The following is a 57,671-nucleotide window of genomic DNA, read 5'->3' on the forward strand; positions in this document are numbered from 1 at the left end:
CGCCGAACCCGGGCAGGAGCAGGGGGAGGACCGACCGCCGGAGCAGCAGGGCGAGCAGTCGGCACCACCCCTGGAGGGCGGGGCCGACCAGGCCCCGCCGAACGCTCAGCCGGCGGAGCAACCCACGGCCGCCCCCGAAGCAGCACCGGAGGCAGCACCCGAAGCGACACCGGCAGCGGCACCGCCGGCGCCCGCCCCGGCGGAGGAGTCCCCCCCGCCGCAGGCCCTCCCCGTCACCGAGCCGCCCGAAGCCGCGCAGCCGGACGCCGCCACCCAGCCCTCGGCGGGTACCACGCCGCGCGAGCCCGCCGCCGTGCCGCCGCCGCAGCCGGCGCCCGTCCGGCCCGAGCGCCTGGACGCGATCGTGCAGGCCCCGGACAGTCCGCTCGTCCGGCACGGGCTGCTGGCGGGCGACCGCCCGCAGGAGGAGGTCCGGGACGAGGAGCGGCCGCTGGGCATGGAGCCCGGCGCGGACGCCGAGGTCCAGGTCGCCCCCGGCGAGGAGCAGGGCGGCCGGGCACCGTCGGCCGCCGACGGGCCGGAGCTGCGGCCCGGGGACTTCCTGCCCTCCTCGGACCTCGATCTGTCCACCGTCCCGACCCTCGATCGGATCCCGCCGTCGGCCGACGGCATGGCGGCCGTCGACGACGAAGCCCCGTCGTTCCCGGAGCCCCCCGCGACCAGGGCCGAGGAGGTCCAGGACGAGCGTGGCAGCCGGCCGGAGACCGACGAGGAGCCCGCGCAGGCCGAGGCCGAGGACCGGGGTGATCGCGACCTCCAGCCGGAACGGCCGGTCGCGCAGGAGGTCGGCCCCGATCCCGCGTCGGACGGGGGCCCGGACGAGGGCCCGGCCGCCGAGCCCGCCGCCCCTGAGCAGCGGGAGCAACCCGAGCCGGGGCAGGAACAGCGGCCGGAACAGCGGCAGGACCGGCGGCCGGAAACCGAGGAGCCGCGCGAGCCCGAGCCGGGCGCCCCGCAGCGCACCGCCGCTCCCGCCGCCCCCACCGCGGCCGGTCCGGTCGGCGGCGAGGGCCCGACCGGAACCGCCGACGCCCCGGACCGCGCACCCGAGGCAGCACCCGACACCGCGCCGCCTACGGCCCCCGGTCCGGCGGCCGAGCAGACCGACCCCCCGGCCGACCTCGCCGCCGGTCCGGCCCCGGACGCCTCCCTGGAGTCCGGCGGCGGCGCCTGCGCGGGCCCGCAGCAGCCGACCACCGAGGCGGAGCCCGACACCACCGGCGCGGGAGCCGGCGGCTGCGCGGCCGGGGGCGGCACGGCCGGCGCCGCGGCCCCGGCCAAGCAGGAGGAGGCACCGGCCCCGCCCGACGTCTCCGCCCAGGACCCGCAGAGCGCGCTCGCCACCGCCGCGAGCCTGCCGCCCGATCGGATGGCCACCGCGCTGGACGGCGTGGACGGCTCGGTGGACCGCACGGTCGGTGAGCAGCACGCCCGGCTGCAGGCGGACCCGCCCGCCGTCCAGCGGCCGTCGGGAGCCCCGCGGACCCAGTCCGGCACGCCCGAGGCCGCGCCGCCCGCGGAGGCGGTGACGGAGCGGCTGGAGCGGGTCGGCCCGCCGGACACCGAGCGCGCCCGGCAGGAGGCCGAACGGAAGCGGGTCGAGGGCCCGAACCCCGCCGAGCGGGTCGCCCCGCCCCATGTCACCGACGACGCGGGCGGCCAGGTGTCCCCGCAGGAGGTGCAGCAGGTTCAGGGCGCGGTCGACGGCGTGCCCTCGACCGACCCGGCGCTGAACACCACGGTCGGCCCGGCGCCGCAGGTCGAACTGTCCGGCGAGAGCGACCCTGTGCGGACCGATCTGCAGACGGCGAAGCTGAAGGACGGTTCCGCCAGGATCCTCGGTGTCGGCCGGGAGGACGCCGCCAAGCCGATGGGCGAGGACCGGATCTACCCGGACGTGCCGAAGGAGACCCTCACCGCCTCGGTGCCGGGTGCCGGCCGAACGCGCGGAGGCGCCCGCACCGGCGGAGCCGTCGACGCCGGCCCGGGCATCGGCCTGGTGACCCGGCAGGAGCGCGGCCCGCAGATCGAGGCCGCGGTCGGCCAGGGCCGGAGCCGGCTGGGCTCCGAACAGGCCCGGCAGAAGCAGGGCGAGGCCGAGGCGCGCCGGCGGAACCAGGCCGAGATCGACCAGGAGGTGGCCGACAACGCCCGGGCGCAGGCCGGCGAGCGGGGCGACGCCGCGGAGAAGGTCACCGCCGAGCGCGAGCAGTGGCGCACCGAGCAGGACCGGAAGGTCGCCGGAGCGGACCGGGACGCCGACGCGGAGCACCGGGACCGGACCGGCCGGATCGAGGGCAGGCGCGCCCAGGCCGACAAGGACGTCCGGGACCGTCAGCAGCAGGACAACCGGAAGATCCAGGACAAGCGGAAGGAGGCCGAGGAGAAGGCGCGGCAGGAGAAGGAGCGCAAGAAGGAGGAGTCCGAGGGCTGGTGGGGCTGGGTCAAGTCCAAGGTCAAGGCGGCCTTCGACGCGCTGGTCCAGGCGGTGACCAGGGTCTTCGACTACTTCCGCGGTCTGATCAACGACATCATCGACGGCTTCCGCACGTTCGCCCACTGGGCGATCGACCAGGCGCGGAAGTTCGTGGTCGACCTGATCGACAAGCTCGCGGACGCGCTGATCGCGATCTGCGACGTCCTGTTGGCGGCCTTTCCGGACCTGCGGGACCGGTTCCGCCGGAAGATCGAGGAGTGGCGAGACCGGGCCGTCGCCAAGGTCAACGCGTGGGCGGACAGGCTCAGGAACGCCGTCGACGGCCTGCTCGACACGCTGGCGGCCGGGCTGAACGCGCTGCTGGACACGCTGGAGGCCGGGCTGAAGGCCGCGATCGAGGCGGTCCGCAGGACCGTGCTGGACGCGATCGACTTCGTGCGGAAGGCGATCGCGGTGTTCGGCGAGTTCGCCGTCCTGATCGGCGACGTCGCCGCCGACCCGGGCGGGTGGCTGCGCAAGCTCGGCACCGCCGCGGTCGACGGCATCCGGCTGCACCTGTGGGGGGCGATCAAGCGGGCGGTGAAGCAGTGGTTCGACGAGAAGGTGGAGTCGGTCGTCGGTCTGACCTCCACCCTGGTCAACGTCCTGGTCAAGGGCTGTGTCTCGATGGCCCGGATCGGCCGGATGGCCTGGCAGGCGATCGTGGCCGCGCTGCCCGGGATGATCGTCTCGATCGTCATCGAGAAGCTGGTGTCGCTGATCGTGCCGGCCGCGGGTGCGGTCATGGCGATCATCCAGGGTCTGGTCGCGGCGTGGAACACCGTCAGCAGGATCGTCGCCGCGATCGGGAGGTTCGTCGCCTTCCTCAAGGCGGTCAGGTCCGGATCGGCCGCCTGCCTGTTCGCCGACGCCGTCGCCTCGGGCGTGGTCGCGCTGCTGGACTTCATCTCCAACTTCCTGCTCGGCAAGCTCAAGGGAGCCGGCAAGGCGGTCGGCACCCGGCTCAGGGGGATCGCCCAGCGGATCCTGAAGGGTCTGGCCAGGGCCGGCCGGGGCGCCCGCCGAGCGGCCGGACGCGCCGTCAACCGGGCCCGGGAGACGCTGCGCCGGGCCACCCGCTCGCTGCGCCGCCGCCCCGCCCCCGCCCGCGCGGCCCGGCCGCTGCCCGACCGGGCCCACCCCGCCCCGCATGTCGACCGACGCGCGCAACACCCCGCCCCGGCCACCGGACGCCCGCGCCGCGAGACCGCCCGTCCGCGGTCCGCCGCGCCCCGCCGCCCCGGCTCGGCGGTCGGCCGCGCGCTGGACGCCTCCCGCCGGACGGTCCGGGCCGCCCTCACCCGTGTCCGCGGCGCCGCTCGCGCCCTCGGCCGCAAGCTCCTCGGCAGCCGGCTGGGCCGCGCCCTCACCAACGGCGCCCACCGGATCCGCGACGGCTACCGCAAGCAGCGCGACCGGCTGCGCGACTGGCAGAGCAGGCGCCGGCAGCAGCGCGCCGAGCGCCGCGCTCGCGAGAACTCGCCCCAGGCGAAGCAGCAGCGCCTGGACCTGATCGTCGCCCGCATCCGTCCGCGGATCCAACGCCTGCTGGCCCGGGGCGTCCCGCAGCCGGTGCTCGGGTCGGTCCTGGCCGGGATGCGGGCCTGGTACCGGCTGACCGGGCTGTCCGAGGTGGGCAGTCCGGCCTTCACCGTCGAGGCGCTGCTCAACCCCAAGGAAGCGGTCGGGGGCGGCTTCGAGCTGACGGCGGAGGAGGTCCGCGCGATCATCCGCAAGCAGGCCCAGGGCCTCCTGGAACGGGCCGACGTGATCGCGGTCGCGACGCACATGCGGATCCTCAAGTACCGGGCCGGGGCGGCCGCCGGGGACCAGGAGCTGCGGACGCAGGGGCGGAAGGACATTCCCGGCGTCGTCCGGTACCTGCGCAACCGCGGCACGGACCTCGAACTCTCGGCCGCGCAGGGCGGTCCGCTCACCCTCCCGCCGTACAGGCTCCGCTGGGGAAAGGTGGACCGCTACCTGGTCGGCCCGGAGGGCGGACCGGTCAGCGAACAGCAGTGGGCGGGCGCCTTCAACCAGATCACCAGGGGGGTCGGCAAGTACCCCGAGATCCCGACCGATCTGACCCGCGTCGGTCTGACCGACATGAACTTCGCCATGGCGCTGCGGGCGTACAGCACCAACAAGCGACTGCCCCCGTCGTTCACGCCGGAGCAGCAGGAGCTGGTCCGCAACGCGCACTGGCTGCTGTTCGTCCGGGAGTCCGTCCGGAATCCCGCCAACCTCGGCTTCGCGGCCATGACGACCGATCTGCTGGCCCGCGGGCCGGGGGCCGGCGGCTTCGACCGGGACCAGGCGTTCGCCGGGCACGAGGGCAAACGCCTGGGCAACCGGGGGCTGTTCCCGATGTCGATGGAGGGCGCCGCGGCTGCGGCGGCCGGTCTCGAACAGGAGGAGGCGGGCCAGCGGACGTACCTGAAGAGCTCGGTGGCCGAACGCGCCGAGCTGCGGCTCCGCGAGGTGGAGCTCGGGGAGGCCTGGGCGAAGGCCCGCACCGGTGGCCGGGGGATCCTGGCCGCGACGGAGGCCGAGACCGTCAAGAAGGGCGAGGCCCTCGTCCGCCAGTTCCTGCGTCAGTTCTACGGCCTGAGATAAGAGGAAGACCCCATGACCCGATCGTTCACCCGCCTGGTCCTCAGGCCCGAGTTCGGCGAGCACGACTTCAAGCTGGTCGTCTGGGACCTCTTCTGGGACCTCCTCGACCTCGGACGGCAGGAGGACGGCGCCGTCGTCGACAGCTGGCTCACCCCGGACGGCGGCGCCGAGGTGCACTACGTCGACGACCGGATCACCGGCATGCGGTACGTCACGATCCGGGGCGACGGCGCGGCGGGGGCGGAGGCGGAGCTGCGGCCGCGCTGCCGGGTGTGGACGCTCGACGAGGCCCTGAGCGCGCTGCGCGAGGCGTCCGACCGGAACGAGCAGACCGAGGGGACCGACCGCAACGACCGGCTGGTCGCGCTCTACGCCGCCGCACTGACCGCCGAGGGCCCGGAGGACCGGTCGCTGGTCGAGGCGTTCGCCGCCGCCGCCCGGGACGGCGATCCGGGGATCCGCCAGGCGGTGGTGGTCGCGACCGGGTACCTCCCCTGGCCCGGCCTGGTGGCGCTGGTGAAGGAGCTGAGCCGGACGGACCCGGTGGACCACGTCCGGCACAACGCGAGGGTCCTGCTGGAGGGGCTGGCCCGGACGGAAGGCGATTCCTGATGCCCTACACGGACGCCCCCAGGCCCGTGCGGTCGGGGCTGGTCATCGTCGATCCGCAGCGCGGCACACCGCAGCGGATCGTCGTGCTGCAGTTCAACCCGGACAGTCTGGAGCGCTCGCTGGCCCCGCAGGTGGGGGGCGCCGACGGCAGCGGGGACCGGACGGAGGCCCTGCGGCTCAAGGGACCGGCCGTGGAGACCTGGAAGTTCACCGCGGAGCTGGACGCGACCGACCAGCTGGACGTACCGGCCCCGAACGGCATCCATCCGCAGTTGGCCACGCTGGAGCTGCTGGTTCAGCCGCCCAGTGCGCGGCTGCGGAGCAACCAGGCGCTCGCGGCGGTCGGCACCCTGGAGATCACCCCGATCGAGGCCCCGCTCACCCTGTTCACCTGGGGCGGCAAGCGGATCCTGCCGGTGCGGCTGACCGAACTCACCATCACCGAGGAGGCGTTCGACATCGATCTGAACCCGATCAGGGCCACCGTCGCCATCGGCCTGCGCGTGCTGACCGTCAGCGACCTGCCGACCGGCCACCGCGGGGCCGAGCTCTACCTCGCGCACCTGGCGCAGCAGGAGCGGCTGGTCGCCGGCGCGGCCGACGGCCGGCTGAGCGCGCTCGGCCTGGGCGGAGGACTGCGATGACCCCGACGCCTCCGAGGACCTCGTCGACCCCCGACGACCCGTTCGCCGCGCTGCCCGCGTCCTCGTCCTACCCGCTGACCAGCCGCTATCACGGCGTCCCGGTGGCGCTGTACACGGCACCGGACGGACGGCAGGTGCCGTACCTGACCCGGCGGCTGCTGCCGCCCACGGACGGCCTGACCCCGCTCGCCGAGCACACCGTCGGCGCCGGCGACCGCCTCGACCTGCTCGCCCAGCGCTACCTCGGCAGCGCCGACCAGTGGTGGCGGATCGCCGACGCCAACCCGGTGATCGATCCCCGGGAGCTGACCGCGACACCGGGCCGGCGGATCACCGTCGCGCTGCCCGGCGCCGTACCGGGGGTGGGCCGTGCCTGACGCCCCGGCCGTCACGGGGAACGGGCCGGTCGGGTCGATCCGGCTCGGCCTGCTGATGGGCCCGCAGCTCCCGGTGCCGGTGCCCCAGCCGGTGACCGACGCCCTACTGTCGGCGCAGGTCACGGTCGCGTCCGGCCAGCGCAGCGGCTTCCAGCTCGCCTTCGACCTGTCGAAGAACGGTCTGATCGACACCGCGCTGCTGCCGGGCGGCTTCTTCGACCCGAAGATCAGGGTGGTGCTGATGGTGACCGTCACCGGCACCCCGACCGTACTGATGGACGGTGTGATCATCCGTCAGGAGGTCGGCATCAGCAACCAGCCCGGCCAGTCCACCCTCACCGTCACCGGCGAGGACCTCACGGTGCTGATGGACCTGGAGGAGCAGGCCGGGGTGCCCTTCCCGGCGATGTCCCCGGCGGCCCGGGTCGCCGCGATCATCGGCAAGTACGGGCAGTACGGCATCGCCCCGCTGGTGATCCCCGAGCTGGTGCCGCAGACGCCGATGCCCACCCGGCGGATCGACTTCCAGAAGGGCACCGACCTCGGCTACGTCAACGAGCTGGCGAAGGCCAACGGGTACGTCTTCTACCTCGACCCGGGCCCGGTCCCCGGGATGAGCCGCGCCTACTGGGGGCCGGAGAACCGGCTCGGCGTCCCGCAGCACGCGCTGAACGTGAACCTGGACGTGCTGTCCAACGTCGACCAGCTCACCTTCGCCTTCGACGGGACCGCCCGCGAGGAGCCGGAGGCCCGCATCCAGCTCCCGGCGACCAAGGTGTCCGCCGTCCTGCCGGTGCCGGAGGTGAGCGTGCTGCGCCCGCCGCTCGCGCTCAGGCCCGCGCCGGCGCTGAAGAAGAAGGTCGTCGCCGACACCGCCAAGAAGGACACCGGCCAGGCCGTCGCCGAGATCATCGCCCAGGCGATGCAGTCGGCGGACGCCGTCTCGGGCTCCGGGCAGCTCGACGTCGTCCGGTACGGGCACGTGCTGCGCCCGCGCGAGCTGGTCGGCGTCCGCGGCGCCGGGCTCACCTACGACGGCCTGTACTTCGTCAAGAGCGTCACCCACAACCTCAAGCCCGGCTCGTACACCCAGAACTTCACGCTGACCCGCGAGGGCCTGATCGCCCTCGGACCCACCGTCGTCCCGTGACCACCAGGAGGTGCCGGCATGGCCGAACCGACCCGCTACCTCGGCAAGTTCCGGGGGACGGTGGTGAACAACGCCGACCCGCTGGGGATCGGCCGCATCCAGGCCCAGGTGCCCGACGTCCTGGGCGAGGTCACCTCGGGCTGGGCGATGCCGTGCTTCCCGGTGGCCGGTCCCGGCATGGGCCACTACGCCGTCCCGCCGGTCGGGGCGGGCGTGTGGCTGGAGTTCGAGCAGGGCGACCAGAGCTATCCGGTCTGGACGGGCTGCTGGTACGGCTCCGCCTCGGAGGTCCCGGTGGAGGCGCTGACCGGACCGCCGGGCGCGCCGAACACGGTGCTGGAGACCTCCGGCCACCGGGTGATCGTGCTGTCCGACGATCCGACCACCGGGATCACCCTGCGCACGCCGAGCGGGGCCTCGATCGTGCTCGACGACTCGGGCATCCGGATCAGCAACGGCCAGGGCGCCTCGATCTCGCTCGTCGGCGCCACCGTATCCATCAACCAGGACGCCCTGAGCGTGACCTGACGGGAGAGTCTCGTGTCCGGACACCTGCTGCACGTCAATGCGACGGTCACCTGCCCGCACGGCGCCCAGGCGACCGCCCGCCCCGTCCAGGCCCGGGTGCTGGTCGCCGGGCAGGCCGCCACCGCCACCGCCGACCCGTACACCGTGACCGGCTGCCCGTTCACCGTGGCCGGCAAGCCGCAGCCCTGCGTCACGGTGCACTGGGTGGTGCCCTCCGCCCGGATCCGGGTGAGCGGCTACCCCGCGCTGCCGCGGTCCGCCGTCGGGCTGTGCCGGAGCGCCGAGCAGATCCCGCAGGGGCCGCCGGTCGTGACCGTCGTCCAGCAGCGGGCGGTGGGCACATGAGCGGCACGGGGTACCCGGGGAGCGGCGCCGGTCCGGCCCGGACGGACCTCGCGTTCCCGTTCCGGATCGACCGTCGAGGACGTACCGCCGACGCGGCGTACGACGACCACGTGCGCGACCTGATCGAGCAGTTGCTGTTCACCAGCCCGGGCGAGCGGGTGATGCACCCGGACCTCGGCTGCGGGCTGCTCGACCTGGTGTTCGCGCCGAACAGCCCGGAGCTGGCGGCCACCCTGCGGCTGTCCGTGCAGGCGGCGCTGCAGCGCTGGCTCGGCGATGTGATCGAGGTGGCCTCGCTCGACGTGACGAGCGAGGACAACGTGGTGCGGGTCGAGCTGGCGTACGTCGTCAGCCGGACCGGCTCGCAGCGGCAGGACGTGTTCGAGGGCGGGGTGGCGGCATGACCGGGCGATCCGGGGACCCGACGGTCCGGTGCGGGACGGAACCACGGCGCGCCGATGTGCGGGCGGCGCGGCTGCTGGGCCTGGACGGCGCCGAGCCCGGCGACGACGGGCGCACGCTGAGCGTGACCTTCCTCGGCCGGGCGCCGGACGAACTGGGCCCGCAGAACATCCGCGTCGACGGCGGCCGGCGGATCACCGGCCTGCGCGCCCTCGCGGTCGACATCGAGCGCGCGGACGACCCGGAGCTCGACGACCGGATGCACGTCACCCTCGACCGCCGTGGCGACACCTCCCGCTACCGGTTGACCGTGGTGGAACCGGACGCCTACGGCCGGCCGGGCACCCGCCCGTACCCGGGCTTCGATCCGCGCTACGCGAGCGCCGGGTTCTCCTTCGGCGCCGACTGCCCCTCCCCCTTCGACTGCCGCACCGAGGAGGGCTGTCCGCCCGCCGTCCGGCCGGCCCCGGTCATCGACTACACCGCCCGCGACTACGAGAGCCTGCGGCGGCTGGTGCTGGACCGGATGAGCCTCACCGTGCCCGGCTGGTCCGAGCGGCACCTGCCCGACCTCGGCGTCACCCTGGTCGAGCTGCTCGCCCACACCGCCGACCAGCTCTCCTACCAGCAGGACGCGGTGGCCACCGAGGCGTACCTCGACACCGCCCGCCGCCGGGTGTCGGTGCGCCGGCACGCCCGGCTGGTCGACTACGCCGTGCACGAGGGCTGCAACGCCCGGGCCTTGGTCGCGCTGACGGCGGACCGCCCGCTCACCCTGCGGCACGGCACCTTCCGCTTCGCCGCCGTCGACGCCGGCCGGCTCGGCCCGCAGGACCGCCCCGAGCTGTCCACGGTGATCCCGGACGAGCAACTGGACGCGCTCGCCGGGTCCGCCACCGTCGAGGTGTTCGAGCCGCTCGACGGGGCGGACGTGGTGCTGCACCCGGCGCACAACACCATCCGGTTCTGGACCTGGGGCGACCAGGACTGCGTGCTGCCCCGGGGCGCGACCTCCGCGACCCTGCGCGACGGCCGGCCCGCGACCGGCCCGCACCGGATCGACCGGCCCGGCAGCGATCGGCAGGAGGCCGGCGTGCGGGAAACCGAGCCGCCCCGAACCGACCCGCCCCCGACCGACCCGCACGGAGCCGACCCGCACGAAACCGGCCCGCACGAAACCGGCCGGCCGCAGGGCCACGCCCGGCAGCTGGCGCTGCGCCCAGGCGACCTGCTGATCATCGAGGAGGTGCTCGGCCCGCGCACCGGCGCCGCCGCCGACGCCGACCCCGCGCACCGCCAGGCCGTGCGGCTCACCTCCGTCACCCCGCTGGTCGACGAGCTGTACGGGCAGCCCGTGGTCGAGGTCACCTGGGCGCCCGAGGACGCGCTCGCCTTCCCGGTCTGCCTGTCGGCGCACGGCGGGAGCGACTGCGCCCCGATCGCCGACGTGAGCGTCGCCCGCGGCAACGTCGTCCCGGTCGACCACGGCCGCTCCCTCACCTTCTGCGACGGAGCCCCGGAGACCTTCGCGGTACCGCCGGAGCCGGTCCGGGTGGCGCCCTGCGGACCGGGCGGGTCCGGCTGCGCGGACCGCACCGGCGGCAGCCCCGCGGCGGAGGCCCTCCACGAATTGCTCGCGCGGACCCGGAGCGGCCGCCGGCTCGACCCGGAGCAGGTCCACGAGCTGTCCGCGCTGGTCGGCGAGGCCGCGGTGCGGCGGGCCGGGCTGAGCGTGCGCCTCGCACCCGGCGCGGACGCGGAGGGCGAGGACGGCGGCGGCGCCGTGGTCGAGCCGCCCACCGCCGACGCCCAGGCGGCGGCGCTGGAGACGCTGCTCGACCAGACCCGCTACCCCGTCCTTCCGCCGCCCTTCCGTCCGGTGCTGCGCTACGCACCGGTCACCCGGGCGGCCGACCACCCTGACCGGGCGCACGTCTGCGCCGGGCAGGCCGCGCTGCTCGCCGGCATTCCCGAACGGGTCCGCCAATGGCTGGAGGAGCTGTGGCACCGGGCGCACCGCGGCCATGCCCCGTCCCGCGCCGAACTCGCCGAACTGACCGTGCTGTTCGGCGCCCGGGTGGTCGCCGAGCTGCGCCTCGCCGACCGGCCCGCCGCCGCACTGCGCGAGCTGCTGGCCCGCCGCACCCGCCTGCTCGCGGCCAAGCAGCGCCGTCTCGACCTGCTCACCGCGCGGGCCCGCGCCGGCGCGGTGCTGCGGCGCTCCGGCGTCTGGGAGGTGACCCAGAGCTGGGGAGCCCGGTACGCCGCCGGGCTCGACCCCGACTCCCCCGCGCTGGCCGGGCCGGCGAGCGGGCTCGCCGTCCAGGACCCGCGTTCCGCCCTGCCCGCGGTCCGGGCGACCGCCGACGGCCAGGAGTGGACGCCCCGCCGGGACCTGCTCGCCGACGGCCGGCGCGACCGGCACTTCGTGGGCGAGCCGGAGGACGACGGCCGCCTCGCGCTGCGCTTCGGCGACGGCCGGCACGGCCTGCCGCCCCGGCCCGGCGCGCAGCTGCGGGTCGGCTACCGGATCGGCAACGGCACGGCCGGGAACGTGGGCGCTGAGGCCGTCAACCATCTGGTGGTCTGCCACCGACCGCGGGACGGCGGCCCCGCCACCCGGCCGCAGGACGCGGTACGCCTGGTCCGCAACCCGCTGCCCGCGACCGGCGGCACCGACCCCGAACCGCTCGACCAGGTGCGCCAGTCGGCCCCGCTCGCGCTGAGCCGCACCCGGCTGCGGGCCGTCACGGCCGCCGACTACGCGGAGCTGGCCGCCGCCCGGCCGGGGGTGCGGCGGGCCGCCGCCGAACTCCGCTGGACCGGCAGCGTCCAGGAGGTCCACGTCGCCGTGGAGCCGTACGGGCAGGCGACGGCGGACCCCGCCCTGCTGGCGGCGGTCGGACAGGGTCTGGAGGTGTACCGCCGGATCGGCCACGACCTGGTCGTCCGTCCCGCCCTGCTGGTGCCGCTCGACCTCGAACTGCGGATCTGCGCCGCCCCCGGCCACCAACGCGGCCATGTGCTGGCCGAGTTGCGACGGGTGCTGGGCAGCCGCGCCCTGCCGGACGGCCGACTCGGCTTCTTCCACCCCGACGCGCTGGACTTCGGCGAGCCGGTGCGGGTCTCCCGGCTGGTGGCCGTGGCGGCCGCCGTGCCGGGCGTGGTCAGCGCCCAGGTCACCCGGCTGCGGCGGCAGTTCGGGCGGGACGACGGCGAGCCGGCCGACGGGCTGCTGCGGATCGGCGCCCTGGAGATCGCCTGCTGCGACAACGACCCCGACCGGCCGGAGAACGGCCGGCTCTCGCTCGTGATCGGAGGTGGCCGGTGAACGGCCAGTGCACCTGCGGCTGCGCGGGCACCGCGACCGCGACCCCGGCCCCGCTGTTCAACCCGCCCGGGCTGGACGCCATCGGCTACCGGGTCGGCCGCTACGGGCAGTTCCTCGACAGCCTGCTCGCCCGGCTGTCCGGCCCCGCCTACCCCGCGCTGCGCGACCTGACGGTCCGCACCCCGGACGACCCGGCGATCGCGCTGCTGGACGCCTGGGCCGTGCTCGCCGACCTGCTCACCTTCCACTCGGAGCGGATCGCCGACGAGGGCTATCTGCGCACCGCCACCGACGAGGGCTCGCTCACCCTGCTCGGCCGGCTGGTCGGGCACCGGCCCCGGCCCGGCGTGGCCGCCGCCACCCACCTCGCCTACACGCTCGACCAGGACCCGCGGGCCGCCGAGGACCCGGTCGTGATCGTCCCGCGCGGCGCCCGCAGCCAGAGCGTCCCCGGCCCCGGCGAGGACCCGCAGTCCTTCGAGACCGCCGAGGACCTCCCCGCTCGCGCGGCCTGGAACGAGCTGGCCGTCCTGCGCCGCCGCCCCTACCAGCTGACGCCCGGGCAGCTGAACCCCGGCGGCCGGGCCGAGCTGTTCGCCGCCGGCACCGCCAACAACATCAGGCCCGGCGACCGGCTGCTGTTCGTCTTCAGCGCCGACAAGGCCGCCGACCCGGTCCACCGGGTGCTGCGGCTGGTGCCCGAGGTGCGGCTCGACCGCGAGAACGACGTCACGGTGATCGGGCTCCCCCGGGACCTGCGCACCCTCAAGGACCTGCGCGCCGAGCTGGCGGACTGGATCACCGAGTCCGAGACCGCCCCGAACCCCCGGCCCGGCCCGAGCCGGATCCTCCGGGACTTCGACGCGCAGGTGCTGGCCCCGCTGCGCGCCGACCTCGACCGGCCCGCCGGCCCGCTGAGCACCCCGGCCGGCTACGCCGACCGGCTCGCCCCGGTGCTCGTCCGGACCGCCGAGGCCGCCGAACTGGCCCGTCCCCGCAAGCCGGTGGCCGACTGGTTCGGCCGCCTCGGTGACGAACTGTCCGCCCTGTGCGACCGCGCCCACCAGCTGGAGCCGCCGCAGGTCCCCGAGGGGACCGGACCCCACCCGGGCGGCCCGGCGGCCGGCGACCCGGCCGTCCGCGGACTCGGCCCGCTGCTGGCCGCGCTGCGCACCGCCCCGACCCGGCCCCCGCTCAGCGCCCGGGACCTCGCCCGCGACCCGCGGCGGCTGTTCGCCCCGGGCTCGGACCTCGGCGCGCAGCTGCTCGCCGCCCTCGACCCCCGGCTGCGCGACGGCCTCTACCCCGCCTGGCGCCGGGTCGACCTGACGGTGCCGCCCGCCGTGCACGAGATCCAGGCGATGCGGGTGGTGGCCACCCCGTTCGGCGCCACCGCGCCGCTCAAGCCGGTCTACGGCGCCGACGGCCGGATCGACCGCTACGTGGACTGGCCGCTCTCCGGCAGCACGCTGATCGGCGTCCGGGTCACCTTCGACGCCGCCGGCGCCGTCCCCAGGACCGCCGACTTCACCTACGTCGAGGCCGGCAGCCTGCTGCACAGCGGCTTCTCGCTGCCGTGGGACCACACCTTCCCGTTCGGCCCCGGCCAGGTCGAGGTGGTCACCACCGAACCGCCGACGCCCCCGCCCAACCCGCCCAGCCCGCCCAATCCGCCCAATCCGCCCAGCCCTACGAACCCGCACGCCTCCGCCGTGCCCTCCTCCGACCCGGAACCCGGCGTCAGCGCCCGGTTCCTGCCCGGGCTGCCCGAACGCAGGGTCTCGGTCTCCCGCCCGCAGGCCGACGACCGCGTCCATGTGACGATCGACGGCGGGCCCGGCCCCGCGCTCGACTACCGGCTCGACCCGGGCCAGGAGAAGACCGGCGAGTCCGGCGAGCTGAACGTCCGGGTGCACCGCTACCCCGCCACCGAGCAGTCGCCGCCCGCCGTCGAGGTGGTGTTCACCACCAAGCTGCAACCGGTCTCCGGCACGGTCCTCACCCTCGACGCCGTGTACGACCAGATCGCGCCCGGCAGCTGGGTGGTCATCCAGCGCCCGCGCAAGGGACTCGACGGCGGCATCCCGGGCAGCCGCGACCTCGCCGAGGTCATCACCCGGGTGACCGACGTGCGGGTGATCTCCCGCGCCGACTTCGGCATCACCGGCAAGGTGACCGAACTGTCGCTCCAGCAGCAGTGGCTGGACGACCAGGACACCCAGCTCTCGCACATCCGCGACGCCACCGTCTACGCCCGCGGCGAGTCCCTGCGGCTCGCCGACGAGCCCGTCACCGAGGACGTGCACGGCGACCGGATCGAACTCGCCCGGCTCCACGACGGGCTGACACCCGGCCGGTGGATCGTGGTCGAGGGCGAGCGGACCGACATCCCGCACACCACCGGGGTCCGGGCGAGCGAGCTGGCCATGATCGCCGGCGTCGAGCAGGGCGTCGACCCGCGACTGCCCGGGGACACCGTCCGCACCACGATCACGCTCAGCGCCGACCTCGCCCACCGCTACCGGCGCGACACCGTCCGGATCCTCGGCAACGTGGTCCGCGCCACCCAGGGCGCCACCCGCGACGAGGCCGTCGGAAGCGGCGACGCCGGCGTCCCCGGCCAGCGCTTCGCGCTCTGGCAGTCCCCGCTCACCTGGCTGGCCGCCGACACCCCCGGCGGCGCCCGCAGCACCCTGGAGGTCCGGGTCGACGGGGTGCGCTGGCACGAGGTCGACAGCCTCGCCGGGCGCGGCCCGGACGAACGGGTCTACGTCACCGCCACCGCCACCGACGGCCGCACCACCGTCACCTTCGGCGACGGCGTGCACGGTTCGCGCCTGCCCACCGGCCGGGAGAACGTCCGCGCCCGCTACCGGATCGGCATCGGCGCGCCGGGCAACGTCGGCGCCGGCCGGATCACCCAGCTCACCACCCGTCCGCTCGGCGTCTCCGCCGTCGTCAACCCGCTGCCCGCCACCGGTGGCGCCGACCCCGACGGCCCGGGCCTCGCCCGGCGCACCGTCCCGCTCGCCGTCACCTCCCTGGACCGGCTGGTCTCGGTCCCCGACTACGAGGACTTCACCCGCTCCCGGGCCGGCATCGGGCGCGCCGCCGCCACCCGGCTCTCGGACGGCCGGCGCGAACTCGTGCACGTCACGGTGGCCGGAGTGGACGACATCCCGCTCACCGACGGCTCCGACCCGGTCCGCACCCTGCGCTCCGCGCTCACCGCCTACGGCGACCCGAGGCTGCCGGTCGAGGTCGCGCCACGCGAACTCGTCCTGCTGGTCGTCGCCCTGAGCGTCGGGCTCGACCCGGACCACTCCTGGGACGTGGTCGAACCGGCGCTGCGCCGCGCCCTGCTCGACCGCCTCGGCTACGCCGGCCGCCAACTCGGCCAGAGCGCCCACCTGTCCGAGGTGCTCGCCACCGCCCAGGCCGTCCCCGGCGTGGACCGGGCGGACGTCGACGCCTTCACCGGCGTCCCCGGCAGCCTCACCCCGGAGGGCCTGGAGCAGCTGCCCGAGCAACTCGCCCGACCGTGGCCGACCGTCCCCGCCCGGCTCGCCCGCTTCGAGGAGCGGCGCTACCGGGTGCGCGACCCCGCCGGGGAGAGCCTCACCGACGTCGCCGCCCGCCACGGCATCCCGCTCGCGGAGCTGCTGCGGCTCAACCCCGGCATCACCGACACCCGGCCGCTGCCGGCCGGCCGGGTGCTGACGGTCTTCCGCGGCATCCGCCCGGCCCAACTCGCCCTGCTGTCGGCGGATCTGCCCGACACGTTGATCCTCAAGGAGGTCCGCACATGACCGCCCCGAGCGAGCGGGACCCGGACGAGCTGCTGGAGCTGCTGCCGCGGTGGCACCGGCTGCGGGACGCCGAGGCGGGTGAGCCGCTGCGCGCCCTGCTGGCCGTCGTCGCCGAGCAGGTGGACCTCGTGCGCGAGGGCATCGACCAGGGCTACCGGGACTGGTTCGTGGAAACCGCCGCCGACTGGGCCGTCGCCTACCTCGGCGACCTGGTCGGCTACCGGATCCTGCCCGGCTACGAGGAGGTGCTCGCCACCGGCTTGCACGGCGAGGCCTCCCCCGAGCGGGCGGCGGCCCGCGACCGGCTCGCCGCCCGGCTGGCGCCGCGCCAGGACGTCGCGAACACCGTCGCCAACCGCCGGCGCAAGGGCACGCTCGCCCTGCTGGAGGAGCTCTCCGCCTCGGTCGCCGACTGGCCGGCCCGGGCCGTGGAGCTCTCCCGGCTGCTCGGCGCCACCCAGCCGGTGCGGCTGCTGCGCCCCGACGAGGAGAGCGCCGACCGGCTGCGGCTGAGCCGGGGCCGGCTGGTCGACGTCCGGGACGGCGCGGCGCTGGACCTGCTCGACGGGCCGTTCGACGGGCAGGCGCACACCGCCGACGTCCGCCGGGCCGCCTCCGCCCGCCGCCGGGGCGGCCGCACGCCGGCCGGGGTCGCCCTGTATGTCTGGCGGTTGAAGCCGTACTCCGTCACCCGGGCGCCCGCCTACTGCATCGACCGGGCCAGGAACCTCTTCACCTTCTCGGTCCTCGGCAACGACGCCCCGCTGTTCACCCGGCCCGAGCCGGAGCCGTCGGCCTCCCACCTCGCGGCGATCGACAACGTGCCGGCGCCGATCCGGCGCCGGCAGCTGGCCGAGCGCCTGGCCGACTACTACGGGCCCGGCAAGAGCTTCGCGATCCGGCGCGACGGCGCCCAGGAACCGATCCCGCCCGCCGAGATCACGGTGGCCGACCTGACCGACTGGACCTACCGGCCCGCCCGCGGCCAGGTCGCCGTCGACCCGGTGCTCGGCCGGATCGCCTTCGGCGCCCGCTCCGCCCCGCGCCGCGGCGTCCTGGTCGACCACCACTACGCGTTCGCCGACGACACCGGCGGCGGCGAGTACCCGCGCGACCGCCCGGAGACCCGGCACCGGCCGGTCTACCGGGTCGGCCCCGGCCAGTCGTACCAGCGGATCAACGAGGCGTACGAGCGGTGGCGGGCCGATCAGCAGGCCGGTACCGCGGGCGGCGCCGCCGTCATCGAGATCACCCACAGCGGCGCCTACCAGGAGCAGCTGGACTTCGACCTGGCGGCCGACGACCGCCTCGAACTGCGCGCCGCCGAGGGCACCCGCCCGGTGATCCGGCTGCTCGACTGGTACAGCAACCGGCCGGACGCGCTGAACGTCCGCGGTACGTGCCCGGGCGGGCGGCTGGTCCTGGACGGCCTGCTGATCACCGGTCGCGGCGTCAACGTCACCGGACCACTGGCCTCCGTCACCCTGCGGCACTGCACCCTGGTGCCGGGCTGGTCGCTGGAGCCGCACTGCGCGCCGCACGCGCCGCACGAGCCCAGCCTGGTGCTGGACCACACGACGGCCTGCGTCCGGATCGAGCGTTGCGTCCTGGGCGCGATCCAGGTCGTCGGCGACGAGGTGGACGCCGAGCCGCTGGAGATCCACCTGGCGGACAGCATCCTGGACGCCACCGGGCCCGACCGGCCGGCGCTCTCCGGACCCGACTGCGAGCACGCCCACGCGCTGCTGCACGCGCACCGCTCCACCGTGCTCGGCGAGGTGCACACCCACGCGGTGCCGATCGCCGAGGACTGCGTCTTCACCGGTCGGCTGCGGGTGGCCCGCCGCTCGCCCGGCTGCCTGCGGTTCTGCTACGTCCCCCCGGGCTCGCGGTCCCCGCGCCGGTACGCGTGCCAGCCGGACCTGGTGCGCGCGGCGGTGACCGAACTTGTCGAGCGCGGCGAGCTGTCCCCGGCGCAGGGCGCCCGGCTGCGCGAGGTGGAGGCCGAGCGGGTCCGCCCGCTGTTCGCCTCCCTGCGCTACGGCACGCCCGACTACGGGCGGCCGGCCGCCGGGTGCGCGCCGGAGATCACCCGGGGCGCCGAGGACCGCGCCGAACTGGGTGCCTTCCACGACCTGTTCCAGCCCCAGCGCGAGGACAACCTGCGGGCCCGGCTGGCCGAGTACACGCCGGCCGGCACCGACGCCGGGATCTTCTTCGCCTCCTGACCCGTTCCCGACCCCCGACTGTGAGAGGGAAACCGTGCACGCAGACTTCTCGCGCCTGACCTTCCGGCCCGGCAGGCACTACTCCGCAGTGCTGACCCAGCAGGGCCGGGTCCAGCTGGACGCCGATGCCAACGAGCAGGCCGCGATCGAGCGGTACCAGCTGCGCACGCTCGCCGCCGACCTGATCGGCCGCCACGGCGGACCGGCCGCGGCGGCCGGGTTCGCGATCGTCCATCTGCCGGGCAGCCACGACCTGGACGACCTCGCCATCGGCGGCGGCCGCTACTACGTGGACGGCGTCCTGTGCGAGGCCGACCGGCCCGAGCCCGACCCCGCGGTGCCCGACGAGGGTGACCCGGGCGGCGGTGAGGCGGATGTCCGGCAGGCGCCCGCCGGCTGGACGTACTGGGACCAGCCGGACGCCTACCGGGACCAGGAGCGGCCCGGCGACCGGCTGCCCGGCGCATTCCCGTTCCTGGTCTACCTGAAGGTCTGGGAGCGCAGCGTCACGGCCGTCGAGGACCCGGAGATCCGCGAGGTCGCGCTCGGTGCGGCGATGCCCGACACGGCGGCCCGGGCCAAGGTCGTCTGGCAGGTACTCGCCCTGCCGGCCTCGGAGTTGGGAGCAACGGACGACGGGGAGTCCCGGGTGCGGGAGGCCTTCGACACGTGGGCCGAGGCACGGGAGCGGCCCGCCGCCCGGCTGGCCGCGCGCGCCCGGCGGCCGGAGCGGGCGAGCGAGGACCCGTGCCTGGCCCACCCCGAAGCGGGCTACCGGGGCCCGGAGAACCAGCTGTACCGGGTGGAGGTCCACCGCGGCGGCTCGGCCGGGGGCGGGGCCACGTTCAAGTGGTCCCGGGAGAACGGCTCGGTCGTCCTGCCGATCGTCTCGATCGAGGGCGTCTGGGTCGATCTCACCACGCTGGGCGACGACGACCGGCTCGGCCTTTCGGTCGGCGACCTGGTCGAGGTCACGGACAGCGCGTACGCCAGCCGGGAGGAGCCGGCGGACCTGCTGCAGGTGGAGGAGACCGACCTGCCGGGGCGCCGGGTGCGGCTGTCCGCCGAACCGGTGCCGGAGGTCGGGCGGCTGGCCGGGCGTCACCCATTCCTGCGCCGCTGGGACCACCGGGCGCCGCGCGGCCGGGACGCCCTGCCGCCGGTCGGCGGTGCGCTGCGGATCCAGGAGGGGACCTGGCTCGACCTGGAGGACGGCGTCCAGGTGTACTTCCGGCCGTGCGGCGAGTACACCCGGGGCGACTACTGGCTGGTCCCGGCCCGGACCGCCACCGGTTCGGTGGAGTGGCCGCAGAACGCGGCCGGCGAGGCACTGCTCCGGCCCCCGGCCGGCGTGCGGGTCCACCACGCCCCGCTCGCCTGGGTGACCGGCCCGGCCACGGTCGTCGACCTCCGGCAGACCTTCGCGCCGCTCGCCTGAGCCCGCGCCCGTGCCTTCTCCGCCACCTCGCCCCGCCGCCCACTCCGACGCCCTCACCGGCGGGTGAGGGCGTCGTCGGGCCCGCGCTGCGCTCCGCACCGTCGCGGGGCGCGGTGGGCTCCCTGCGGGGCGGACCGGGCTACCCGGCGACCGGGCTGCCGGGGGCGGGCAGGGCCACCTGCGGAAGGCGGGGGTCCGGCGTGGGCGGGATGACGTCGGCGGTCTCGACCATCCACCGCAGCACGGCGTCGCGCAGGCGCTGCTCGACCGCGGCGTGCTCGGCGAGGCCCGCCAGGTTGGCGCGCTCCTGCGGGTCGCTCGCGCGGTGGTACAGCTCCGCCGGCTCGTAGAGCCGCCAGACGTACGTCCACTCGCGGTCCCGGACGGCGACCGCCTTGCCCACCAGCGCGGGGTCCTCGTGCTGGAGGGCGCCCTTGAGGTCGTACGGGAAGCCCGGGCGCTCCATCTGGGGCTCCTCCTCGACGGTGAAGCCGCCCTCGGTGAAGGCGTACTCGCGGTGCGGGGCGGCCGGGTCGCGCAGCAGCGGCACCAGGCTGCGTCCGAAGTGGCGGTGCGGTGCCTCGACGCCGGCCAGCTCCAGCACGGTGGGCAGGACGTCGACCAGCTCCACCATGGCCTCGCTGACCTGCCCCCCGGCGAAGCCTCCGCCGCTGATGATCAGCGGGTCGCGCGTGATGCAGTCGTGCATCGCCGACGGCCACTTCTCGATCAGCCCGAAGTCGCCGAGGTACTCGCCGTGGTCGGCGAAGAACAGGGTCACGGTGTCGTCCGCGGCACCGGCGTCCGCGACCGCGCCCATCACCCGCCCGAGCTGGTCGTCCAGACGGGCGATCATCCCGTAGTAGGTGGCCACCACCTCGCGCCACTGCCCCGGGGTGACCTCGCCGGTGCCGTAGCGTTCGCGGACGGCCGCCATGTACCGCGGTTCGCCGGACGGGTCGCCGGGCGCGACGGGGTCGGGGAGGGCGTCGCGGTCGACCCGGGAGAACCAGGGCTCCTCGACCTGGAACGGGCAGTGCGGCGCCACCAGCGGGACGAACAGCACCCAGGGCTGCTCGGGCGGGTCCGCCAGCCACCGTTCGGCGGAGCGGATCGCGGCCTCGTCGGGGTCGATCCGCCCGTCGTCCGGGACCACGCCCCGGTAGAACAGGCGGGACCAGACGCCGTCGGGGTACTCCCCTCCGTAGCCGACGGTGGGCATGACCGAGAAGCCGTACTCGTGGACGCTCGCCTCGGTGACGCCCGGGGCGAAGGTGTCGCCGCGGGCGCCCGCCCAGGTGACGTGGTAGCCGGCGTCCTTGAGGATGCGCAGCAGGTTCGGCTCGTGTTCCTTGAGCAGGTGGGTGAGGGTCCGGTGGCCGGCCGTGTGCGGGTACCAGCCGGTGAGCACGGAGGCCCGGCTGGGCGAGCAGACCGGGTGCTGGACGTACGCCTGGTGGAAGGTGGTGCCCCGGGCGGCGAGGGCGTCCAGGTGCGGGGTGCTGACGTACGGGTTGCCGAACGCGCCGATCGCGTCGGCCCGCAGTTGGTCGGGCATGAGGATCACGAAGTTGGGGCGGCGGGTCATGTGCGTTTCCTAGTTCTGCGTTTCGTTCGGAAGCGGCCGGCTGTCGGCACGGCGGTCCAGCTCGGCCTGGACGGCGGCGACGTCGCGGCCGTAGGTGCGGTACAGCGGCGTGGCGAGGAGCCCGTTCGCGAGGACGACGACCACGACCGTCCACAGGAAGGTGCCCTGCAGCCCGATGGCGTCCCCCAGGAAGCCGACCACGACGGTGATCACGGCCCAGCCGATCCCCTCCAGGCCGAGGAAGACCGCGAAGGCCGCGCCGCGCAGTTCCGGCGGCGTGATGGCCATGACGACCGGCCGGTTGACCGACGGCTGGAGGCCCTGCAGCAGGCCCAGCAGCGAGAAGAGGACGGCGTAGATCCCGAGGTGGGTCCAGTCGATCTGGGTGGCGACGTAGGCGACGGCGCCGTATCCGAGCAGTGCGGTCTGCAGGACGGCGATGCGGCCCGAGCCGGGGAAGCGGAGCTGCACGCGGTCCGCGGCCAGCCCGCCGACGAGGTTGCCGGCCAGGTACGACAGCGAGGTGGGGAGGACCACCAGCGACGCCTCCGCGTTGCTGAACCCGCGGTCGTCGACCAGGAACACCACGCCGAAGGCGATCATCACGAACTGGGCGCTGAGCAGGCGTTGCAGGCACATCAGCGGGAAGCTGCGGATGCCGGCCAGCCGGCGCAGGCTCGCCCGGTCGAAGGCCCGGCCGCGCGGCGCGGCGGATCCGGCCTTCAGCGCGGCGAGCTGGCGCTCGGAGCCGCCGACGCCCGGGTCCTGGAAGAACAACAGGATGGCGAGCCCCGCGAGCAGTTGCAGGGCGCCGACGGCGAAGAATCCGTACCGCCATCCGCCGTCGACCCGGGACAGCTGCCCGAGCAGCGGGCCGAGGATCCCGGTGACCAGGGCGACGGTGCCGAAGAGGACACCGGCCGCCCGGCCGCGGGTCCGGTCGTCGAAGAGGTCGGCGAGGATGCCGTTGACCAGGGGGGCGCTGCCGACGACGCCGGCGGCGGCGATCCCGAAGAGCACCACGAGCTGAAGGTAGTTCTGGGCGAATCCGGTGGCTATCGTCCACACGCCCCAGAGGCCGGAGCTGACGGCGAGGACGTACTTGCGCGGGAAGCGCTGGGCGAGGCTCACCCAGAGCGGCCCGAAGACCACCCCGATGATCCTGCTGAGGGCGACGAGCAGGCTGAGCGCCGACAGCGGCAGGTTCAGGGCGGATCGCATCGCGGGGAACAGCACCGAGACGGCGCCCTGTTCGCCGCTGTCGGTGGCCATCGCGGCGCTGAGCAGGCCCAGTTGGCGCCAGCGGCCCTTTCCGGCCCGGCCGGCGGCGGCGACGGGCGGGGAGGCCACCGCGGCGGGCGGCGGGGAATTGGCGGTCATGTGGAACTCCCTTGGCGTGGCGCGCGTCAGTTGGGCCGGACGGACCGCTCGTCACGGGTCTGCAGCAGTGCCGCCCAGCGGGCCGCGAGTTCGGCGGTGCGGGGGCGGTCGGGGGCGTGCCAGGAGACCGGCACGTTCAGGGAGGCGAGGCGGGCTTCGAGGTCCTCGGCGAGGTGCGCGCGGCCGGTGTCGCGCAGGTGCCGGGCGTACCGCGCGGGGTCGTTGTAGTAGGTGGGCCCGGTCTGGAGGGTCGCCTGCATCGGGTCGGGCAGGCAGCCTGGGCGGCCGGCGTACTCGTGCCACCACTCGGCGAGGTGGGAGCGCATGACGGCGGCGAGTTCGGGCTCCTCGGCGAGCAGGTCGCGGGTGAGGTGGGGGTCCTCGGTGACGTGGAAGAGCTGTTCCCACTCGGCCCGGAAGGCCCCTGGGTGGTAGGTGCGGATGTAGAGGTGGTCGCGGGTGCGCACCGCGCGCTGGTAGGTGTGGGCGCCGTGGCCGAGGACCAGGTACGGGCGGGACTCGATGCTGCCGCCGCGCACCGCGGGGGCGAAGGAGGTGCCCTGCCAGCCGGCCGGGGTGGGCAGGCCGAGGAGGTCGCAGAGGGTGGGCGCGAGGTCGATGTTGTAGAGGAGCGCGTCGTTGCGCCGCGCCTCGGCGGGCAGCCGGTCGGTGACGCCGGGCCAGTACACGACCAGCGGCAGGCGGTGGGTCGGTTCGTTGGCCAGGCCGTGCTCCGCGTACGAGCCCTGCTCGCCGAAGGACTCGCCGTGGTCGGCGCTGACGATCACCGCGGTCTCCTCGGCGATGCCCAACTCCTCCAGGGTCGCCATGAGTTGGCCGAAGTGGTGGTCCCAGTAGTGGACCGCCCCGTCGTAGCCGTTGATCAGGTGCTCGAAGTCGGCGCGGGAGCGGACGGCGTCGGGCATGTTGTGCGGGACCGGGGAGGTGCCGTCGCCGGTCAGCGAGTAGTGCAGGTCGAGGGCGCTGCGCGGGCCGTAGACCTCGGCGTGGGCGGCGATGGTCTCCTCGTCGGGCCACTCCCGGACGGGCCCGGAGGCGGCCATCTTCTCGGTCCACTCGGCGGGTTGGGTGTAGTTGGTGTGCGGGTCCCAGTAGGTGAGGTGCAGGTACCAGTTCTCGTCGGCGGCGTGCCGGCGGATCCAGTCGGTGGCGGCGCGGTTGACGTCCTGGGCCTCCTCGTCGCCGAGGCGGGCGGTGGCGCGGACGGACTCGCGGAAGTTGGCGTGGAAGAAGTAGGCGCGGTGGCGTTCGGCGAACACCGAGACGGCGGCGGTGTAGTGGCCGCCGAAGCCGAGGACCTGGCCGAGCAGGGGGCGGTCGGGTTCGGGGCCGTGCCCGGAGTCGAGCCGGAACTGCGCGGCGGGCCCGAAGTGGCCGATCACGCCGTTGGTGATGCCGAACTGACCGCTCGTCAGTGCCGTCCGGGAGGGCAGACAGGGCGAGTCGGAGCAGTAGTAGCGCTCGAAGGTGACCGATTTCTCGGCGAGGGCCTGGAGGTGGGGGGTGGTGGGGCGGTGGTAGCCGTAGGGGGTGGTGTGGTCGGCGCGGAGGGTGTCCACGTCGACGTAGATGATGCGCATGAGGGTCTCCGGGGGGAGGAGTGGGGCAGGAGCGCACGCCGGTGCGGCCCGGCGGCGGGGGACGCGGGGCGACCGGTTGATCAGGGGGTGGGGGAAGTGCCGCGTGGGGGCGCGGCGGGCCGCGGATCAGCGGCCGAGCCGCGCCTCCAGGCGGGCCTTGGTGAGCTGGAGCCAGGCGATGTAGGAGGCTCCGTAGGCGTAGCCGTACTCATGGGCCATGGTGTGGATCTCACGGGCCCAGGCGGCGTCGAGTTCGGGGATCTCCGGGTCGTACCCGCCGCTGAGCGGCAGCGAGGCCGTCTCCGCGTGCTGTTCGAGGCGGAGCTCCAGTTCGGTGGTGACGATGTCCAGGGCGATCGCCGGGTCGAGCTGTCCGGCGAAGACGAAGCGCAGGGTGAAGTCGGGGTCCCTGGCGCGCGACGAGGGGACGAAGGGGGACTTCGCCCATTCCAGGAGCGCCGTGCGCCCGTCCTCCGTCAGCCGGTACACCTTGGCGTCCGGCCGGCCCTCGCGCGGATCGACCTCGAAGTCCACCCAGCCCCGCTCCACGAGCTTGGCCAGCCGCCGGTAGATGTGCGGGAGTTGGACGCCGTACCCGATGTAGCGGCCCGGCCCCTCCATCCAGCGACGCAGGTCGTAGCCGGACAGCCGGCGCAACGCCAGCCCCCCAAGAATCACATAGTCGAGCTGCATGGGCGGCACCTATGTTCTAAGGAACTTATGCCCCACAGATTCATCCACCGGTAGGCGGATGTCAAGACTCCGCTTCCGGCCCGTTACGCGTCCGCCGCGCAGCGGAAGCCCGCGTGCCCGCTGGAGCTGTCCGGGCTGTTGGCGGTGCGGGCGGCCACCCGGTAGCGGTTGCAGTAGGAGCGGTGGCACATGTGGGACCCGCCGCGGATGACCTTGTCGGTGCCGCCGGCGGGGCCGGTGGGGTCGACCGCCGGACGGTCGGCCGGGTGGTCGGTGGTCCACCAGTCGGCGCACCACTCCCAGACGTTGCCGGACACGTTGTACAGGCCGAAGCCGTTGGGCTCGAAGGCGTCGACGGGGGCGGTGCCGCGGAAGCCGTCGGCGGCGGTGTTGCGCACCGGGAAGGTGCCGCGCCAGATGTTGCAGCGGTACTCCCCCGCCGGGTCCAGCTCGTCGCCCCACGGGTAGCGCGCCTGCTCCAGGCCGCCGCGCGCCGCGTACTCCCACTCGGCCTCGGTGGGCAGCCGCTTGCCCGCCCAGGCCGCGTACGCCGCCGCGTCGTTCCAGGACACGTGCACCACCGGGTGGTCGCCGCGGTCCTCGACTCCGCTGCCCGGGCCCTCGGGCCGGTTCCACACGGCACCGGGCACCCCGCACCACCAGGGGGTGCGCTCGGGGCGCGGGGCGCCGCGGCGCAGCGCGGCGGGCAGGAAGGCCGCGAAGACGTAGGACCAGCCGATGCGCTCGGCCTCGGTGCGGTACCCGGTGTCGGCGACGAACGCGGCGAAGCGGTCGTTGCTGACGGCGTGGGTGTCGATCCGGAAGGGGCTCAGCCGTACCGGGCGCACGGGGCCCTCCCCGTCGGCGGGGAAGCCCTCCGCGTCCTCGGTGCCCATCAGGAACTCGCCGCCGGGCAGCAGCACCGTCCCGTCGGTGACGGGCACCCGGAGCGGCGAGGGCGCCGGGGCCGTCGGCGGGACCGGCGTCATCGCGCCGCCTCCGGACGGCATGCAGCAGCGGGCGGGCGCGGTGGGATCGGTCATGCGCGGGTCCTCTTCGTATCGGACTGGGCCTCTCGCCCGGAGCTATGTTCTAACGTACATAGCTCCTCGACCCCGGCCAAGAGCGGCGGCCGCCCCTACCACCAGCGTCGGCGGCCCCGCAGGTAGTCGCTGGTGGCGTACAGCCAGCGCCCGTACGCCCGGGTCACCAGCGGGCCGGGCACCAGGCGGTCCCAGCGCGGCGGGTGGTAGCGGTAGGTGTACTCGGTGGCGGCCAGCCGGGCGATCGGGGAGACCCGCCGGGAGCGGAAGTGCTCGTAGCGGCGCAGCGCCGCGGTGAGGTTTCCCGGCCGGTGGGCGAGCAGCCGGGCGAGCACCCAGGCGTCCTCCAGCGCCTGGTTGGCGCCCTGGGCGACGATGGGCGGCATCGTGTGGGCGGCGTCGCCGAGCAGGGTCGAGCGCTCGCCGCCCCAGATCCGGCGGACCCGGTGGGTGTGGTGCGGGAACATCTCGATCTCCGCCTCCCGGAGGCCCTCCAGTACCGCCGGCACCGGCGCGGCCCAGTGGGCGAAGCGCTCGCGCAGCAGCGGCAGGGCGGGCGCGCCGGCTGCGCCGGACACGCCGGACACGCCGGGCCCGCCGGGTCCGCCGGGGCGCCACGGGAAGCTGAACCACCACTGCAGGGTGTCCGGCCCGGCGGGCAGCAGTCCGCAGAAGCCGGCCCGGCCGTTGATCATGAGCCCGTGGTGCGGACCGGTGATCCGGGGGCGGAGGTCGATGAGGCCCTGCCAGGTCGCCCAGCCGGCCGGCTCGGTCGGGTCCTGGCCCCACAGGTGCCGCCGCACCGCGGAGTGGTGGCCGTCGGCCCCGATCAGCAGATCGCCCTCGGCGGTGTCGCCGTCCGCGAGGACGGCCTGGACGCCGGAGCCGCCCTCCTTGGCCCGCACGAACCGGCGCCCGTACTCGACGGTGCCCTCCGGCAGGCCGTCGGCGAGGCGGGCGAGCAGGTCGCGGCGCGGCGCGGTGATGCTGGGGTGGCCCAGCCGGCGGGCCGCGTGCGCGACATCGATGGAGTAGAGGTGCTCCCCCGCGTCGGTCCGGTTCTCCAGCCGGTCGATCCGTGTGCCCAGCCCCTCGGTGGAGACCCCGAGCGCACGGAGGACGCCGACTCCGCCGCTCCAGACCGTGATCGCCGAGCCGGTGGTCCGGGGGCTCGGTGCCTGCTCCAGCACGGTCACCTGGTGCCCGGTCGCGAGCAATCCCCGGGCGAGTGCCAGACCACCGATTCCTGCGCCAATTACCAGTAACCGCATGGAAGATGATCCCCCAGTTGTGAATACATCGACGGGTGGGTTCAGTGCGGCCCGAATGCTTTTATAGTACGAACGAGAGCTCCCGAGTGTCACGCCCCACCCGCTACTGGCCACCAGTCCAGATACCGAGGGTTACTATCGTGCGCACTGATCTGAAAGTGGCCGTCTCCCGTGGGGTGGACCACCTGCTGTCGATCCAGGAACCGGACGGCTGGTGGTCCCGCTGTCCGGACGCGAATGTGATGGTCGACGCGGTCGACCTCTTCATCCGCGAACTGCTGGGGGTGCGCGACGAGCGCGTCCTCGCGGCCACCGCCCGCTGGATCCGCTCCCGCCAACTCCCCGACGCCGGCTGGGGCCTGTACCCGGGAGGCCCCGGCGACCTGTCCACCACCGTGGAGGCCTACCTCGCGCTGCGGCTGGCCGGGGACGCCCCCGAGGAACCGCACATGGCGGCCGCGGCCCGCTTCGTCCGCGCCCAGGGCGGCGCCGAACGCTGCCGCCTCGAAGCCCACCTGTGGCTGGCCCTGTTCGGCCAGGAGGACTGGCGGGCCGTGCCCACCGTGCTCACCGAGGCGGTGCTGCTGCCGCCGCGCGCGCCGCTCTCGCTCTACCGGATGTCCACCTGGGCCCGGCTGACGATGGTGCCGCTCGGCCTGGTGCACCGCTCCCGGCCCCACCACGACCCCGGCTTCCGGACCGACGAACTGCGCACCGGCCACCCCGTCCCGCCCGCGCTGCCGCCGGCCCTGCGGGCCGTGGACCGCGCGGTCGGCTGGTACAACGCGCACGCGCTCGGCCTGCCGCGCGGCCGGGCCGTCGAGCGCGCCGTCCGCTGGATCACCGACCGTCAGGAGGCCGACGGCGCCTGGCTGGCCTGCAACGTGGCCTCGGTGTTCTGCCTGCTCGGCCTGCACGCCGCGGGCCTGGGCGCCGAGCACCCCGCGATCCGCGCCGGACTGCGCGGGCTGGACGGCTTCGCAGTCTGGGAGGAGGGTCCGGACGGCCCGGTCCGCCGGATGAACTGCATGCCCACCCCGGTCTGGGACACCGCCCTGTGCGTGACCGCGCTCACCGACGCCGGCCTGGACACCGACCATCCCGCCCTGCTGCGCGCCGCCCGCTGGCTCGCCGGACAGGAGGTCACCTCGCACGGCGACTGGGCCGTCGCCAGGCCCGGCCGGGCCGCCGGCGGCTGGTCGGTCGGCTTCGTCGAACAGGCCTTCCCCGACTGCGACGACACCGCGGTGGTCGTCGACGCGCTCTCCCGGGTGACGGCCCCCGACCCCGCCGAGGCCGCCCGGCTGCGCGGCGCCGCCGTGCGCGGAACCTCCTGGCTGCTCGCCATGCAGTCCTCCGACGGCGGCTGGGCCGCCTACGACGCGGACAACACCTCGTGGGCCGTCTCCCGCCTCAGCACCCTCGACTTCACGGAACTCACCGACCGGCCCTGCCCGGACATCACCGCGCACGCCCTGGAGAGCCTGGCCCGCCAGGGCCTGGCGGCCGACCCGAGGATCCGGGCCGCCGCACACTGGCTGGCACGCCACCAGGACGCGGACGGCTCCTGGTTCGGCCGCTGGGGCGCCAACCACCTGTACGGCACGGGGGCGGCGGTCACCGCGCTGCTGAGCGCCGGCGTCCCGCCGCACAGCCGACCGGTGCGGCGCGCGGTCGACTGGCTGACGAACCATCAGAACACCGACGGCGGCTGGGGCGAGAGCCTGCGCTCGTACGACGACCCGGCCTGGCGCGGCCGTGGCCCCTCCACCCCCAGCCAGACATCCTGGGCGCTGCTCGCCCTGCACGCGGCCGGTCTGCCGTCCGACGACGAGCGGGTCGACCGGGGGCTGTCCTGGCTGGTCGCGGCGCAGCGGGAGAACGGCGGCTGGGACGAGGAGCCGTTCACCGGCACCGTCCTGCCGCGGCAGTTCTACATGAGCTACCCGATGTACCGCCACCTCTTCCCCGTCATGGCGCTCGGGCGCTACCAGCGCTGACCCGCGCCACTCCGAAGAATACCGGCGCCCCCCCGGACCACCGGCGCCGTCCTCGGCCTGCGCTTCCCCGGACCACCGGCGCAGCCCCCCCCTGGACCGGCACTGCCCCGAACCCTCGGCAACCACCGGCGACCACTGGCGACCACCACGAACGGAGTTCCGTGAAGAAGCCCAGAGTCAAGGCCAACGACCTCACCCAGTACGACGACCTCGCCGACCAGTGGTGGGACCCGCGCGGCCCCTTCGCCGCGCTCGGCTGGATCGCGGCCAAGCGCGGCGAGCTCATCCCGCCCGCCGACCGGCCCGGCGCCCGCCTGGTCGACGTCGCCTGCGGCGGCGGTCTGCTCCACCCGTACCTGGCCGGCAAGGGTTACCGGCACATCGGCGTGGACCAGTCCGAGCGCTCGCTGGAGGTGGCCGCCGCCCACGGCGTCGACGAGACGGTCCTGGCCGACGTCGCCAAACTGCCGTTCGAGGACGACAGCGTGGACGTGGTGGTCGCCGGCCAGTGCCTGGAGCACGTCCCGGACCCGTACGCCGTGGTCGCCGAGTGCTGCCGGATCCTGCGCCCGGGCGGCACCCTGCTGCTCGACACCATCGCCGACACCTTCCTGGCCCGGGTCCTCATCGTCACGCTGACCGAGAACCTCCCGCTGCCCGGGATGGCCCCCAAGGGCTGCCACGACCACCGGCTCTTCGTCAACCGGCTGCGCCTGGCCCAGACCGCCGCGCTCGGCGGGGTCGAACTGCGGCTGTACGGGCTCTGGCCGCAGGCCCGGGCGCTCATCCCCTGGTTCTTCAAGCTCCGGTCGACCGTCCCGATGTTCCCCACCCGCTCCACCAACGTGATGTTCCAGGCGATCGGCACCAAGCGCCTGCCGGCCTCGGGCGACGCGCGGTGACGGTGGAGTCCGCGCCGGCGGCGTCCGCCCGGACCCGCCCGGGCGCGCGGTCCTGGCTGGTGGCCGCCGGCCCACCGCTGGTCCTGGTCATCGTGCTCCAGGGCCTCTACGCGGTGGCCGTCGCCCGCCAGGTCCATCCGCTGGAGCCCTGGCGGGTGGCGCTGACCCTGCTCGTACTGGTCCCGGACTGCGTCGGCCGGCGCTACGTCAACGACTACGAGGACTACGTGCGCGGCCTCGACAGGACGGACCGGGTCCGCCCCGAGAGCGCCCTCGCGCAGGGCCTGGACATGCGCCGGCTGCGGATGGCCGGGCTCGGCTGCTTCGCCGTCGCCTGGATCGGCCTGGCCGTGCTCGCCGCCACCACCTCCTGGTGGCTGCCGCCCCTGATCGCGCTCTGCTACCTCGCCTACTTCGGCTACGCGGGCGGCCCCCGGCCGCTGGGCCACCGGGCGCTGGGCGAACTGCTGGACTTCGTGGTGACCGGCTTCGGCGTCACCCTGATCCTGGCCTGGCTGAACGCGGGCCACGTCGACGCCACCCTGCTGCTCGCGGCACTGGGCCCGGGGTTCCTGTTCGCGGCGCTGATGCTGCACAACAACGCCCGCGACACCGAGAAGGACGCGGCGGTCGGCAAGACGACCCTGCCGCACGTGGTCAGCCCGGCGGTGACCAAGCTGCTGTACGGCGGCTGCCTGGCCGGCTTCTATCTGGTCGTCGCCGCCGTGGCCGGGCGGCTGCACGCGGCGGGCGTGCTGCTGCCGCTGCTCACCCTGCCCTGGGCCGCCGCGCTGGCCGTCTCGGTCGCCCGGTCCCGGATCGGCCCGTCGATGATCTCCTGGGCCTGGCTGTACTACCTGATGATCGCCGACTTCGTCCTCTTCGCGATCGGAGCGTGGATCTGAGATGCCGCCCGCTGGAACCGGCCCCGCGCCGCAGGGCCCGGACCTCCCCCGGCTCGCCGGCGACCTGTCGCGCGTCCGCGACCGCGTCGTCAAGGAGCTGACGCTGGACGACCCGGCGATCGAGGACGCCCTGCAGCACCTGGTCCGCCACCCCGGCAAGTTCCTGCGCCCCGCCCTGGTGCTCGGCGCCGCCGACCTGCTCGGCGCCGACGCCCCGGCCAGTGAGCAGGTGGTCACCGCGGGGGCGGCGGTCGAACTGCTCCACCTCGCCACCCTCTGCCACGACGACCTGTGCGACCGGGCCGGGGTCCGCCGCGGTGTGCCCACCGTCAACGCGCGCTACGGCGACAGTGCCGCCCTGGTGCTCGGCGACTACCTGCTCGCCACCGCCCTCGGCCTCGCCGCCACCCTGGGCCCGGAGGCGGCCGCCGCCGCGGCGCACTGCGCCCGGCGGATCTGCGTCGGACAGCTCGTCGAACTCCGCGAGACCGGCGACCCGGACCGCACCGTCCCCGGCTACCTCGCCGCCGTCTCCGGCAAGACCGCCGAACTCCTCTCCTTCAGCGCGCAGTTGGGCGCCATCGCGGCCGGCGCCGACGAGGGCCGCCGGCGGGCCCTGGCCGCCTTCGGCCACCACCTCGGCGTGGCCTTCCAGATCTGGAACGACCTCGGCGACCTCACCGCACCCGGCGAGGGCGCCGGCCGGGACCTCGGCAACGCCGTCTACACCCTGCCCGTCCTGTTCGGGCTGGAGACGGCGGGCGACCGGCTGCGCCCACTGCTGTCCGCTCCTGACCAGAACCACGACCAGGACCACGACCGGACGGTCGCCGAGGTGCTCGCCGTGCTGCGCGACTGCGGCGCCCTGCAACGGGCCGCCGACACGGCGGGCGCCCGGCTGCGCACGGCCTTCGACTGTCTGGAGGCCGCCGACCTGCCCCGGCCGGCCGGCGTACCGGCGCTGCGCCGGATGCTGGCCGGCCTCCTGCCCGAGGTGGCGCAACTGCTCGACGCCCCACCCGGGACGGCCGGCTCCGCGAAAACGGCCCGCCCCGCGAAGGCGGCGGGATGAGCACCGCGGCGGTTCCCAGGCTCACGCCCGCCGAGGTGCTGCGGTTCGCCGCCGACCCGTTCACCGGCATGCTGCGCGCCCAGCGCGTCCACGGCGACGTGGTGGAGGTCGGGTACGGCCGCCAGCGCTCGACCTTCCTCTTCGGGCCGGAGGCCAACTCCTTCGTCTTCGCCAACCCCCAGCTGTTCTCCTGGCGCGACTCCTTCGAGGTGATGCTCCCGGTGCTCGGCGAGAGCGCCCTGCTGGTGAGCGACGGCGAGGGCCACCGCAGGCGCCGCCACCTGGTGCTGCCCGCCTTCCACCGCCGCCGCATCGAGGACTACGTCCGCCTGATGGCCCGCAACACCGCCGCGACGGTGGACCGTTGGGACACCGGTCGGCGCGTCGACCTCTACCGCGAGCTGCGTGCGCTGATCCGCCGCAACACCGTCGAGTCGCTCTACGGCTCCCGGCTGGCCGCCCAGAACGACGCCATCGGCGCCCGGCTGCAGATCGCCCTCGACGCCACCGACCTGCCCCTCGGGCTGCAGCTCTTCCTCACCCGCGTCCCCAACCCGGTCACCGCCCGGGCCGAACGGGCCCGCCGCTGGGTCGCCGAGCGGGTCCAGGCCGAGATCGAGCACCGGCGCCGCCACCCCGAACCGGACGGCGACGGCCTCGGCGCGCTGCTCGCGGCCACGGACGGCGCGGGCTGCCCGCTCGACGACGGCGAGATCCAGGACCAGGTGATCAGCCTGATCGTGGCCGGCTACGAGACGACCAGCGCCGCCATGGCCTGGGTGGTGCACGCCGCCCTGAGCACCCCCGGGACGTGGGAACGGGCCCGGGAGTCCGTCACCGCGCTGCTCGGCGACGAACCGGTGACGGTGGAGGCGTTGGAGAAGCTCGACTACCTGGACGGCGTGGTGCAGGAGGCGCTGCGCCTCCACCCACCGGTGGTCGTCCTGCCCCGGGTCACGGCCCGGGAGGTCGAGTTCGCCGGCCGGCGGCTGCCGGCCGGCACCCGGCTGGCGATCAGCCCGTACGTGACGCACCGGATGTCCCGGGTCTGGCCCGAGCCCGCCCGCTTCGTCCCCGAGCGGTGGCACAGCGACCACCCGCTGCACCGGGAGGTGACCCCGGCCGGCTTCCTGCCGTTCGGGGGCGGCCGCCACCGCTGCATCGGCGCGCCGTTCGCGACCGCCGAACTCAAGACCATCCTCGTGGAGCTGCTCCGACGGACCGAGCTGACGCCAACCGGCCCGGTGACCCCGGTCAGCATCATGGCCATGCGCCCCCGCCGGGGAGTCCCCGTCGTGGTGCGCCGACGAAAGGCAGGCTCGCACGGATGAGGATCACCATCGTGGGCGGCGGCATCGCCGGGCTGACCACCGCGCTGAGCCTGCACGCCGCCGGCTTCGAGCCGCTGGTGTGCGAGGCGGCGCGGAGCATCGAGGCGGTCGGCGTGGGGATCAACCTGCTGCCGCACGCCGCCCGGGAACTCGCCGAACTCGGCCTGGCCGGCGAGCTGGACGCCGTCGCGCTGCGCCCGCGCCGGCTGAACTACTACGACCGGGCCGGCGCGCCGGTGTGGGAGGAGGCGCTCGGCGTCGACGCCGGCTACCGCTGGCCGCAGTACTCCGTCCACCGCGGCCGGCTGCACCTGCTGCTGCTCGCCGCCGCACGCGAGCGCCTGGGCCCGGACGCCGTCCGCACCGGCCTGCGGTTCCGGCGTTTCGAGCAGAGCGCGGACGGGGTCCGGGCCCACTTCCTGGACCGGGCGAGCGGCGCCCCGGTCGTCGAGGAGTCCGACCTGCTGGTCGGCTCCGACGGAATCGACTCCGCCGTCCGCGCCCAGCTCCACCCGCACGAGGGCCCCTCCCACTGGAACGGCGTGCACATGTGGCGCGGCGTCGCGCCGTACCCGCACATCCTCGGCGGCCGGTCGATCGCCGTGGCCGGAGGCAGCCCCGGCGCCAAGTTCGTCGCCTACCCCATCGAGGACCCCGCCACCGAGGGCGGCGACGCCCTGATGAACTGGGTGCTGGAGGTGCGGCACGGCCCGTCCGCCGCACCGCTGGACCGCTCCAACCGCCGCATCGCGCCGGCCGAGGCGCTCGCCGCTCTGGCGGACTGGAACCTGCCCTGGATCGACCTGCCCACCCTGGTCGGGAACTCCTCGGCGATCTTCGAGTACCCGATGCTCGACCGCGACCCGCTGCCCCGCTGGAGCTTCGGCCGGGTCACCCTGCTGGGCGACGCCGCGCACCCGATGTTCCCGATGGGGATGAACGGCGGCTCGCAGTCCGTCGTCGACGCCCGGGTGCTGGCCTGGTGCCTGGCCCGGGAGCACGACCCGGTGGCCGCCCTGCGCCACTACGACGAGCTGCGCCGCCCGACCGTCAACGCCGTCGTGCTGGGCAACCGGGAGCTGGGACCGGAGGAGATCATCGCCCTGGCCGCGGAGCACGGCGGCCCGCTGCCCGCCGACCGGGCCGAGGCCATCGCGCGGGGCTACAAGGAAATCGCCCTGGCCACCGTCGCGCAGGTGAACGCGCACACCTCCTGGACGGTCGCCCGCGACGCCGCCGACCGGGCCCGCTGAGGCCCCGTGACGACCGCCCCCGCCCGCCGACGGCCCAGGGTCGGCCACATCGCGTTCCTCAACTGCCTGCCCCTGCTCTGGGGGCTGGCCAGGACCGGCAGCCTGCTCGACCTCGACCTGACCACCGGCCACCCCGGCCGGCTCGGAGCCGCCCTGGTGGCCGGCGAGCTGGACATCGGGCCGATCAGCCTGGCGGACTACCTGGGCAACACCGACCGGCTGGTCGCCCTGCCGGACATCGCCGTCGGCAGTGACGGGCCGGTGATGTCCTGCCTGATCGTCAGCAGGGTGCCGCTGTCCAGGCTCGACGGCCGGACGGTCTCGCTCTGCTCGACCAGCCGGACCTCGGTGCGGCTCGCCCGGCTGCTGCTGCGCGAGCGGTTCGGCGTCCGGCCCCGCTACCGGGTCCGGCCGCCGGACCTGCCGGTGATGCTCGCCGACGCGGACGCCGCCGTGCTGATCGGCGACCCGGCGCTGCGGGCCGCCCTGCGCCACCCCGCGCCCGCCGGCCTGGAGGTGCACGACCTGGGCCGGCTCTGGCGGGAGTGGACCGGGCTGCCCTTCGTCTTCGCGCTCTTCGCCGCCCGCCGCGACCTCGTACGGCGGGATCCGGCGACCGTGCACGAGGTCCACGCCAAGCTGCTGGCCGCCCGGGACCTCGGGCTGCGCGAGGTGGACCGGCTGTGCGGACGGGCGGCCCGCTGGGAGCCGTTCGACGCCGCGGCCCTGCGCCACTACTTCACCCGCGCGCTCGACTACGGCCTGGGCCCGCGGCAGCTGCTCGGCATCGCGGAGTTCACCCGCCTCGCCGGCGGCCCCGCCGCGGGCTTCCCCGCCGACGCCCGGCTCGACCTGCTGAACGCCTCCGCCATCACCGCCGAGCCCTGAGCGGGGGTGCTCAGCGAGCCCCGGCCGGCACCCGGCGCAGGGCGGCCTCCCCCGGCACGCCGGACACGGTGCCGTCGGCGTGGCGGTACAGCCGGCACGACAGGCTCGGCACGGCCCCGGGCGGGGCGAACGGGTCGCTGCCGTCGACCAGAACGGTCGGCGACCCGTACATGCCCCGCCCGACGGCCTCGGCCTCGTCGCGCACCTCGACCAGCTCCACCTCCGCCTGCCGCCCGTCCAGAGCGGCCTCGACCAGCTCCACGGCAGGCCGGGCGTTGGGGTAGCCCACCACCGTCAACACCGTGATCCGCATCCGTCCGCCCTCCGGTTCATTCCTCCGGCGCCTCTCGACCGCTCCGTGGTCCTCAGCCGCAGCGCCGCCTCGGCGGGCCTGACCATGGCCCCGTAACCGCTACCCGGCGGCGCTCACCGCCGGGGCCGTGCCGCGCAGGAACACCCCGAAGCGGGTGCGGAGCCGCCGCACCTCCCACCAGGCCACGGCGGTCACGCCGGCCGGTCCGCCGAGGACGCGCACAGCTGGACGGGCGGCGGACCGGGCGGCGGACCGCCGAACAGCAGGCCGGTCAGGGCGAGTTCCCGGACCAGCACACCGGTCAGCACCGGAGGGAGCGCCGCGTGCGCCCGGTCCAGGGTGAAGGCGGTGCGGACCACCGCCGGCGAGGCGAAGGCCACGACCATCAGCACCCCACCGCGACAAGTTCCCCCCGCCGCCTCGATGCCAGGGCCGCCGGACCCGCCCGCGACCCCGCGCGCCAGGTCGTCTCCCGGTCCCGCGCCGGTCGGCCTCCGCCGACCGCCACCAGACCCGAACGGCCGTGCGGGTTCACTCCCCGTGCGCAGCGCGAGGTGCTGCCGGGGCCCGGGTGTGCACAGGGTGGTGGCAGCCCCACCCCATTCGAAAGGTTGGAATCATGGGCATATCACTGCCCCGTTCCCCGCTCCTCACCGCCGCCACGGTGGCGCTCGCCACCTGTGCCGTCGCCGCCACCGCCGCCCCCGCCCTCGCCGCCCAGGCCGGGGGCGGGCCGAGTGGGGGCGGCCGGCCGGGCGGCGGGGAGAAGCCGACGGTGGTCCTGGTGCACGGCGCGTTCGCCGACGCCTCGGGCTGGGACGCCGTCGTCGAACGCCTGCTCGCCGACGGCTTCCCCGTCCTGGCCCCGCCCAACGAGCTGCGCGGCGTGGCCAACGACGCAGCCTCCGTGGCCGAGTTGCTGAAGAGCATCACCGGCCCGATCGTGCTGGCCGGCCACTCCTACGGCGGCGCGGTCATCACCCAGGCCGCGGCCGGGAACCCGAACGTGCAGGCCCTGGTCTACGTGTCGGCGTTCATGCCCGACGTCGGCGAGTCCCCGGCCGAGCTGTCCGCCAAGTTCACCGGCAGCGAGCTCGGCACCGCGCTCAACCGCGTGCCCTTCAAGGACCGCGGCGGCAGCGGCACCGACCTGTACATCAAGAACGACAGGTTCCACGACGTCTTCGCCGCCGACCTGCCCGAGTCCCGGGCCCGCCGGATGGCCGCCGAGCAACGCCCGGTCTCCGAAGCCGGGTTCGGCGAGAAGCTCACCGCCGCCGCCTGGCACGACATCCCGTCCTGGTTCGTCGTCTCCGAGCAGGACAAGGCCATCGCCCCCGACCTCGAACGCTTCGAGGCCGAGCGTGGCAGGTCGCGCACCGTCGAGATCGACTCCTCGCACGTGTCGATGATGTCCCACGCCGATGTCGTCACCCGCCAGATCCGCGAGGCCGCGAGCACCGGCCGCGGCGGAAGCGACGGGCGCGGCGGACGCGGCGGCACGGCCCCGGCCGAACTCGCGGCCACCGGCTCCCCCACCCGGGCCCTCGCCGCCATCGGCGCCGCCTCCGCCACCGCGCTGCTCTCCGGTACGGTGCTCACCCGCGTCGCCCGCCGCCGCAGCACCCGCTGAACGCGCCCGCCGAACGCGCCCTCCGAACGCCCGCTGTCCGCCCGTACCCGAGGACCCGGTACGGGCGGTCAGCAGCGCCCCGGGCCGCCCCCGGCCAAGCGAACCAACTCGACGCCCCAGTCGATCAGTTCAGCCTCTCCGCCACGGGGCACCAGGGTGAAGACCTGATCGTGGAGCCAGCGCCGCACCGGTTCCACCGGCACGTCGATCACAGCGGTCCCGTCGTCCGCCCGGAGCGTGATCCGCAGCTCACGGCGGCCGTGGCAGCGGCACGGCGGCGCAACCCGCACATCGCCGATCCCGGCCGGCCGGTGCAGGCCCTTGCGCAGCAGGTCGCGGCAGAACTCCCAGGCCGAAGCCGCCCGGGCGAGGCCGGGGAACTCCACGACCACCGCGAACGGCGCGCCCCGACGGTACCCGAAGCGCACCGGGAGGTCGACGAACCGCCCTCCACCGAGCTCGAGCCGGGCGTCCAGCGTGAGCGTGGTGGAGTCTTCGGTCACGCGCCCGTGCCGGGGTCGGCGACCAGGTGCTCGGCGAGGAACCAGACCTGGGTCTCACCGGTGCGGACGATCTGGGAGACCAGCAGGTCCTGGGTGCCGTCGTCGCCGAGCTGCGCCGTGCGCGTGGCGGCGTCGCGCACGTCGCCCAGGATCGCCTCGTGCGCGTCGAGGAGCCGCGAGAGCATCGAGCGCACGTCCTCGACGCCGTCCGGCGGGCGCGGCACGCCGGTGATCTCGGCGGCGTGCCGGGGGTCGCCGACGGCGACGCCGCCGAGCATCTGCACCCGCTCGGCGAGGGCGTCGATCAGCTCCAGCTGCTCCTGGGCGTGCTTGTCGAAGAGCAGATGCAGCTGGTAGGCCGTCGGCCCGCGCATGCCCCAGTGGTACTTCTTGTAGAGCGAGTAGAGGAACTGGGTGTCCGCGAGCACACGGTTCAGCCGCTGGCAGGAGTACTGCCGGGCGTCGTGGGAGAGCGCGATCGGCAGCTGGGCGACGATGCCGAACTCCTGGAGCTCGGGGCCGTGCTGATGGAGGCGCGGCTGGCTGGTCATGGTCACTCCTGGTGCGGTGCGTACGGATGGCCGGGTTCTTCGGGTCACCAGGCTAGGAACCCGCCGCCCCGGGTCCTGTCCCCACGGCGCACGGCCCGCAGCCGCCCAGCGCACCCGGAAACCGTCGGACCGGCGAGCCCGCCGGGGCGGCAGGCACGCGCAGGTGGCCCGGATCACAGGAACTCCGGGGCCCGTGCGGGCAGGTCAGGGCATGAGCACTGCTTCCACACCCCGTCGGACCGTCCTGCGCACCCTGGCCGTCGCCGTCACGCTGGTCGGCGGCCTGACGCCCGCCTGGAGCGGAGCGGCCGTCGCCGCCGAGCCGCCGACGTACACCCTCACGATCCGCCACCTGGACCGCGCCGGCCACACGCCCGCGAGGTACGTCACCTCCGTCCTCGGCATCTCCGGCGCCGGCGCCGACCGCACGGAGCAGCCCTACGACGCCTCCGGCGTCACCACCCTGCGGCTGCCCAAGGGCCGGTACCTGCTGGAGAGCACGCTGTTCACCGAGCGGGCGGCCGACGGCACCGACTGGATCGTCCAGCCCCGGCTCGACCTCGACCGGGACACCACCGTCACCGTCGACGCGCGGACCACCGCCCCCGTCGACGTCCGGCCCGCCGACGGCTCCGCGCACTTCCTGCAGGCCGGGATGTTCCTGGAGGCCACGCACGAGGGCGCCACCAGGATGGCCAGCATGGTCAAGCTGACGCCGAACCCGCTGCGGGTGGCCCACCTCGGCCCCGACAGCGAACCCGGGTCGGTGCGGCAGTGGTACGACACGTACTGGGCGAGCGACACGGACACCTACGCGCTCGGCCGGACCTTCTCCGGCACCCGCGCGCTGACCGGACTCACCCACCACTACACCGCGCCGGAGCTGGCCACCCTGCGGATCCGCGGCGCGGCCCGGCCGGGCACCGGGGGGAGGGCGACCTTCGATCTGGGGCCGACCCCCGGACCGGCCGCCGGACCGACCATCGGCGTCGTGCAGGAGATGGCGTTCCCCGGCACCGCCACCGTCCACGTCACACCCCAACGCGGCACCTGGGACCTCGGCGTCGCGGCCCCCGGCGCCACGGGCGCCCCGGCGAACCGCTACTTCGCCAACGGCCTCGCGCTGCGGGCCGGGACCACGACCACCCACACCTTCGAGGGCCCGGTCTTCGGCCCCGCGCTCGCCGACCGGGCCGGTCTCGAACGCGACGGCGACACGATCACCGCGAACCTCCCGCTGCTCGCCGACGGCGACGGCCACGTGCCCTCGGCGCCGTCCTTCGACACGGCCTACACCGCGCTCTACCGCGACGGCGCGCTGATCGGCACCCGCTCCGGGGCGGACGCCGCGGCCGGGCGCGCCGCGTTCACCGTGCCCGCGGCCCCGGCCTCGTACCGCCTGGCCGCCACCGTCACCCGCAAGGCCGCGACCGGCGCGACCACCCGGGTGAACGCCTCGTGGACCTTCCCCTCGGCCGCGACGACCGGGCCGACCCCGCTGCCGGTGAGCGTCGTGCGGTTCTCGCCCGAACTGGACCCGGACGGCACCGCCGCGGCCGGCAGCCCGATCCGGGTGCCCGTCACCGTGCAGGGCGCCGCCGCGAACGGCCGGGTCCGCTCGCTGACGGTCTCGATGTCCGCCGACGGCGGCGCCTCCTGGACCCGGCTCCCGGTCGACGCCGGCGCCGTCACGGTCCCGAACCCGGCGGCGGCGGACACCGCCGTCTCGCTGCGCGCGGAGCTGACCGACGCCGACGGCAACACCCTCGACCAGACCGTCGTCGACGCCTACCGCACCCGCTGACACTCGCTCGCTCACCCGCCCGGCGTTCGGGCGGGCGGGCGAGCAAGCGGTCACCCTGGTGATTCCGCCGATCGCGCTGCCCGGCATCGTCACCGGCCCCTCGGCCGAGGAGGGCCTCGGCGGACCTCGGGGCGCACACCTTGCGGACCTTCCGGTACATCACCTTCCCGGCCCTGTGGCCGGCGCTCCCGGCGGGCGGGCTGCCGGCCTTCGCGCTCTCCTTCGACGAGATCGTGGTGACCGCCTTCACCGCCGGACCCGGCGTCCAGACCCTGCCGCTGTGGATCCACGCCAACCTGGCCCGGCCCAACCAGACCCCCGTGGTCGACGTCGTGGCCGCGATCCTGGTGCTGCTCTCCGTCGTTCCGGTGTACCTCGCCCCACGGCTGTCCGCCGGATCCCGCGGCCCGGCCTGACCGAGCGGCCCGCCCCGGCCCGGTCAGGCCCAGAAGTCCAGCGCCAACTCGGCGAATTCCTCCGCGCGTTCGATCTGCGGCATGTGACCGGTGGCCCGGAACAGGTGGGTACGGGCCTTCGGCAGGGCCACCCGGGCCGCGGCCAGCTGCCGGGCAGGCAGCACGCGGTCGCGCTCGCCCCAGACGACGAACACCGGCAGACCCAGCGCGCCGACCCCGGCGAGCAAGTCGCGCCGCCAGGCCTCGCGGGCGCCGCGCGGCGAGCCGAGGTCCGCCAGGACCTCCAGCATCGCGTCCGCCGCGCCGGGCCGGTTCGCCAGGCGCAGCGCGTGCTCGATCCGGGCGGTCGTGGCGAACGACGGGTCGTGGAAGATCGCCCGCTCGGCCCGGGCGACGGCGGGGCGGCCGGGGCGGCTCAGCAGCATCCGGCCCAGCGGGCGGACCGCCAGGATCCGCAGGGCGGCGGTGACTTCGCGGCCGAAGCCCGCGCTGCCGGCCAGCAGCAGGCTGTGCACCCGGTCGGGCGCGTCGACGGCGAGCCGCATGGCGACGGCGCCGCCGAGGGAGTTGCCCGCCACCCGGACCGGCTCGCGCACGCCGAGTTCGTCGAGGAAGGCGCGCACCGCGGCGGCCAGGGCGGGCAGGGTGGCCGGACCGGGCAGCCGTTCGGAGCCGCCGAAGCCCGGCAGGTCGAGGCTGATGACGCGGTGCCCCTCGGCGAGGAGCCGGTGCTGCTCGCTCCAGTCCTCCAGGGATCGGGCGAGGCCGTGGATCAGCAGGACCGGCCGGCCCGTCCCGGTGTCGCGGTAGCGCACGCGCCGCCCGGCCACCGTGACCGTTCGCGGGCCGTCACCGCCCGCCGCCCCGGCCGCGACGGGCGAGGAGAAGCGCAGGGCGGCGTCGGCCGCCGGGCCCTCGGCCAGGATCCGGCGGTCGCGCGGGTAGTTCTGGTGCACCCGCCACGGGGCGGTCGTGCCCTGGCTGGGGAAGTCCTCCAGCGCGCGCCGGACGTACCCGGAGCTCAGGCCGATCAGGGGCTCGCGCTCCAGGGTCGCGGGCGCGACCGGGGTGACCACCTGCTGCCCGGTCGCGTCCAGGTGGGTCAGCAGGCGGCAGACGTAGCGGGCGACCAGGTCGGCCTTGAGGGTCCAGGAGGCGTTGGTGTAGCCGATGGTGAAGGCGAAGTTGGGGATGTCGGAGAGCATCATCGCCCGGTACGCGACGTGCCGTCCGAGCTCGATCTCCCGGCCGTCGACGGCCAGCCGCATCCCGCCGAGGGCGAGCAGGCTGAGCCCGGTGGCGGTGACGACGATGTCGGCCGGCAGCTCGGCGCCGGACTCCAGGCGCAGGCCGTCCGGGGTGAGGCGCTCGATCCGGTCGGTGACGACCTCGGCGCGGCCCGAGCGGATCGCCCGGAAGAGGTCGGCGTCCGGTACGGCGCAGAGCCGCTCGTCCCAGGGGGCGTAGCGCGGGGTGAAGTGCGTCGCCACGTCGTAGCCGGCGGGCAGGCTGCGCCGGACGCCTCCGATCAACAGGCGGCGCGCCAACCGGGGTGCCCGGCGGGCGAGTTGGTAGGTGGCCAGGCCCACCCGGATGTTCTTCCAGCGCACGATCCGGTTGGCGGTGCGCGGCGGCAGCGCCCGGCGCAGCGTGTCGGCGAGGACGTCCCGGGCGGGGAGGCTGACCAGGTAGGTGGGGGAACGCTGCAGCATCGTCACCTTGGCGGCCCGCGCGGCGAGCGACGGCACCAGGGTGACCGCGGTGGCGCCGCTGCCGATGACGACGACGCGCTTGCCGGTGTGGTCGAGGTCCTCGGGCCACAGCTGCGGGTGGACGAGGCGGCCCGCGAAGTCCTCGGTGCCGGGGAAGTCGGGTGTGTGGCCGCGGTCGTAGCGGTAGTAGCCGCTGCAGGCGTAGAGGAACCGGCAGGTGAGCGTCACCGTCCCGCCTCCGCCGCCACCGGGGTCGCCCGGGCCGCCGGGGTCGCCGGGGTCGCCGAGTTCGGCGGTCACGGTCCAGCGCGCCTCGGCACTGGACCACTCGGCGCGCACCACCCGGTGCCGGTAGCGGACCAGGCGGTCCACGCCGTACTCGCCCGCCGTGCGCCGGATGTACTCGCGGACGGAGGTGCCGTCCGCGATCGCCTTCGCGCCGGTCCAGGGCGCGAAGGCGTAACCGAGGGTGAACATGTCGGTGTCGGAGCGGACGCCGGGGTAGCGGAAGAGGTCCCAGGTGCCGCCGATCGCGTCCCGGGCCTCCAGGATCGCGACGGACCGCCCGGGGTGCTCGCGCCGCAGGTGACAGGCGGCGCCGATGCCGGACAGCCCGGCTCCGACGATCAGGACGTCGAGGTGCTCCGGCCCGGTCGGCCCGGTCGGCCCGGTGTGCGCGGTGTGCGCGGTGTGCGCTGCGGTGTCCACGGGGGTCATCGCTGGGGCCTGGCCCAGCCGGCGGTTCGGCGACATGCCGCCCAGCCTCGAAACCGCACGCGGCGCGTGTCAAGCCCCGGCCGACCTCCGGCACCGGCCGCGCCGTCAGGCGAGCGCCTTCTCCAGGGCGGCCAGGTAGTTGCGCATCAGGTGGTCGCGGATGCCCTCGCCGTCCGGGGAGAAGGCGGCGGCGCCCAGGCCCTTGGCCCGGTCGCCCACCGCTCCGACCAGCCCGTTCCTGCCCCGGACGTGGCCCTCGGAGTCGATCCGGTGCAGCGTCTCCACATGGGTGAACGCGGGCTCCGGGGGCAGCTCGGGCACGATGTCGTTGTCGTGCACGAAGCGGTGGGTGCGCCCCTGGAGACCCTTGTCGTACGCGGCGGCGAGCAGCCGGTCGCAGGTACGGGGCTGGCCGAAGGTGAAGACGCCGTCGGCCTGGAGCCGGGGGTCCTCCAGGCTCAGCCGGGCGGCGCTGAGCATGGCGAGGGCCCCGCCGAGGCTGTGGCCGGTGAACCAGACGCTCTGCCCGTCGGTGCGCAGGTCGGCGATGGCCTTGGCGACGTCCGGGTACACGGATTCGAGGGCCTCGGCGAAGCCGTAGTGGACGTAGCCGGTGCGGGCGGGTCCGGGCCAGGGCGGGGTGGTCGCGTCGGTGAGCCAGTCGCGGATCTGGGCGGGCTCGGTGCCGCGGAAGGCGGTGACGATCATGCCGTCGCCGGCCATGGTGTAGGCCTGGGTGTCCTGGAGCGGGAACGGCGGGGTGAAGCGGGTCTGATGGTGACGCACCGTGTCGAAGCCCCACGCGCGGGCCTGCGCCTCGATGGTGGCCTCGTCCTTGTAGGCGAGTTCGGCGGCCTTGGCCAGGTTGTAGGCCAGCGGAAGGCTGAATCCGGCGGCTTGCTGGTCGAAGGCGGTGGGTACGGCCACGGGAACGCTCCTGTCGGGTCGACGGGTGGGACGGCGGAGCCACGCCGGCCCCCACCCGCACCCCGTCCCGGGCATGCGGTCCGCGACGAACACGTGACCGGAAGCGACGCTACCCCGACCACCGTTCGTGGGCGACCGGACAGCGTGAGGCCCCGGCGGACGGATGCGCCGTCCACCGGGGCCCGCCCCCGCCGCCTAACAGATCCTCGGCAGCTGCTCCCCCATCGGCAGGTCGACCACCCGGGTGCCGCCGAACGCCGTCCGGGCGACGACCGTGCCGGGGTGCTCGGCCACGCACTCGCCGATCACCGCCGCGCCCCTGCCCAGCGGGTGGGCCCGCAGGGCCGCGAGCACCGCGTCCGCCTCCGCGCGCGGTACGAAGGCCACCAGCTTGCCCTCGTTGGCGACGTACATCGGGTCCAGGCCCAGCACGGCGCAGGCGTTGGCCACCTCGGGCGGCACGGGGACGGCGCGCTCGTTCACCACCACGCCCACGCCGGCCGCCGCCGCGATCTCGTTGAGCGCCGCGCCCAGCCCGCCCCGGGTGGGGTCGCGCAGCACGTGCAGGTCCGGGGTGACGGCCAGCATCGCCTCGACCAGCCCGCCGAGTGCCGCGCAGTCGCTCTCGATCGCGACCCCGAACTCCAGGCCCTCGCGCACGCTCATGATCGCCACGCCGTGCAGCCCGATGTCCCCGCTGACGATCACCACGTCGCCGGGCACCGCCCGCTGCGGCCGGATGTCCACGCCCGCCGGGACGAGCCCGATGCCGGCGGTGTTCAGGTAGACGCCGTCGCCGCGGCCGGCCTCGACCACCTTGGTGTCCCCGGTGACGACCTCCACCCCGGCCGCCCGGGCGGCGGCGCCGAGCGCGCGGGCCACCCGGTCCACCACCGCCATCTCCACCCCCTCCTCCAGGATGAAGCCGCAGGACAGGTAGGCGGGCCGCGCCCCGCTCATGGCGAGGTCGTTGACGGTGCCGTTGACGGCCAGGTCGCCGATGCTGCCGCCGGGGAAGAACAGCGGCCGCACGACGTAGGAGTCGGTGGAGAACGCCAGCCGGGCGCCGCCGAGTTCGAGCACGGCGGAGTCGGCGAGGCCGGCCAGCGTCCGGCCGCCGTAGGCGGGGGCGAACACGCCCGCCACCAGTTCGGCGGAGAGCGCCCCGCCGCCGCCGTGCCCCATCACCACCCGGGGGTGGTCGCGCAGCGGCAGCGGACAGCTCCACCCGGAGAAGTCGGGCGCGGCGGACGGCTCGGCCAGGGTCCCCGCCGGGTTCTCCGTCAGGGTCTCGGTGTCAGCCAACGGGGCTCGCCTCCCGGGAAGCGCCCGGCGCGCCCAGCCGCCGGTAGAGGTAGTAGGCGGCGCAGGCCCCCTCGCTGGACACCATGGTCGCGCCGAGCGGGTTGCGCGGAGTGCAGACGGTGCCGAAGGCCTCGCACCGGTCCGGCTTGAGCAGCCCCTGCAGCACCTCGCCGCTGCGGCACTGCTCGGGCTCACGGGTGGTGATCCCGGTGACGTCGAAGCGGTACTCGGCGTCGTGGTCGCGGTAGCGCGGTGAGAGCCGCCACCCGCTGTCCGGAATGACGCCGATTCCCCGCCAGGCCCGGTCGGCCACCTCGAAGACGTCCGCCAGCATGGCCCTGGCCGCCGGGTTCCCCTCCGGGCGGACGGCCCGCGGGTAGGCGTTCTCGACGGTGTGCTCACCGCGCTCCAGCTGCCGCACGGTGCGCCGGATCCCCTCCAGGATGTCCAGCGGCTCGAAGCCGGTGACCACGATCGGCACCCGGTGGCGCTCGGCCAGCGCCGGGTACTCCTCGATGCCCATCACGCTGCACACGTGCCCGGCGGCGAGGAAGGCCTGCACCCGGCATTCCGGCGCGTTCATGATGGCCTCGACCGCCGGGGGCACCCGTACGTGCGAGACCAGCATGCTGAAGTTGCGCACGCCCTGCTTCCGCGCCTGGTGGACGGCCATAGCGTTCGGCGGGGCGGTGGTCTCGAAGCCGATGCCGAAGAACACCACCTCACGGTCCGGGTTCTCCCTGGCGATCCGCAGCGCGTCCAGCGGCGAGTAGACCACCCGGACGTCCCCGCCCTCGCCGCGGACCCGGAACAGGTCACGGTCGGTGCCCGGCACCCGCAGCATGTCGCCGAAGGAGCAGAAGATCACCCCGGGCCGGGAGGCGATGGCCAGCGCCCGGTCGATCACCTCCAGCGGGGTCACGCACACCGGGCAGCCCGGCCCGTGGATCAATTCCACCTCTTCGGGCAGCAGTTGGTCGATCCCGTGCCGGATGATGCTGTGCGTCTGCCCGCCGCACACCTCCATCAGCGCCCACGGCCGGGTCACCGCCGCCCGGATGTCGGCGAGCAGTCCGCCCGCCAGCTCCGGGTTCTGGAACTCCTCCAGGTACCTCAATTCCGCTCCTCCGTTCCGGCCGGCCCGGCCGCCGCCTCCCACGGGTCGCCGAACTCCTCCTGCAACAGGCCGAGTTCGGCGAAGAGGTCGAGGGTCCGCCGGGCCGACTCCTCGTCCAGCCGCTGCAGCGCGAACCCCACGTGCACGATGGCGTACTCACCCACCGCCAGATCGGGCAGGTACTCCAGGCAGACGTCCTTGACGACGCCGCCGAAGTCGACGACCGCCATCCGCGTGCCGTCCCGCTCCGCGATCTCCATCACCCTGCCGGGCACCGCCAGGCACATGCGCTCTCTCCCATCGACTCTCGACTCTCGACTCGGCTCTCGACTCGCCACTCTCACTCGCAACCCTCAAGCGACGTGCGGCCCGTCGGCCCGGGCCGCCACCATCAGCTGGCCGAGCGCCAGCCCGCCGTCGTTGGGCGGCACCCGGCGGTGGCGCAGCACGGTGAACCCGTCGGCCCGCAGGCCCCGGCCGCAGTCGGCGGAGAGCAGCGCGTTGGCGAAGACCCCGCCGGTCAGCGCGACCGTCTCCGGTCCACCCTCCGCCCGGGCGGCCCGGCACATGGCACGGACCAGATCGGCCACCGCGGCGTGGAAGCGGGCGGCGACCAGGCCGGCGGAGGCCCCGGCGGCGAGGTCGGCGACCGCCGCCGCCAGCACCGGCCCGGGGTCGCCCACCAGCACGCCGCACTCACGGCGCAGCGCGAAGGCGTACCCGTCGGCCGGTCCGTGCTCCAGGGCCGCCGCCTCCAGCTCGACCGCCGCCTGCGCCTCGTACCCGGCCAGCTGGCAGACCCCGGCCAGCGAGGACACCGCGTCGAACAGCCGCCCCATGCTGGAGGTCGGAACGCAGTTCAGCGAACGTTCCAACTGTCGTTCGAGCACGGCCAGTTCATCGGTCGGACAGTTCCGGACGGCGGGCAGGTCGGCCGCCCACGGCAGGCCGGCGGCCCACAGGTGGGCGAGCGCCATCCGGTACGGGCGGCGCACCGCCGCGTCGCCGCCCGGCAGCGGTACGTACGCCAGCCGGCCGAACCGGCGGAAGCCGTCGTAGTCGGCGAGCAGCACCTCGCCGCCCCACACCGCGCCGTCGTCGCCGTAGCCGGTGCCGTCGAACGCGACACCGATGACCGGGCGGCGGCCGTCGAGTCCGTGCTCGGCCATGGCCGAGGCGACGTGCGCGTGGTGGTGCTGCACCGTCCGCACCTGCGCCGCCGGGTGGGTGCGCCGGGCGTGCCGGGCGGAGCGGTAGCCGGGGTGGCGGTCCACCGCCAGCACCTCCGGGCCGACGGCGGTGACGGCCCCCAGCTGCGCCGCCGCGCGGTCGAAGGCGCCCAGCGTGGCGAGGTCGTCCATGTCCCCGATGTGGCCGGACAGCCAGGCGTAGCCGCCCTCGGCCAGCGCGAAGGTGTTCTTCAGGTCGCCGCCGGCGGCCAGCGCGGGCCGGACCGGTACGGGGAGCGGCAGCGGCAGCGGCGCGTAGCCGCGCGAGCGCCGCAGCGGCAGCTGTTCCCCGTCGACCACCCGCACCACCGAGTCCTCGCAGGGGACGTGGATGGTCCGGTCGTGGGTCAGCCAGGCGTCGACCAGCGGGGCGAGCCGGGTGAGGGCCTCCCGGTCGTCGGTCACGATGGGCTCGCCGGACAGGTTGGCGCTGGTCATCACCAGCAGCCCGGGCCCGGGCGGGGCGAGCAGCAGGTGGTGCAGCGGGGTGTAGGGCAGCATGACGCCGAGGTCGGGGCTGCCGGGCGCGACGGCGTCCAGCGCCCGCCCCGAACGGCGCAGCAGCACGATCGGCCGGGCCGGGCCGGCGAGCAGTTCCTCCTCGACCGGGCCCGGCCGGACCAGGTCGGCGATCTCCGCGAGGTCCCGGGCCATCAGGGCGAAGGGCTTGGCGCCGCGCCGCTTGCGCAGGCGCAGCCGGGTGACGCTCTCCTCGTTCCGCGCGTCGCAGGCCAGGTGGTAGCCGCCGAGGCCCTTGACGGCGAGGACGGCCCCCTCGCGCAGCAGCCGGCGGGCCCCGTCGAGGGCGGCCTCGCGCTCGACGTCCGGCCGGCCGGGGACGGTGAGGGCCAGCCGGGGCCCGCAGGCGTGGCAGCAGACCGGCTGGGCGTGGAAGCGCCGGTCGGCGGGGTCGGTGTACTCCCGGGTGCAGTCGGGGCAGAGCGCGAAGCCGGCCATGGTGGTGTTGGCCCGGTCGTAGGGCAGGCCGGTGACGATGGTGTGGCGCGGGCCGCAGTTGGTGCAGCTGATGAACGGGTGGCGGTGGCGGCGGTCGCCCGGGTCGGCGAGTTCGGCGAGGCAGTCGGCGCAGGTGGCGGTGTCCGGCGGCACCAGGGTCCGGCGCGGGCCGTCGCCGCGGGAGGGGGTGATGGCGAAGCCGCGGGCGCCGGTGGCGGGCAGGGGCGTGTGCTCGACGGCGGCGACCAGGGCGAGCGGCGGCGCGTCGCCCGCGACGCGGCGGCAGAACGCCTCGACCGCCGCGCGCTCCCCCTCGACCTCGGCCAGGACGCCCTCGCCGGTGTTGGTGACGGTGCCGGCGAGTCCCAGCTCGGTGGCGAGCGCGAAGACGAAGGGCCGGAAGCCGACGCCCTGGACGAGCCCGCTTACGGCCACCCGGCGCCGCTCCCGGCCCGCCGGTGCCGGTGCCGGAGCCGGTGTCACGACGTCTCCGCGACCGCGTGCTCGTGGTCGTGGTCGTCCTCGTGCGGATGCGCGTGCGGGTGGGTGTGCCCGTGCCCGTTCCCGTGCGTGTGCCCGTGCAACGGCGCGCCCGCCATCACCGGCCGGTGGACCGGCGCGCCGTCCAGCACCGCGAGGGCCCGCTCCAGCAGTTCCCCCACCCCCTGCCCGGTGCGGGCCGAGGTGCGGACCACCTCCACGCCGGGGTTGACCCGCGCGACGGCGGCCAGGAACGCCGCCTCGTCGAACTCCACCGCCGCCGCCAGATCCGCCTTGGTCACCAGCACCAGGTTGGCCAGCCCGAACGCCGTCGGGTACTTGAGCGGCTTGTCCTCCCCCTCGGTGACCGAGGCGAGCACCACCCGCAGCGACTCGCCCAGGTCGTAGGAGGCCGGGCAGACCAGGTTGCCGACGTTCTCCACGAACAGCAGCCGCGTCCCTGCGGGGAGCCAGCCGGCCAGCTGCCCGGTGAGCATCCCGGTCTCCAGGTGGCACAGCCCGTCGGTGAGCACCTGCTTCACCGGCACGCCCGAACGGGCCAGGCGCACCGCGTCGTTCTCCGTCGCGAGGTCGGCGGTGAGCGCCGCGACGGCGATCCCGCGCTCCCGGGCCAGCCCCAGTTCGGCCTCCAGCAGCGCCGTCTTCCCGCTGCCCGGGCTGGAGAGCAGGTTCACCACGACGGTGCCCCGGGCGAGCAGCCGGGCGCGCAGCTCACGCGCCCCCTCGTCGTTCCGGGCAAGGACCGCCTGCCGGAGTTCCACCGAGCGACACATGGGTTTCAGCCTTCCTGTCCGGCACCGGCCCCGGCGCCCGGCGGGCGTCCGGCCCACTCGACGCCGAGGATCTGGAGTTCGCGGCCCGCCAGCAGCTCGACCCGGCCGCCGGCGGCGCAGTGCGGGCAGCCGAGGTCGGGCGGCATGCCGACGGCCCACTCACCCGCGCAGGGCAGGCACCTGGCCCGCGCGGGAACCGCCTCGGTCTCCAGCACCGCGCCCTCCACCAGCGTTCCGGCGCAGGCCAGTTCGAAGCAGAAGTCGAGGGCCGCGGGCACCACCCCGGCCAGCTCGCCGACCTGGAGACGCACCCGCGCGACCGCGTCCGCGCCGTGCGCGCGCGCCGCGGCGTCCACCTGCTCGACGACGGCCGTCGCGATCGACATCTCGTGCATAGGGCCCCGTTCCCGCCGTGGGAGGCAACAGGCCTCATTACAGGCCGCGGCGGCGGCAGCGGCCCGAAGCCGCGCCGCCGCCGCGCCCGGGACTACACCGGACGCACCAACACCCGGCTCACATCCGGCGGATGCGCAGATAGCGCTTCAGGTCGTCCAGGTTCTGCACGACCAGCGCCACGACGGTGGCCAGGACGGCCAGGCACAGCAGCTTCCTCATGACGGTGAAACCTCTCTCTTGGCCAGTTCCCGGGCACCGACGGTCCGCAGGACCAGCCGGACCGCCTCCTCGACGGCGGCGGCCACCGGTGCGCTCAGTCCGATCCCCTCCTCCAGCGACGCCGGCTCGCACCCCACCACGAGGACCCGGGCGGGCGGGGAGCCGCCCGTGCCGGCGGCCAGCGTGCCGAGCAGCGCGAGCACGGCGTCCGGGCCCATCCGGTGCCCGTCCAGCACGGGCGCCTCCACCGGTCCGGCGTCCGCCTCGATGAGGTAGACCGTGCCCGGCTCGCCGCCGCGGGCGGTGGCGTCGACGAGCACCAGCATCCGGTAGCCGTCCAGGAGTTGGTAGGCCAGGTGGACCCCGCGCACGCCGACGTCGAGCAGTTCGACGTCGGGCGGCAGCGGGTGCTCGCGCAGCCGCCGCACGGTCTCCACGCCGAAGCCGTCGTCGCCGAGGAAGATGTTGCCGACCCCGGCGACCAGCACCTTTCCTCCTCTCGCCGTTCCCTCCGTTCCCTCCGGCCCCTCCCTCACGGCGCCTCCAGCGGGGTGATCTCGTCGGGCTGGAAGTACCGGAAGCGGCCCTGGGCCCGCCACAGGTCGGCGCCGGGGTCGTCCTCCAGGGTGACCGCCAGGTGCACCGAGCCGTCGACGTCGTGCAGCACGGCCTCCACCAGGGCGGTCCGGCCGTCCAGGAAGAGGTCCTGGGCGTCGGTGCGCCGCCGTCCGGGCCGCAGCAGGACGCGGCTGCCGGCGCCGACCTCGCGGCCGTCGACCAGCACCCTGTCCCGGTCCGGGTCCACCTCGGGGTCGTCGCCCGGGTCCCACCAGGGCCGGTCGGGCGCGTTGCCGGTGATCGCGCGCAGGCCGCGCACGGCGCCGTGCAGCCGCTCCAGCACCTCGGGGGGCATCGAGTCGGCGAGGTCGATCACCGCGCCGGCCCGGTCGTCGGTGCCCCGGGCCTCCCGCTTCTCGCGGTCCGTCAGGGCGGCGGTGCGCAGCGCGAGGATCTCGTCGATCTCGGTGGCGTCGTAGAGGGCGCCGGGGCTCTCGGGGGCGACGGCCGGGTGGTCCTCCAGGATGATCGGCGAGGAGAGCACCACCCGGTCGCGGCCGGGCGGGCCGGCCAGCACCGGCCAGGTGTGCTCGTTGCGGCAGGACGCCACGGCCGCCCGGGCCCATTCGGGCGGGTCGGTCGGCGACAGGAAGGAGCCGTGGTCGAGCCCCAGCAGCAGGTGCGCCGAGACCAGCGAGCGCGCCAGCGCCGCGTCCCGCCCGTCCTCGGGCCGCGGCGCCCAGTCGGTGGTGTTCTCCACCACGGCGGTCAGCAGCCGCACCCCGTACGGTCCGGGCACGTCCCGGGCGGTCAGCCGCAGCAGTCCGTCGGTCCGCTCCCAGCGGCGCAGCAGCCGGCCGACGGTGACGCCGTCCACGCGCAGCCGCTCCACCTCCCGGCCGGCCGGGAGGTGGAAGGGCCGGACCACCTCGCCGGCCAACTCCTCCACCCCGACGACGAGTTCGACGCGGTCCTCGACGCCCTCGTCCCACGGCACCAGGACCCGGTCGGCGAGCTCCAGCTCCTCGACCTCCTCGTAGCCGGCGCCGCGGGTGGCCCGCTCGACGGTGCGCCGCCGTGCCCGCAGGAAGCGCAGTTCGACGGCCAGCCGGTCCCCGGGGCGCGGTTCCATGAGGCATTCGGTGCGCTGGTGGAAGTGCTCGCCGCGGTCCGCGCCGTAGCCCGGCGGGACGAGGACGCCGAACTGCCAGCGCAGCCGGTTCTTGGCCGCGGAGGCCCGGTAGGGGTAGAGCACGTAGCCCTCGAACAGGACGGCGTCGGCGATCTGCCGGGCCTGGGCGAACCTGGCCTCGACCTCGGGGGTGAAGGCGGTGGCGGGGGCGGTCACCGGGCCGCCTCCCCGACCTCGGCGCCGGCCAGCAGTTCGCGCACGGTGGCCTCCCAGGACGGCAGGGCGCGGCGCGAGCGGTAGGCGAGCAGCTCGTCCATCACGTCCTCGGACAGCCGCAGCCAGCCGCAGCCCGGGAAGTGCCGGTCGATCGCCTCGCGCCACACCCGCACGGGCATCCGCACGGTGGCCTCGCGGTCCCAGGGCACCGGGGAGACCTGGAATCCGCCGGGGCCGGCGAAGGCGGTGCCGGAGAACAGCAGCAGCAGCGGGACCTCGCCGTCGCCCAGGGCCCGCAGGTAGCGGGCGGCGGCGACGTCCTGGTCGTAGCTGCAGGGGACGGGCAGGTCGAGTTCGGTCCAGCCGGTGAAGCCGGGGACCATCAGCGGCACCTGGGCGAACTCGATCGGGTTGAGGCTGGTGCCCCAGCGCGAGCGTTCGCCGAACAGGTCGGTGAGCCGCCGGGCCTGCGCCTCGTCGTAGCCGCGCCGGGCGGGCTCGATGCGCAGCTGGCAACGGAGCGCCAGGGCGTGCACCCGGGTCTCGGGCGGGGCGGTGATCCGTAGCCGGAAGAGCAGGGTCGGCCCGGCGGCGTGTTCGGCGGCCCGGACGGCGGTGCAGGAGAAGGCGAGCGGGGTCATCCGGGTCCGTCCTCTCCCAGCGGCCGGGCCCGGCCGGCGAGCCGGGCGAAGAAGGCGTCGAGTTCGGCCCTGGCCTCGGCCCCGCCGTCGAACCCCTTCCAGCAGCGCCGCAGCCGGCCGACCAGTTCGTAGCAGGTGTCGATGGGCACCAGCAGGCAGTGGATCCCCGTGTCGGTGCGGCGCAGCAGCAGCGCCTCCACGTCGGGTTCCATCGCGGCGGCGAGCCGGCTGCCGCCGAGGGCGCTCCGCCAGGCGGCCTCGTCGGGTTCGCTCTCGGTGGCGCCGCCGGGGCCGGGGTAGAGCAGGACGAGCCGGTCCTGGCGGGAGTTGCGGAACAGGAAGGCGGTGCCGACCGGGATGCCGAGGGCGGCCCACGCCCGCTCGTCGATCCGGTGGCCGGTCTCGGCGAGGTGGCGGTCGGGCACGTGCCGGTAGCGTCCGCCGGCCGCGGCGGGCCGGCGGAACAGCAGTCCGCAGGCGGTGCAGACGCAGGTGAGGGTCTGCTCCTCGGTGTCCACCAGGTGCCGGTGCGACGGGGGGACGCCCTGGCCGCAGAAGGCGCAGCGCTCGGGCTGCGGCGGGGCGGGCTCGCGCAGCCGGTGCAGCAGGGCGGTGCCGGGGCGGGCGAGTCGGCGGATGCTCACCGGGCGGCCTCCGCCGGGGTGTCCGGGCGGGTGCCGATCCGCAGGAACTGCGGCGCGCGTTCGAACACCGTGCTGGTCACCTCGGGCGCGTGGCAGGCGAGCACGGCCTCGACGTCCTCCTCGGAGCAGCCGCAGCCGCCGCGGGTGCGGCGCAGCCGGACGGTGCCGGTGGCGGGGTCGAAGCCGGCCAGCTCGACGGGTTCGGGCAGCGCGGCCAGCGCCCGGGCGATCCGGGTCCCGGTGTCCTCGGGGTGCAGCTCGTGCAGGACGAGCAGTCCGGCGACCGCCGGGTCGTCCAGCAGCGCGGCGAGCGCGGGCCCGGGCAGCGCGGCGACGATCCGGGCGAGGCCGTCGTGGTAGAAGTCCATGAGGTCGCGCACCAGTTGTTCGCCGGCCTGCCGGCCGTCGCCGTCGCCACCGAGCCCCTCCAGCCGGTCCAGGGCCTCCTGGACGCGCTGCCCGGTCTGTTCCGCCGTCATGCGGTGAGCCCGCTCAGGCCGGTCGGCACGTGCAGCTGCTGCACGGTCCGGCCGCCGCCGACGTACATGTGCACGCCGCAGGGCAGACAGGGGTCGAAGCTGCGGACGGCCCGCATGATGTCGATGCCCTTGAAGTTCTCCGGCGGGTTCTCCTCGAAGATCGGCGTGTTCTGCACGGCGTCCTCGTAGGGCCCGGGCGTGCCGTGGCTGTCGCGCACGCTGGCGTTCCACGGGGTGGGCGGGTACGGGTGGTAGTTGGCGATCTTGCCGTCGCGGATCACCATGTGGTGCGACAGGACGCCGCGCACGGCCTCGGTGAAGCCGCAGCCGATGGACTCGTCGGGCACCTCGAAGCGCTCCCAGGTCTGGCTGCGCCCGGCCCGGACCTCGTCCAGCGCCTTCTCGGCGAAGTGCAGGGCGCAGGCGGCCGCGTAGGCCTGGAAGTAGGTCCGGGCGCGGTTGCGCTCGATGGCGTTGCTCCACTGCGGGATCTTCCACTCGAAGGTGGTCTCCGGCTTGGTCATCGAGCGCGGCAGGTTGATCTGCACGCTGTGCCCGGTGGCCTTGACGTAGCCGATGTCGACCAGCCCGGAGAGCGCGGTGGACCACAGGCGGGCGATCGGCCCGCCGCCGGTGTCCAGGGCGAGGTGCTCGGTGCCGTCGAACCAGCGCGGGGACATCACCCAGCTGTACTTGCCGTCGAAGTCGCGCTTCTGCGGGGCGGGGATGGTGTGCTGGTTCCAGGGGTGGCGGGGATCGACCGGGTTGCCGAGCGGGTCGTGGGTGACGAAGAGCTCCTCGCCCTGCCAGTCCTGGTAGTAGGAGCTGCCGAGCAGGATGCGGATGCCGAGGTTGATCCGGGTGAGGTCGTTGGTGACCAGCTTGCCGTCGACCACGACGCCGGGGGTGACGAACATCCGCCGGCCCCAGTCGGTCATGTTGCGGTAGGTGAAGTCGCAGTGGTCGGGGTCGTTGAGGCTGCCCCAGCAGCCGAGCAGGACGCGCCGCCGGCCGACCTCCTCGTAGCCGGGCAGGGCCTCGTAGAAGAAGTCGAAGAGGTCGTCGTGCAGCGGCACGACCTTCTTCATGAACTCCACGTAGCGCATCAGCCGGGTCAGGTAGTCGGTGAACAGCTGGACGGTGGCCACCGTGCCGACGCCGCCCGGGTAGAGCGTGGAGGGGTGCACATGGCGGCCCTCCATCAGGCAGAACATCTCCCGGGTGTAGCGGCTGACCTGGAGCGCCTCGCGGTAGAACTCGCCCTCGATGGGGTTGAGCGAGCGCATGATGTCCGCGATGGTGCGGTAGCCGTGGTCGCCGGCGTGCGGGGCCTCGGTGCGCTCGGCGAGCTCCAGCACGCCGGGGTTAGTCTCGCGGACCATCTTCTCGCAGTAGTCGACCCCGACCAGGTTCTCCTGGAAGATGTTGTGGTCGAACATGTACTCGGCGGCCTCGCCGAGGTTGATGATCCACTCGCCGAGGTGCGGGGGCTTCACGCCGTACGCCATGTTCTGGGCGTAGACCGAACAGGTGGCGTGGTTGTCGCCGCAGATGCCGCAGATCCGGCTGGTGATGAAGTGCGCGTCGCGCGGGTCCTTGCCCCGCATGAAGACGCTGTAGCCGCGGAAGACCGAGGAGGTGCTGTAGCACTCCGCGACCTTCTTCTGCTTGAAGTCGATCTTCGTGTGGATGCCCAGGCTGCCCACGATCCGGGTGATCGGGTCCCAGGACATCTCCACCAGGCCACTGCCGTCCCCGGCCGCCCTGCTCGTCGCTGTCATCGTGTCTGTCGTGCCCTTCTGGAGGCGGGAGGGGATGGACGGCGGGGCCGCCGCGCACACGGCGCGGCGGCCCGTCCGGTCACCGCGGTGGGCGGTAGCCGGTGGTCAGGGTGCGCCCCTTGTGGCGCCACCTGGGTTCCTTGTCCAGCGTGTCGAGGGTGATCCCGCGCAGCCGGCGGATCACCGAGCCGTAGGTCCGGCTGGCCCGGGTGGACACCGTCGAGCCGGGCGGCGGGTCCATGAACGGCATGAACTTGTCGGGGAAGCCGGGCATCGTGCAGGCGATGCAGATGCCGCCGACGTTCGGACAGCCGCCGACACCGTTGATCCAGCCGCGCTTGGGGACGTTGCACTTGACGACCGGCCCCCAGCAGCCGAGCCGCACCAGGCACTCCGGCCGGCCGTACTCGGTGGCGAACTGGCCCTGCTCGTAGTAGCCGCCGCGGTCGCAGCCCTCGTGCACGGTGGCGCCGAACAGCCAGGTCGGCCGCAGCTTGTCGTCCAGCGGGATCATCGGCGCGGAGCCGGCCAGCTGGTAGAGCAGGTAGGTCAGGGTCTCGGCGAAGTTGTCGGGCTGGATGGGACAGCCGGGCACGCAGACGATCGGCAGGCCCGCCTTGGACTTCCACTCCCATCCGAGGTAGTCCGGCACGCCCATGGCGCCGGTCGGGTTGCCCTCCATGGCGTGGATGCCGCCGTAGGTGGCGCAGGTGCCGATCGCGACCACGGCGGTGGCCTTGGGGGCGAGTCGGTCCAGCCACTCACTGGTGGTGATCGGCTGGCCGGTGGCCGGATCGTCGCCGAAGCCGCACCAGTAGCCCTCCTCCTTGATCTGCTCGTTCGGGATGGAACCCTCGACGACCAGGACGAACGGGTCGAGCTCGCCGCGGTCCGCCTTGAAGAACCACTCGACGAAGTTGTCGGCGCCCTGCACCGGGCCGCACTCGAAGTCGATCAGTGGCCAGTGCACGGCGACCTTCGGCAGACCCGGAAGGGCCCCGGTGACGATCTCCTCGATGCTCGGCTGCATGGCGGCGGTCAGCGCGACCGAGTCGCCGTCGCAGCTGAGGCCCGCGTTGATCCAGAGAATGTGCACCACGCCGGTGTCGGTGGCGCTCGTTGCTGCAGCACCCATGAGGATGCCTCCTCGGAACTGGGAGCCGGACGGAATGGCTCAGAACCGTCATAACAGCCCCCGGCCCGTCCCGCCGGTCCACGCGGCCGGGCGGAGCAGCCGGACGGC

47 protein-coding genes and 1 pseudogene (1 of these 48 only partly in view) are annotated in these 57,671 nt (G+C 75.0%); 22 read left to right on the forward strand and 26 right to left on the reverse strand.

The window, feature by feature from the left end; all coding sequences use genetic code 11:
• The 12 genes in view from ACFVVU_RS27275 to ACFVVU_RS27330 are tightly spaced (at most 55 nt apart) and all read left to right on the forward strand, a layout consistent with a single transcriptional unit that may run on beyond the window.
• Nucleotides 1-5,113, forward strand: partial view of a DUF4157 domain-containing protein gene (locus ACFVVU_RS27275; RefSeq protein ID WP_387792834.1) — the 3' portion only. It extends 857 nt beyond the left edge of the window; only the last 5,113 of its 5,970 coding nucleotides appear in the window; the start codon falls outside the window, past its left edge; it ends in the stop codon at nt 5,111-5,113.
• 12 nt (nt 5,114-5,125) lie between these two features.
• Nucleotides 5,126-5,725 carry a HEAT repeat domain-containing protein gene (locus tag ACFVVU_RS27280; RefSeq protein WP_387792836.1) on the forward strand — a complete coding sequence of 200 codons (600 nt, stop codon included), beginning with the start codon at nt 5,126-5,128 and terminating at the stop codon, nt 5,723-5,725.
• Complete coding sequence (locus ACFVVU_RS27285; protein ID WP_387792918.1) at nt 5,722-6,369, forward strand: hypothetical protein; 648 nt, start codon at nt 5,722-5,724, stop codon at nt 6,367-6,369. The genes ACFVVU_RS27280 and ACFVVU_RS27285 overlap by 4 nt, the downstream gene beginning before the upstream one ends.
• Nucleotides 6,366-6,746: a LysM peptidoglycan-binding domain-containing protein gene (locus ACFVVU_RS27290; RefSeq protein WP_387792838.1), complete on the forward strand. Its 381-nt coding sequence runs from the start codon at nt 6,366-6,368 to the stop codon at nt 6,744-6,746. Before ACFVVU_RS27285 ends, ACFVVU_RS27290 begins: the two co-directional genes overlap by 4 nt.
• 55 nt (nt 6,747-6,801) lie before the next feature.
• Complete coding sequence (locus ACFVVU_RS27295; protein ID WP_380679771.1) at nt 6,802-7,896, forward strand: hypothetical protein; 1,095 nt, start codon at nt 6,802-6,804, stop codon at nt 7,894-7,896.
• 18 nt (nt 7,897-7,914) lie between these two features.
• Nucleotides 7,915-8,424: a phage baseplate assembly protein V gene (locus ACFVVU_RS27300; protein WP_380679676.1), complete on the forward strand. Its 510-nt coding sequence runs from the start codon at nt 7,915-7,917 to the stop codon at nt 8,422-8,424.
• 12 nt (nt 8,425-8,436) lie between these two features.
• The gene (locus ACFVVU_RS27305) at nt 8,437-8,769 is read left to right on the forward strand and encodes a hypothetical protein (RefSeq protein WP_387792839.1); all 333 of its coding nucleotides are present in this window, start codon (nt 8,437-8,439) and stop codon (nt 8,767-8,769) included.
• On the forward strand, nt 8,766-9,173 hold the full coding sequence (locus ACFVVU_RS27310) for a GPW/gp25 family protein (protein ID WP_380679682.1): 408 nt from the start codon (nt 8,766-8,768) through the stop codon (nt 9,171-9,173). Before ACFVVU_RS27305 ends, ACFVVU_RS27310 begins: the two co-directional genes overlap by 4 nt.
• Nucleotides 9,170-12,502 carry a putative baseplate assembly protein gene (locus ACFVVU_RS27315; protein WP_387792841.1) on the forward strand — a complete coding sequence of 1,111 codons (3,333 nt, stop codon included), beginning with the start codon at nt 9,170-9,172 and terminating at the stop codon, nt 12,500-12,502. The genes ACFVVU_RS27310 and ACFVVU_RS27315 overlap by 4 nt, the downstream gene beginning before the upstream one ends.
• Nucleotides 12,499-16,311, forward strand: coding sequence for a putative baseplate assembly protein (locus ACFVVU_RS27320; RefSeq protein ID WP_387792843.1), 3,813 nt, complete (start codon nt 12,499-12,501; stop codon nt 16,309-16,311). The genes ACFVVU_RS27315 and ACFVVU_RS27320 overlap by 4 nt, the downstream gene beginning before the upstream one ends.
• Nucleotides 16,308-18,539 carry a hypothetical protein gene (locus tag ACFVVU_RS27325; RefSeq protein WP_380679691.1) on the forward strand — a complete coding sequence of 744 codons (2,232 nt, stop codon included), beginning with the start codon at nt 16,308-16,310 and terminating at the stop codon, nt 18,537-18,539. The genes ACFVVU_RS27320 and ACFVVU_RS27325 overlap by 4 nt, the downstream gene beginning before the upstream one ends.
• Before the next feature lie 34 nt (nt 18,540-18,573).
• Nucleotides 18,574-19,977, forward strand: coding sequence for a DUF6519 domain-containing protein (locus tag ACFVVU_RS27330; RefSeq protein WP_387792845.1), 1,404 nt, complete (start codon nt 18,574-18,576; stop codon nt 19,975-19,977).
• A 139-nt stretch (nt 19,978-20,116) separates the two neighbouring features.
• Here the strand turns inward: ACFVVU_RS27330 and ACFVVU_RS27335 are convergent, their stop codons facing one another.
• From ACFVVU_RS27335 to ACFVVU_RS27360, 6 genes are all read right to left on the reverse strand, one after another.
• The gene (locus tag ACFVVU_RS27335; RefSeq protein ID WP_387792847.1) at nt 20,117-21,565 is read right to left on the reverse strand and encodes a sulfatase-like hydrolase/transferase; all 1,449 of its coding nucleotides are present in this window, start codon (nt 21,563-21,565) and stop codon (nt 20,117-20,119) included.
• Nucleotides 21,566-21,574: 9 nt separating this feature from the next.
• On the reverse strand, nt 21,575-22,945 hold the full coding sequence (locus ACFVVU_RS27340; protein ID WP_387792848.1) for an MFS transporter: 1,371 nt from the start codon (nt 22,943-22,945) through the stop codon (nt 21,575-21,577).
• Between the two features lie 26 nt (nt 22,946-22,971).
• Nucleotides 22,972-24,546 (reverse strand): sulfatase, encoded by a 1,575-nt coding sequence (locus ACFVVU_RS27345; protein ID WP_387792850.1) that lies wholly within the window; start codon nt 24,544-24,546, stop codon nt 22,972-22,974.
• Nucleotides 24,547-24,672: 126 nt separating this feature from the next.
• Nucleotides 24,673-25,239, reverse strand: coding sequence for a PadR family transcriptional regulator (locus ACFVVU_RS27350; RefSeq protein WP_380679706.1), 567 nt, complete (start codon nt 25,237-25,239; stop codon nt 24,673-24,675).
• An 83-nt stretch (nt 25,240-25,322) separates the two neighbouring features.
• Nucleotides 25,323-26,282, reverse strand: a complete 960-nt coding sequence (locus ACFVVU_RS27355; protein WP_380679709.1) for a formylglycine-generating enzyme family protein — start codon at nt 26,280-26,282, stop codon at nt 25,323-25,325.
• 95 nt (nt 26,283-26,377) lie between these two features.
• On the reverse strand, nt 26,378-27,553 hold the full coding sequence (locus tag ACFVVU_RS27360) for an FAD-dependent oxidoreductase (RefSeq protein ID WP_387792852.1): 1,176 nt from the start codon (nt 27,551-27,553) through the stop codon (nt 26,378-26,380).
• A 140-nt stretch (nt 27,554-27,693) separates the two neighbouring features.
• On the opposite strand from ACFVVU_RS27360, the gene shc reads away from it, so the two are divergent.
• The 7 genes from shc to ACFVVU_RS27395 all read left to right on the forward strand — a co-directional run bounded on the left by shc (nt 27,694) and on the right by ACFVVU_RS27395 (nt 35,904).
• A complete protein-coding gene (shc, locus tag ACFVVU_RS27365; RefSeq protein ID WP_387792854.1) occupies nt 27,694-29,553 on the forward strand; it encodes a squalene--hopene cyclase in 1,860 nt (619 codons plus the stop codon).
• Nucleotides 29,554-29,714: 161 nt separating this feature from the next.
• Entirely contained in the window at nt 29,715-30,455 is a 741-nt protein-coding gene (locus ACFVVU_RS27370; protein WP_387792856.1) for a methyltransferase domain-containing protein, read from the forward strand.
• Complete coding sequence (locus ACFVVU_RS27375) at nt 30,452-31,360, forward strand: prenyltransferase (protein WP_380679720.1); 909 nt, start codon at nt 30,452-30,454, stop codon at nt 31,358-31,360. The genes ACFVVU_RS27370 and ACFVVU_RS27375 overlap by 4 nt, the downstream gene beginning before the upstream one ends.
• Nucleotide 31,361: 1 nt before the next feature.
• Complete coding sequence (locus ACFVVU_RS27380; protein ID WP_387792858.1) at nt 31,362-32,432, forward strand: polyprenyl synthetase family protein; 1,071 nt, start codon at nt 31,362-31,364, stop codon at nt 32,430-32,432.
• Nucleotides 32,429-33,763, forward strand: coding sequence for a cytochrome P450 (locus tag ACFVVU_RS27385; protein WP_387792859.1), 1,335 nt, complete (start codon nt 32,429-32,431; stop codon nt 33,761-33,763). The genes ACFVVU_RS27380 and ACFVVU_RS27385 overlap by 4 nt, the downstream gene beginning before the upstream one ends.
• Nucleotides 33,760-35,016 carry an FAD-dependent monooxygenase gene (locus tag ACFVVU_RS27390; protein WP_387792861.1) on the forward strand — a complete coding sequence of 419 codons (1,257 nt, stop codon included), beginning with the start codon at nt 33,760-33,762 and terminating at the stop codon, nt 35,014-35,016. The genes ACFVVU_RS27385 and ACFVVU_RS27390 overlap by 4 nt, the downstream gene beginning before the upstream one ends.
• 6 nt (nt 35,017-35,022) lie before the next feature.
• Nucleotides 35,023-35,904: a menaquinone biosynthetic enzyme MqnA/MqnD family protein gene (locus tag ACFVVU_RS27395; protein ID WP_380679732.1), complete on the forward strand. Its 882-nt coding sequence runs from the start codon at nt 35,023-35,025 to the stop codon at nt 35,902-35,904.
• A gap of 10 nt (nt 35,905-35,914) precedes the next feature.
• On the opposite strand, the gene ACFVVU_RS27400 is transcribed toward ACFVVU_RS27395, so the two are convergent.
• A complete protein-coding gene (locus ACFVVU_RS27400; protein WP_387792863.1) occupies nt 35,915-36,217 on the reverse strand; it encodes a hypothetical protein in 303 nt (100 codons plus the stop codon).
• A 191-nt stretch (nt 36,218-36,408) separates the two neighbouring features.
• On the reverse strand, nt 36,409-36,609 hold the full coding sequence (locus ACFVVU_RS27405; protein ID WP_387792865.1) for a hypothetical protein: 201 nt from the start codon (nt 36,607-36,609) through the stop codon (nt 36,409-36,411).
• A 227-nt stretch (nt 36,610-36,836) separates the two neighbouring features.
• Between ACFVVU_RS27405 and ACFVVU_RS27410 the strand changes: the two genes are divergently transcribed.
• On the forward strand, nt 36,837-37,850 hold the full coding sequence (locus tag ACFVVU_RS27410) for an alpha/beta fold hydrolase (RefSeq protein ID WP_387792867.1): 1,014 nt from the start codon (nt 36,837-36,839) through the stop codon (nt 37,848-37,850).
• Between the two features lie 68 nt (nt 37,851-37,918).
• Here ACFVVU_RS27410 and ACFVVU_RS27415 read toward each other — a convergent pair whose 3' ends face one another.
• Together ACFVVU_RS27415 and ACFVVU_RS27420 are read right to left on the reverse strand one after the other, a co-directional pair.
• Nucleotides 37,919-38,353 carry an SsgA family sporulation/cell division regulator gene (locus ACFVVU_RS27415; RefSeq protein WP_387792869.1) on the reverse strand — a complete coding sequence of 145 codons (435 nt, stop codon included), beginning with the start codon at nt 38,351-38,353 and terminating at the stop codon, nt 37,919-37,921.
• Entirely contained in the window at nt 38,350-38,904 is a 555-nt protein-coding gene (locus tag ACFVVU_RS27420) for a Dps family protein (protein ID WP_380679747.1), read from the reverse strand. Before ACFVVU_RS27420 ends, ACFVVU_RS27415 begins: the two co-directional genes overlap by 4 nt.
• 211 nt (nt 38,905-39,115) lie before the next feature.
• Here ACFVVU_RS27420 and ACFVVU_RS27425 point away from each other — a divergent pair, with 211 nt between their 5' ends.
• Both ACFVVU_RS27425 and ACFVVU_RS27430 read left to right on the forward strand, forming a co-directional pair.
• A complete protein-coding gene (locus ACFVVU_RS27425) occupies nt 39,116-40,708 on the forward strand; it encodes a serine protease (protein ID WP_380679750.1) in 1,593 nt (530 codons plus the stop codon).
• A 113-nt stretch (nt 40,709-40,821) separates the two neighbouring features.
• Nucleotides 40,822-41,124: pseudogene (locus ACFVVU_RS27430) on the forward strand (ABC transporter permease); the annotation flags it as partial.
• Nucleotides 41,125-41,147: 23 nt separating this feature from the next.
• Here the strand turns inward: ACFVVU_RS27430 and ACFVVU_RS27435 are convergent.
• The 16 genes from ACFVVU_RS27435 to ACFVVU_RS27510 form a co-directional block, all read right to left on the reverse strand.
• Nucleotides 41,148-43,589 carry an alpha/beta fold hydrolase gene (locus tag ACFVVU_RS27435; RefSeq protein WP_387792871.1) on the reverse strand — a complete coding sequence of 814 codons (2,442 nt, stop codon included), beginning with the start codon at nt 43,587-43,589 and terminating at the stop codon, nt 41,148-41,150.
• Nucleotides 43,590-43,658: 69 nt separating this feature from the next.
• The gene (locus ACFVVU_RS27440; RefSeq protein WP_380679756.1) at nt 43,659-44,480 is read right to left on the reverse strand and encodes a lipase family protein; all 822 of its coding nucleotides are present in this window, start codon (nt 44,478-44,480) and stop codon (nt 43,659-43,661) included.
• A gap of 195 nt (nt 44,481-44,675) precedes the next feature.
• Nucleotides 44,676-45,665, reverse strand: coding sequence for a hydrogenase expression/formation protein HypE (hypE, locus tag ACFVVU_RS27445; protein ID WP_387792920.1), 990 nt, complete (start codon nt 45,663-45,665; stop codon nt 44,676-44,678).
• A gap of 112 nt (nt 45,666-45,777) precedes the next feature.
• A complete protein-coding gene (gene hypD, locus ACFVVU_RS27450) occupies nt 45,778-46,902 on the reverse strand; it encodes a hydrogenase formation protein HypD (protein WP_387792873.1) in 1,125 nt (374 codons plus the stop codon).
• The gene (locus tag ACFVVU_RS27455) at nt 46,899-47,189 is read right to left on the reverse strand and encodes a HypC/HybG/HupF family hydrogenase formation chaperone (RefSeq protein WP_355363177.1); all 291 of its coding nucleotides are present in this window, start codon (nt 47,187-47,189) and stop codon (nt 46,899-46,901) included. Before ACFVVU_RS27455 ends, hypD begins: the two co-directional genes overlap by 4 nt.
• 66 nt (nt 47,190-47,255) lie before the next feature.
• Entirely contained in the window at nt 47,256-49,571 is a 2,316-nt protein-coding gene (gene hypF, locus ACFVVU_RS27460) for a carbamoyltransferase HypF (protein ID WP_387792875.1), read from the reverse strand.
• Nucleotides 49,568-50,362 (reverse strand): hydrogenase nickel incorporation protein HypB, encoded by a 795-nt coding sequence (gene hypB, locus ACFVVU_RS27465; RefSeq protein ID WP_380679766.1) that lies wholly within the window; start codon nt 50,360-50,362, stop codon nt 49,568-49,570. The genes hypF and hypB overlap by 4 nt, the downstream gene beginning before the upstream one ends.
• A 5-nt stretch (nt 50,363-50,367) precedes the next feature.
• Complete coding sequence (hypA, locus tag ACFVVU_RS27470; protein WP_380679777.1) at nt 50,368-50,757, reverse strand: hydrogenase maturation nickel metallochaperone HypA; 390 nt, start codon at nt 50,755-50,757, stop codon at nt 50,368-50,370.
• A gap of 118 nt (nt 50,758-50,875) precedes the next feature.
• Complete coding sequence (locus tag ACFVVU_RS27475) at nt 50,876-50,977, reverse strand: DUF6893 family small protein (protein ID WP_380688230.1); 102 nt, start codon at nt 50,975-50,977, stop codon at nt 50,876-50,878.
• On the reverse strand, nt 50,974-51,465 hold the full coding sequence (locus ACFVVU_RS27480) for a hydrogenase maturation protease (protein ID WP_380688228.1): 492 nt from the start codon (nt 51,463-51,465) through the stop codon (nt 50,974-50,976). The genes ACFVVU_RS27475 and ACFVVU_RS27480 overlap by 4 nt, the downstream gene beginning before the upstream one ends.
• Nucleotides 51,466-51,509: 44 nt before the next feature.
• Nucleotides 51,510-52,883 carry a hypothetical protein gene (locus tag ACFVVU_RS27485; RefSeq protein WP_387792878.1) on the reverse strand — a complete coding sequence of 458 codons (1,374 nt, stop codon included), beginning with the start codon at nt 52,881-52,883 and terminating at the stop codon, nt 51,510-51,512.
• Nucleotides 52,880-53,524: a DUF6084 family protein gene (locus ACFVVU_RS27490; RefSeq protein WP_380688224.1), complete on the reverse strand. Its 645-nt coding sequence runs from the start codon at nt 53,522-53,524 to the stop codon at nt 52,880-52,882. Before ACFVVU_RS27490 ends, ACFVVU_RS27485 begins: the two co-directional genes overlap by 4 nt.
• A complete protein-coding gene (locus tag ACFVVU_RS27495; protein ID WP_387792880.1) occupies nt 53,521-54,168 on the reverse strand; it encodes a DUF5947 family protein in 648 nt (215 codons plus the stop codon). Before ACFVVU_RS27495 ends, ACFVVU_RS27490 begins: the two co-directional genes overlap by 4 nt.
• Entirely contained in the window at nt 54,165-54,647 is a 483-nt protein-coding gene (locus ACFVVU_RS27500) for a thioredoxin (protein ID WP_380688220.1), read from the reverse strand. The genes ACFVVU_RS27495 and ACFVVU_RS27500 overlap by 4 nt, the downstream gene beginning before the upstream one ends.
• On the reverse strand, nt 54,644-56,428 hold the full coding sequence (locus tag ACFVVU_RS27505) for a nickel-dependent hydrogenase large subunit (RefSeq protein WP_387792882.1): 1,785 nt from the start codon (nt 56,426-56,428) through the stop codon (nt 54,644-54,646). Before ACFVVU_RS27505 ends, ACFVVU_RS27500 begins: the two co-directional genes overlap by 4 nt.
• Before the next feature lie 79 nt (nt 56,429-56,507).
• Nucleotides 56,508-57,563 carry a hydrogenase expression protein HypE gene (locus ACFVVU_RS27510; protein ID WP_355363157.1) on the reverse strand — a complete coding sequence of 352 codons (1,056 nt, stop codon included), beginning with the start codon at nt 57,561-57,563 and terminating at the stop codon, nt 56,508-56,510.
• Nucleotides 57,564-57,671: the final 108 nt, after the last annotated feature.

It is taken from the genome of Kitasatospora sp. NPDC057965 (assembly GCF_042887135.1).
Taxonomy (GTDB): domain Bacteria; phylum Actinomycetota; class Actinomycetes; order Streptomycetales; family Streptomycetaceae; genus Kitasatospora.

Excerpts from the sequence above, each read along its gene's own strand:
- ACFVVU_RS27435 (WP_387792871.1), bottom strand. The coding sequence starts at position 43,589 with ATGTCGCCGAACCGCCGGCTGGGCCAGGCCCCAGCGATGACCCCCGTG.
- ACFVVU_RS27385 (WP_387792859.1), top strand. The coding sequence starts at position 32,429 with ATGAGCACCGCGGCGGTTCCCAGGCTCACGCCCGCCGAGGTGCTGCGG.
- ACFVVU_RS27490 (WP_380688224.1), bottom strand. The coding sequence starts at position 53,524 with ATGACCCCGCTCGCCTTCTCCTGCACCGCCGTCCGGGCCGCCGAACAC.
- ACFVVU_RS27500 (WP_380688220.1), bottom strand. The coding sequence starts at position 54,647 with ATGACGGCGGAACAGACCGGGCAGCGCGTCCAGGAGGCCCTGGACCGG.
- hypA (WP_380679777.1), bottom strand. The coding sequence starts at position 50,757 with ATGCACGAGATGTCGATCGCGACGGCCGTCGTCGAGCAGGTGGACGCC.
- ACFVVU_RS27425 (WP_380679750.1), top strand. The coding sequence starts at position 39,116 with ATGAGCACTGCTTCCACACCCCGTCGGACCGTCCTGCGCACCCTGGCC.
- ACFVVU_RS27290 (WP_387792838.1), top strand. The coding sequence starts at position 6,366 with ATGACCCCGACGCCTCCGAGGACCTCGTCGACCCCCGACGACCCGTTC.
- ACFVVU_RS27280 (WP_387792836.1), top strand. The coding sequence starts at position 5,126 with ATGACCCGATCGTTCACCCGCCTGGTCCTCAGGCCCGAGTTCGGCGAG.
- ACFVVU_RS27355 (WP_380679709.1), bottom strand. The coding sequence starts at position 26,282 with ATGACCGATCCCACCGCGCCCGCCCGCTGCTGCATGCCGTCCGGAGGC.
- ACFVVU_RS27400 (WP_387792863.1), bottom strand. The coding sequence starts at position 36,217 with ATGCGGATCACGGTGTTGACGGTGGTGGGCTACCCCAACGCCCGGCCT.
- ACFVVU_RS27350 (WP_380679706.1), bottom strand. The coding sequence starts at position 25,239 with ATGCAGCTCGACTATGTGATTCTTGGGGGGCTGGCGTTGCGCCGGCTG.
- ACFVVU_RS27390 (WP_387792861.1), top strand. The coding sequence starts at position 33,760 with ATGAGGATCACCATCGTGGGCGGCGGCATCGCCGGGCTGACCACCGCG.
- ACFVVU_RS27315 (WP_387792841.1), top strand. The coding sequence starts at position 9,170 with ATGACCGGGCGATCCGGGGACCCGACGGTCCGGTGCGGGACGGAACCA.
- ACFVVU_RS27345 (WP_387792850.1), bottom strand. The coding sequence starts at position 24,546 with ATGCGCATCATCTACGTCGACGTGGACACCCTCCGCGCCGACCACACC.
- ACFVVU_RS27335 (WP_387792847.1), bottom strand. The coding sequence starts at position 21,565 with ATGACCCGCCGCCCCAACTTCGTGATCCTCATGCCCGACCAACTGCGG.
- ACFVVU_RS27380 (WP_387792858.1), top strand. The coding sequence starts at position 31,362 with ATGCCGCCCGCTGGAACCGGCCCCGCGCCGCAGGGCCCGGACCTCCCC.
- ACFVVU_RS27455 (WP_355363177.1), bottom strand. The coding sequence starts at position 47,189 with ATGTGCCTGGCGGTGCCCGGCAGGGTGATGGAGATCGCGGAGCGGGAC.
- ACFVVU_RS27300 (WP_380679676.1), top strand. The coding sequence starts at position 7,915 with ATGGCCGAACCGACCCGCTACCTCGGCAAGTTCCGGGGGACGGTGGTG.
- ACFVVU_RS27510 (WP_355363157.1), bottom strand. The coding sequence starts at position 57,563 with ATGGGTGCTGCAGCAACGAGCGCCACCGACACCGGCGTGGTGCACATT.
- ACFVVU_RS27310 (WP_380679682.1), top strand. The coding sequence starts at position 8,766 with ATGAGCGGCACGGGGTACCCGGGGAGCGGCGCCGGTCCGGCCCGGACG.
- ACFVVU_RS27325 (WP_380679691.1), top strand. The coding sequence starts at position 16,308 with ATGACCGCCCCGAGCGAGCGGGACCCGGACGAGCTGCTGGAGCTGCTG.
- ACFVVU_RS27475 (WP_380688230.1), bottom strand. The coding sequence starts at position 50,977 with ATGAGGAAGCTGCTGTGCCTGGCCGTCCTGGCCACCGTCGTGGCGCTG.
- ACFVVU_RS27340 (WP_387792848.1), bottom strand. The coding sequence starts at position 22,945 with ATGACCGCCAATTCCCCGCCGCCCGCCGCGGTGGCCTCCCCGCCCGTC.
- ACFVVU_RS27360 (WP_387792852.1), bottom strand. The coding sequence starts at position 27,553 with ATGCGGTTACTGGTAATTGGCGCAGGAATCGGTGGTCTGGCACTCGCC.
- ACFVVU_RS27505 (WP_387792882.1), bottom strand. The coding sequence starts at position 56,428 with ATGACAGCGACGAGCAGGGCGGCCGGGGACGGCAGTGGCCTGGTGGAG.
- hypE (WP_387792920.1), bottom strand. The coding sequence starts at position 45,665 with ATGGGGCACGGCGGCGGCGGGGCGCTCTCCGCCGAACTGGTGGCGGGC.
- ACFVVU_RS27410 (WP_387792867.1), top strand. The coding sequence starts at position 36,837 with ATGGGCATATCACTGCCCCGTTCCCCGCTCCTCACCGCCGCCACGGTG.
- ACFVVU_RS27420 (WP_380679747.1), bottom strand. The coding sequence starts at position 38,904 with ATGACCAGCCAGCCGCGCCTCCATCAGCACGGCCCCGAGCTCCAGGAG.
- ACFVVU_RS27295 (WP_380679771.1), top strand. The coding sequence starts at position 6,802 with ATGGGCCCGCAGCTCCCGGTGCCGGTGCCCCAGCCGGTGACCGACGCC.
- hypB (WP_380679766.1), bottom strand. The coding sequence starts at position 50,362 with ATGTGTCGCTCGGTGGAACTCCGGCAGGCGGTCCTTGCCCGGAACGAC.